Annotated in this window: 31 protein-coding genes (1 of these 31 only partly in view); 6 read left to right on the top strand and 25 right to left on the bottom strand. The window is 48.1% G+C overall.

Going from position 1 to position 43,745, the window contains the following annotated elements; genetic code table 11:
- Nucleotides 1-180: 180 nt before the first annotated feature.
- On the bottom strand, nt 181-1,770 hold the full coding sequence (gene guaA / locus RWJ96_RS03910; RefSeq protein WP_314019060.1) for a glutamine-hydrolyzing GMP synthase: 1,590 nt from the start codon (nt 1,768-1,770) through the stop codon (nt 181-183).
- A gap of 378 nt (nt 1,771-2,148) precedes the next feature.
- Here guaA and RWJ96_RS03905 point away from each other — a divergent pair, with 378 nt between their 5' ends.
- The 3 genes from RWJ96_RS03905 (at nt 2,149) to RWJ96_RS03895 (ending at nt 8,037) form a co-directional block, all read left to right on the top strand.
- On the top strand, nt 2,149-3,852 hold the full coding sequence (locus RWJ96_RS03905) for a Cna B-type domain-containing protein (protein WP_314019059.1): 1,704 nt from the start codon (nt 2,149-2,151) through the stop codon (nt 3,850-3,852).
- Nucleotides 3,853-4,314: 462 nt separating this feature from the next.
- Nucleotides 4,315-6,129, top strand: coding sequence for an Ig-like domain-containing protein (locus RWJ96_RS03900; RefSeq protein WP_314019058.1), 1,815 nt, complete (start codon nt 4,315-4,317; stop codon nt 6,127-6,129).
- A 219-nt stretch (nt 6,130-6,348) separates the two neighbouring features.
- Nucleotides 6,349-8,037 (top strand): LCP family protein, encoded by a 1,689-nt coding sequence (locus tag RWJ96_RS03895; RefSeq protein WP_314019057.1) that lies wholly within the window; start codon nt 6,349-6,351, stop codon nt 8,035-8,037.
- Between the two features lie 177 nt (nt 8,038-8,214).
- On the opposite strand, the gene ychF is transcribed toward RWJ96_RS03895, so the two are convergent.
- The 6 genes from ychF to tsaD form a co-directional block, all read right to left on the bottom strand.
- Nucleotides 8,215-9,279 carry a redox-regulated ATPase YchF gene (gene ychF, locus RWJ96_RS03890; protein ID WP_313996151.1) on the bottom strand — a complete coding sequence of 355 codons (1,065 nt, stop codon included), beginning with the start codon at nt 9,277-9,279 and terminating at the stop codon, nt 8,215-8,217.
- Nucleotides 9,280-9,371: 92 nt separating this feature from the next.
- The gene (locus tag RWJ96_RS03885) at nt 9,372-10,709 is read right to left on the bottom strand and encodes a 4Fe-4S dicluster domain-containing protein (protein ID WP_314019056.1); all 1,338 of its coding nucleotides are present in this window, start codon (nt 10,707-10,709) and stop codon (nt 9,372-9,374) included.
- A 392-nt stretch (nt 10,710-11,101) separates the two neighbouring features.
- Nucleotides 11,102-12,739, bottom strand: coding sequence for a chaperonin GroEL (gene groL, locus RWJ96_RS03880; protein WP_314019055.1), 1,638 nt, complete (start codon nt 12,737-12,739; stop codon nt 11,102-11,104).
- A 150-nt stretch (nt 12,740-12,889) separates the two neighbouring features.
- Nucleotides 12,890-13,180 carry a co-chaperone GroES gene (gene groES / locus RWJ96_RS03875; RefSeq protein ID WP_035428429.1) on the bottom strand — a complete coding sequence of 97 codons (291 nt, stop codon included), beginning with the start codon at nt 13,178-13,180 and terminating at the stop codon, nt 12,890-12,892.
- A 726-nt stretch (nt 13,181-13,906) separates the two neighbouring features.
- Nucleotides 13,907-15,898 carry an NAD(+) synthase gene (locus RWJ96_RS03870; protein ID WP_314019053.1) on the bottom strand — a complete coding sequence of 664 codons (1,992 nt, stop codon included), beginning with the start codon at nt 15,896-15,898 and terminating at the stop codon, nt 13,907-13,909.
- A 10-nt stretch (nt 15,899-15,908) separates the two neighbouring features.
- Nucleotides 15,909-18,422 (bottom strand): tRNA (adenosine(37)-N6)-threonylcarbamoyltransferase complex transferase subunit TsaD, encoded by a 2,514-nt coding sequence (gene tsaD / locus RWJ96_RS03865; RefSeq protein WP_314019051.1) that lies wholly within the window; start codon nt 18,420-18,422, stop codon nt 15,909-15,911.
- 377 nt (nt 18,423-18,799) lie between these two features.
- Between tsaD and RWJ96_RS03860 the strand changes: the two genes are divergently transcribed.
- Nucleotides 18,800-19,531: an Abi family protein gene (locus RWJ96_RS03860; RefSeq protein WP_314019049.1), complete on the top strand. Its 732-nt coding sequence runs from the start codon at nt 18,800-18,802 to the stop codon at nt 19,529-19,531.
- 201 nt (nt 19,532-19,732) lie between these two features.
- Here RWJ96_RS03860 and mcrC read toward each other — a convergent pair whose 3' ends face one another.
- The 13 genes from mcrC to RWJ96_RS03795 form a co-directional block, all read right to left on the bottom strand.
- Nucleotides 19,733-20,839, bottom strand: coding sequence for a 5-methylcytosine-specific restriction endonuclease system specificity protein McrC (mcrC, locus tag RWJ96_RS03855; protein ID WP_314019047.1), 1,107 nt, complete (start codon nt 20,837-20,839; stop codon nt 19,733-19,735).
- Entirely contained in the window at nt 20,836-22,407 is a 1,572-nt protein-coding gene (locus RWJ96_RS03850; protein ID WP_314019045.1) for an AAA family ATPase, read from the bottom strand. The genes mcrC and RWJ96_RS03850 overlap by 4 nt, the downstream gene beginning before the upstream one ends.
- Nucleotides 22,408-22,634: 227 nt before the next feature.
- Nucleotides 22,635-23,960, bottom strand: coding sequence for a PTS transporter subunit EIIC (locus RWJ96_RS03845; RefSeq protein WP_314019043.1), 1,326 nt, complete (start codon nt 23,958-23,960; stop codon nt 22,635-22,637).
- Nucleotides 23,961-24,188: 228 nt separating this feature from the next.
- The gene (locus RWJ96_RS03840) at nt 24,189-25,280 is read right to left on the bottom strand and encodes a MupG family TIM beta-alpha barrel fold protein (protein ID WP_314019042.1); all 1,092 of its coding nucleotides are present in this window, start codon (nt 25,278-25,280) and stop codon (nt 24,189-24,191) included.
- 81 nt (nt 25,281-25,361) lie between these two features.
- Nucleotides 25,362-26,735, bottom strand: coding sequence for a PTS transporter subunit EIIC (locus RWJ96_RS03835; protein ID WP_314019041.1), 1,374 nt, complete (start codon nt 26,733-26,735; stop codon nt 25,362-25,364).
- Nucleotides 26,736-26,802: 67 nt separating this feature from the next.
- A complete protein-coding gene (locus RWJ96_RS03830) occupies nt 26,803-27,126 on the bottom strand; it encodes a PTS sugar transporter subunit IIB (protein WP_314019039.1) in 324 nt (107 codons plus the stop codon).
- Between the two features lie 12 nt (nt 27,127-27,138).
- Entirely contained in the window at nt 27,139-27,471 is a 333-nt protein-coding gene (locus RWJ96_RS03825) for a PTS lactose/cellobiose transporter subunit IIA (protein WP_314019037.1), read from the bottom strand.
- Nucleotides 27,472-27,473: 2 nt separating this feature from the next.
- Nucleotides 27,474-29,399 carry a PRD domain-containing protein gene (locus RWJ96_RS03820; protein WP_314019036.1) on the bottom strand — a complete coding sequence of 642 codons (1,926 nt, stop codon included), beginning with the start codon at nt 29,397-29,399 and terminating at the stop codon, nt 27,474-27,476.
- 185 nt (nt 29,400-29,584) lie between these two features.
- Nucleotides 29,585-30,769 (bottom strand): tyrosine-protein phosphatase, encoded by a 1,185-nt coding sequence (locus RWJ96_RS03815; RefSeq protein ID WP_314019034.1) that lies wholly within the window; start codon nt 30,767-30,769, stop codon nt 29,585-29,587.
- Nucleotides 30,770-30,989: 220 nt separating this feature from the next.
- Nucleotides 30,990-31,307: a hypothetical protein gene (locus RWJ96_RS03810; RefSeq protein ID WP_314019033.1), complete on the bottom strand. Its 318-nt coding sequence runs from the start codon at nt 31,305-31,307 to the stop codon at nt 30,990-30,992.
- A complete protein-coding gene (locus RWJ96_RS03805) occupies nt 31,300-33,873 on the bottom strand; it encodes a hypothetical protein (RefSeq protein WP_314019032.1) in 2,574 nt (857 codons plus the stop codon). The genes RWJ96_RS03810 and RWJ96_RS03805 overlap by 8 nt, the downstream gene beginning before the upstream one ends.
- Before the next feature lie 72 nt (nt 33,874-33,945).
- The gene (locus tag RWJ96_RS03800; protein ID WP_314019030.1) at nt 33,946-35,649 is read right to left on the bottom strand and encodes a DNA/RNA helicase domain-containing protein; all 1,704 of its coding nucleotides are present in this window, start codon (nt 35,647-35,649) and stop codon (nt 33,946-33,948) included.
- A gap of 63 nt (nt 35,650-35,712) precedes the next feature.
- Complete coding sequence (locus RWJ96_RS03795; protein ID WP_035435560.1) at nt 35,713-36,009, bottom strand: hypothetical protein; 297 nt, start codon at nt 36,007-36,009, stop codon at nt 35,713-35,715.
- 269 nt (nt 36,010-36,278) lie between these two features.
- Between RWJ96_RS03795 and RWJ96_RS03790 the strand changes: the two genes are divergently transcribed.
- Nucleotides 36,279-37,226, top strand: a complete 948-nt coding sequence (locus RWJ96_RS03790; RefSeq protein WP_314019029.1) for a 3-hydroxyacyl-CoA dehydrogenase — start codon at nt 36,279-36,281, stop codon at nt 37,224-37,226.
- 369 nt (nt 37,227-37,595) lie between these two features.
- A complete protein-coding gene (locus RWJ96_RS03785; protein ID WP_314019028.1) occupies nt 37,596-38,408 on the top strand; it encodes a hypothetical protein in 813 nt (270 codons plus the stop codon).
- 260 nt (nt 38,409-38,668) lie between these two features.
- Here RWJ96_RS03785 and RWJ96_RS03780 read toward each other — a convergent pair whose 3' ends face one another.
- The 5 genes from RWJ96_RS03780 to RWJ96_RS03760 all read right to left on the bottom strand — a co-directional run.
- Nucleotides 38,669-41,056 (bottom strand): hypothetical protein, encoded by a 2,388-nt coding sequence (locus RWJ96_RS03780; RefSeq protein ID WP_314019027.1) that lies wholly within the window; start codon nt 41,054-41,056, stop codon nt 38,669-38,671.
- A gap of 278 nt (nt 41,057-41,334) precedes the next feature.
- Nucleotides 41,335-42,276, bottom strand: coding sequence for a transketolase family protein (locus RWJ96_RS03775; protein WP_314019026.1), 942 nt, complete (start codon nt 42,274-42,276; stop codon nt 41,335-41,337).
- 1 nt (nt 42,277) lies between these two features.
- On the bottom strand, nt 42,278-43,099 hold the full coding sequence (locus tag RWJ96_RS03770) for a transketolase (protein WP_314019024.1): 822 nt from the start codon (nt 43,097-43,099) through the stop codon (nt 42,278-42,280).
- An 82-nt stretch (nt 43,100-43,181) separates the two neighbouring features.
- Complete coding sequence (locus tag RWJ96_RS03765) at nt 43,182-43,466, bottom strand: PTS sugar transporter subunit IIB (RefSeq protein ID WP_314019023.1); 285 nt, start codon at nt 43,464-43,466, stop codon at nt 43,182-43,184.
- Between the two features lie 154 nt (nt 43,467-43,620).
- On the bottom strand, nt 43,621-43,745 hold the end of the coding sequence (locus RWJ96_RS03760) for a PTS ascorbate transporter subunit IIC (protein ID WP_314019021.1). Its footprint extends 1,345 nt past the window's final position; only the last 125 of its 1,470 coding nucleotides appear in the window; the start codon falls outside the window, past its right edge — the gene reads right to left on this strand; it ends in the stop codon at nt 43,621-43,623.

Below are 43,745 nucleotides of genomic sequence, written 5' to 3'. Positions count from 1 at the left end.
CATACGCATAAAAAGCCTCCTATTTCTTATGTCCAAGAAATGGGAGGCAGTTCAGGAACGGAGGCTCTTTAATCGCTTTTACTCATCTCCGTCGCTGGTGGCTTTGTCATGACTCTCGTACGAAACGAAACTCAGCGGCACAGTGCGGCACTCAAAATCGCAGGTCAGAACCCTATCGGCCTACTCCCACTCAATGGTCGCAGGTGGCTTTGGGGTAATGTCATACGCGACGCGGTTAACACCAACAACCTCGCTGACAATACGGGAAGAAATGCGAGTCAGCAGCTCATAAGGAAGCTTTGCCCAGTCAGCGGTCATGGCGTCACTAGACTCAACGGCGCGCAGGATAACCGGACGAGCATACGTACGCTCATCGCCCATTACACCAACGGACTTAATGTCGGGTAGCACGGCAAAGTACTGCCAGACGCTATGCTCGGAGTTACGATCGCCTGTCTCGTCAAAGAGCTGAGCATTATAGGCGTCAATCTCTTCGCGGATAATAGCGTCTGCATTGCGGAGAATCTCCAGTTTTTCTGGGGTAACGTCGCCAATGATGCGGATAGCAAGGCCAGGACCTGGGAAAGGCTGTCTGTAGACAAGGTTTTCTGGCAGACCAAGAGAAACGCCCAGCGCACGGACCTCATCCTTGAAGAAGTGATCCAGAGGCTCAATCAAGTCAAAGTGAACGCCCTCTGGGAATGGAATCAGGTTGTGGTGACTCTTGATGGTCGCAGCCTTGCCGCCCGTCTTGCGAGCGCCAGACTCAATAATGTCAGGGTAAATGGTGCCCTGTGCCAGGAACTGAACGCCGTCCAGCTTCTGGGCCTCGTCAAAGAAGACCTTCCAGAACTCGGTACCAATCAGGCGACGCTTCATCTCTGGCTCAGTAACACCTGCCAGAAGCTTAGCGTAGCGCTCCTCTGCATGAACGTGAATCAATGGCACGTTAAACTGCTTGCGGAAGACCTGCTCAACCATCTCTGGCTCGCCCTTACGGAGCATGCCGTGGTTAACAAACACGCAGGTCAGCTGATCGCCGATAGCACGGTGAACAAGAGCTGCGACAACAGAAGAGTCAACGCCGCCGGAAAGCGCCAAAATAACGCGACCATCGCCAACCTTCTGGCGAATCTCCTCCACCTTCTGCTCAATGATGTTATCCATGGTCCACGTCTTCTCAAAACCACAGATATTGAACAGGAAGTTTGAAAGCATCTGGGAACCGCACTCGGTGTGGTTGACCTCTGGGTGGAACTGAGTGGAATACAGGTTCTTAGCAGCGTTTTCCATAGCTGCAATAGGGCAAACATCGGTAGAAGCGGTAACGGTAAAGCCCTCTGGGACCTCAGAGACAGCATCGCGGTGGCTCATCCAAACGGTCTGCTGCTCAGCGGTGCCGTCAAAAATGCGGCTCTCCCCCACGCGAGTCAGATGAGCTGGGCCATACTCGCCCTTCTCGGTATGTCCAACGGTGCCGCCCAAAGTAACCGCCATAATCTGCTGTCCATAGCAGAAACCAAAGACAGGAAGGCCAAGCTCCAGAATCTCTGGGTCAATCTTTGGCGCGTCCTCCGCGTAAACGGAAGCAGGGCCGCCGGACAAAATAAGCGCAGATGGATTGAGCTCACGAAGCTCATCTGCAGAAATATCACAAGGAACAATCTCGGAGTAGACGTTAAGATCACGCACGCGACGTGCAATTAACTGGCCGTACTGGGCACCAAAGTCTAGAACTGCAACAAACTGCTTGGGCCTGGACTCGCTCATGCATGACTCCGCTTCTCCGGTTTCCCGGTCACTCTGGATTCTGCGCCAACGCAATGCCGCACGTATGGACACATATCTCTACCACGAATTTATTGCTATTAATAATACCTTCAACCAGCCGATAACACCACGAGAGATTGCGCGCGCCAAAAAGTCTTCTTATTCTGCGCAAACAAAAGACGTCAAAGTTTTATAATCTGACGAGAAATGCTACTAAGTTCTAACAATTATAAAACACAAAATATGACGAGAAGAGCAGGTCAAAGATACTATAATTTGAAATGTAATTGTTTTGTGACGACCAAAACTGGTAACATTTTTTAAGTACCTATCTGCAATAATTTTCTCACGCTCGCAAGACGAATTGGAGTTTGGTTTATGAAAAAAGTACTGTTCAGACTAGGTGCATTTCTTGTTCCTTTTATGATTGTTGTTACTTTTGTGGCAACATTCGCTTCGGCTGCAACTGTTTCACCGGTCCAAATTACCAGCATGTCTGTGGCTGATGATACCTATACACCAGTCAATGAGATTACCACTGATAATCTGTACCATATTACAATCAACTGGGAATCTACCGCTTCTACCGTGGCAGAAGGTGACTATTTTGATATTACCTTGCCCGATAAAGTCCAGTTCACAGCCACACAAAACACAACTCCAATTGAAGTTAAAGATCCTAACGGCGCAACCGTAGCTTGGGCTTACCCAACTCCAGCAGCTGGCAGCATTTTTGGCGGCACCCTGCATGTTGTTTATACAGACTATGCAAACACCCACACTCAGATTAGGGGTACTTTCTCTCTGTCCGCTCTCTACGATCGCGACGCCATCAACGCAGGCGATAACACCCACATTGACTTTGGCGTTAACGGCACCGCTGTTCCTCTCAACATGATTGTTCGTCCAAAGAACACCATTGGCGAAGAGTGGCTCAACAAGTGGGGCGGACCTGTTACCGGTACTGAGTCCGAGGTACTTTGGTATGTTCGTCTTAACTACTCCGCTTCTAACATGACTGGCGTTGAGTTCTCTGACTCCCTCTCTGATAGAAACGGTGGCGACCTGCCAACATCGGTAACCTACATTGCCAACTCTTTCCACCTGTATCGTGCAGACTTTGATGCAACGGGAAACTACAGCAACCTCCAGGAGGTCACTATTCCTAATGGTGCACTTTCTATTGCAGCCGATGGTCACTCCTACCACCTCAACCTGAGCGGCGTTGACTTCTCCCAGGGTCAGCGTTACCTCCTGCAGTATCGCACCACCTTTATCCCAGGTATGGCTCTGCATAACTATGGCGTGCTTACCAACGCTGGCGGTGCTCCAAGAAGCGAGATTGGCTTTACTTACTACTCACCAAACAACTCCGGCGGCGCAATCGGCAATCTTGTCGGCCGCATCCGCATTATCAAGGTTGATGCTGACAACGCAACTACCCAGCTTCCAGGCGCAACTTTTAAGGTAACAAGCGTTGCTAATCCAGCTGATTCTTGGACTCTTACTACAAGCGCCGACGGAACTGCAACCTCCGAAAGGCTCACTACCGGCTCCTACACCATCGAAGAGCTCACTGCTCCAGATGGTTACGTGCGCGACACCACCGTTTACACCGTAAACGTTGACAATCAGTCCGGCACTATCAAGATTATTGAGAACAAGAAGAACGCTCACGCAGACATCCCTGTACAGAAAGTCTGGAATGGTGCAGAGGGCGGAGCAGTAACCGTTCACCTGCTTGCAAACGGCGTTGACACCGGCAAGACCCTTACCTTGAGCTCTGACAACAACTGGCAGGATTCCTTCACAGGCCTCGAGGCTTATGCAGCTGATGGCTCTGAGATTACCTACACCATCTCTGAGGACGAGGTAGCTGGCTACACTAGCCAGATCACCGGCGACGCAACTCAGGGATTTGTAGTCACCAACACCCAGGTTCCTCCAACTCCAGAGAAGCCTGCTAAGACTCGCAAGAAGTCCAACCTCCCCCACACCGGAGATGCATCTTCTGTTGCAAGCGTCCTCTTTGGATCTTTGGCAGCACTGAGTAGCGCAGTTGCACTTAAGCGCCGCAAGTAAGTCTGGCGCGAAGTCGTAACAGCGCGGGCGCGCAGCTCCACGCAACTTCACAAGAACGTCTTGTCCTCGTGGCAAGGCGTTCTTTTTTGGCGAGAAAACCGTCTCTTTTGCATGGCTCCACAGAACTTCTCGCCTCCTTAATTGCATACAGAAAAATGACCTATTCGGAATCACGTATAAAAAGTGACTAATGTCCAGCATTTAGATTTATTAGGAGTAATATTTATCCATTTTTATTACGTTAAGCTGCACATAGTGTGGAATGTTCGTTGTGAACAATTGTGAAGAACCTGTGAATTTAGCTGTAATTTATTTAAAAGGTATCAGAAAAAGAACCGATAAATTCCTTGTACCTGCATAAATATTTGAACTTTAAAAAATCTATATAAATATATACAGAATCTCAAATAAATTCTCTTTGTAATAGGTGAAAATAGACGCATCTATTGCAAAGGAGTCCTGATGAACAAACGCCTGTTTAAGCTGTTAAGTTTTGTCTTCATGCTAGTCCTGGCGCTTCCGCTTGCTGCAAAATCAGCTTTTGCTGAGACTGCAAGCACTGAAGCTGCTACAGGCACCCCTAAAGCGGTTGTCGCAACCATTACAGACTTTAGAGTTGAAGATCGTTTTGGTAATCCAACTACCGTTGTTAACAAGGCAAATGTGTATGCCATTGCTATGACGTGGGACGCCTCTGCAAACGCTAACGTAGAACCGGGCGATTACTTTGACGTCACCCTCCCTAACGAGATGAGGTTTACCGCAGCTCATCCTGCGTCTACCTTTAACATCACCGATGCCGCAACCGGCGAGGTCATGGCAGTAGCTCACGTCACCCCTGGTACCGATGGTTTTGGTGGAAACATGCGTGTTGTCTTTACCAACTACGTTAACAACCACACTGACCTGCGCGGTACCGCTCGACTTGGCTTTACCATTGATTCACATCGTGTTCAGACAGGTACCGGTAAATCTTTTATCTTTACTGTCTCTGGCAGCCCTGTTCCTGTAACGTTTGACGTCACCGCTCCTGGTACCATTGGTACTGAGTACCTCTCCAAGTGGGGCAAGATTATTGAGGGCAACGCAAACGAGATTCAGTGGACCGGCCGCATCAACTACTCTGGTGGTAACTTCCACAACGTCCGTCTACACGACCAGCTATCCGACCAGGGCGGCGGCGACCTTCCTTCCGAGATTACCTATGTTCCAGGAACTTTTGAGCTTTGGAGCGCTCGCTTTGATGAGTACGGCTCAACCATTCCAGGAACTGCAACTCGCATTCCTATTACCCCAGGTATGCTCAACATTTCTCCTGATGGACAGTCGTTTGATCTTGACCTTTCTGGCATAGACCTCAGCAACGGTCAGAGCTTTAAGTTCACGTATCGCACCACGTACGTTCCAGGTGTTGCTCTGCGTAACCTCATCAAGATGTACTCCGATAACCCTGAGTACAGCTCCGATTGGGTATATCGCAACGCAACTTCCGGCGGAGAAGGTACTTCTACCCTCATCGCTCGTATCCGCATCGTCAAGGTGGATAAGAACGACCACAACACCAAGCTTGCGGGTGCAGTCTTTAAGGTGACCAGCACCACTGATCCATCCAAGACCTGGACTATTACCACTGGTGAAGATGGTACTGCTACCACCGAGAAGCTCCCTGCTGGCACCTACAATGTTCAGGAGATTACCGCTCCTGCTGGCTACCAGCTCAATACCGATACGTATAACCTCACCGTTTCTGCAACCACCGGCGTTATTAAGACCGTTGAGGACGAGAAGACCCCAACAGTTGACGTACAAGTTAACAAGACATGGGTGGGAACTGTAGGCGGTCCTGTTACCGTCAGGCTCTACAAAGACGGCGTTGCTAGCACCGAGACAGTCACTCTTGACCAGACCAATAACTGGGCTGCAACATTTAGCGGTCTTCTCCGCAACGATGCAACAGACGGTCACGTTATTGCTTACACCGTAGTAGAAGAGAACGTTCCTGCTGGATATACCAGCGCAGTCTCGGGCAACCAGACTGATGGCTTCACGGTTACCAACACCGAGATTCCACCAAACACTCCTCCTACCACGCCTCCAAATACGCCACCAAACACCCCACCAGCAACTCCTCCATCAGAGACTCCAAAGAAGCCAAAGAAGAAGCAGCCTAAGCTTCCTGAGACTGGCGACTTCTCCGAGATTGCTCTTGTTGCAGTAGCTACCGTGGGCAGCGTTATTACAACGCTTGGCTATGCTCTGAAGGATCGTCGTAAGTAAGGCAGCGTTGCGCAGCAAGTAACGCTATGAGCAAAAGTTGCTCGTACTTCTCGCGCCAAGCTCCACGAACTTCTCGCACACATCCCCGCTTCACACGTTGAAGCGGGGATTTTTTGTGGCAGGTTTGTTTCCATGCAGCACAAAGACGCAAAATTGCGTATAGTAGATGTTTGACAAAACGCATTGGGCAAAACGCAGATTAAACACAAAGGAGCCCCAATGGCCAGAAGGTCACATTCATCTCAGAATCACGATCACAACAGCCGTGATAGGTACGAAGATGCCCCTGAGTACGATACAGAGGACTTCGCACAGGACGATTATGACGCTTATAATCAGGGCGCATATCAGCCTCGCACGCTGGGCAGCGTTCGAAGCGCAGGTGCAAGTTCTGCACGCAACAATCACGAATCCCACGGCTCCAGATTTACGCGCGAGCCTTTGATTGGCCAGACCAACGTCGGCGACGAGTGGCCTGAAGAAGCCCCAGCTCAGCAGCAAAAACACACGCACTTTGCTGCACACCGAGCAGGTGCGGTAAGTCACGCTCCTTCTCGCGCAGAAGGCGTTGGAGCATACTCCAAGAAGCGCCAAGGGTCTTCTCGCGGTCGTGGTCTTAAGATTTTTGCGGGTATCCTGGGAACGTTGCTGCTGGTAGCAGGCGTAGCGTTTGCTTGGTGGATGCTGGACACTAACTCAAAACTCCGTCAGGGCTTGGACGCAAACCTACAGGCAACGCTGGTTCAGGTTGCTCCATCCGACCCGTTCTACATGCTGCTTCTTGGTGTCGATAAGGACGAGGGGCGCGCGGAGAACTGGGGTGATTCCGACGCAAACTTCCGCGCTGACACTATTATTCTGGCTCGCGTGGACCCTAAGAACAAGAAGATTACCCTGATTTCCATCCCCCGAGACACTATGGTTGACCTGGGAGAACATGGAAAGCAGAAGATCAACTCCGCGTACAGCTATGGCGGTGCGTCCGGGATGGTTGAGGCCGTTTCCAAGCTGGCAAACGTCAACATCTCGCACTATGCCGAGGTAGACTTTGAGTCGTTCACCAAGATTGTGGACTCCATCGGCGGCATTACGGTCAACCTGCCCGTTGCCGTTTCTGACATGCAATACTCGGGCATCGACCTTCCTGCCGGCGAGCAGCAGCTCAACGGCCAGCAAGCGCTCGGCCTTTCTCGTAGTCGTCATGCATACGACAACTACGGAGCCGGCGACTTCTACCGCGCGGCTAACCAGCGCATGATTTTGACAGCTATTGCCAAGAAAGTCCTGCAGCTGGACCCCGTTTCTATGTCCGGTGCCGTTTCAACCATGGCCGAGAGCGTGACTACTGACTTCAACGTTACCGATATTGTGGGACTGGCCATGTCATTCAGGGGCATGGACACCTCCAAGGATATGTATTCCGCTCGTACGCCGACGACGTCCGAGCTCATTGATGACGTGTGGTATGAGATTGTCGATAAGAGCGCGTGGAAGACTATGATGGACCGCGTAAACCAGGCGCTGCCTCCTCTGGAGGATGCAAGTACCGACGAAACCACAGGCGTTGTGGGTACCGTCGGAGGAGACCCTTCAGCTATCGACAGCATCAAGCCTGACTACACCGGTGAAGTTGCCGTGCTCAATGGCACTGACGTTCAAGGGCTTGCAGCTCAGAAGGCTGGTATCCTGAAGACTAAGGGCTACACCGCTTACGCCGACAGCTCTCTGGAGCATCCAACCGACTCGATTATCATCTACGACGGCACGCGTACGGGCCTGGCAAAGGCCGTTGGCGTTGCAAAAGCGCTGGACATCCCTACCGCCAACATCAAGGCAAACGACGGTTCCTACCCCACCGACGTGGACATCACCGTGGTTCTGGGCACCGATCAGGCCCCAAAGCGATAGCGGTCCGCGCGCCGACACGCGTGACTTAACGACACGCGGCGGCTCGCAACGCGCGACGCACAGCGTGTGACCCGCAACGGCGTGCGCCACACAGCGCACTACCCCACCCCACACAAAAACGGGCGAGAAGACCGATCTTCTCGCCCGTTTTACGTTTACAGTAAGCGGTTTTGTGGCTTAGACGTTAAAGCGGAAGTGCATGACGTCGCCGTCCTCGACCACGTACTCCTTGCCCTCGATGCGCAGCTTGCCTGCGGTCTTGCAGCCAGCCTCGCCGCCCAGCTCCACGTAATCGTTGTAGCTGGCAACCTCAGCCTTGATGAAGCCGCGCTCAAAGTCGGAGTGGATGACGCCGGCGGCCTCGGGGGCCTTAGCGCCAATGCGGACGGTCCAAGCTCTGACCTCCATAGGACCAGCGGTGAAGTAGCTCTGAAGGCCAAGCAGCTTGTATGCTGCCTGAGCGAGCGTCTCCAGGCCGGAGTGCTCAAGTCCCAGGGACTCCAGGTACTCTGCAGCCTCCTCTGGATCAAGGTCAGCAAGCTCGGCCTCAACACCTGCGCAGACAGGGATGGACTGGACGCCGTTAATGACAGGGGCGGGCTCGGTGAGCATGTCCTCGTCGACGTTTGCGACGTACAAGATTGGCTTCATGGTAAGCAGGAAGAGGTCGCGAGCAGCCAGGCGCTCCTCGTCGGTCATCTCCATGTCAGCGGCGCGATTGCCCTCGTTCAGCCACTCCTGAAGGCGCTTTGCCACGTTGAGCTTGGGCTGGAGGTCCTTATCGCGCTTGGCCTCTTTCTCCAGCTTAGGCAGAGCGCGCTCAATGGTGCCCAAGTCAGCCAGGATAAGCTCTGTTTGGATGATGTCCACGTCCTCGTCAGGGTTGACGCGGCCCTCAACGTGAATGACGTCGGGGTCCTTGAAGTAGCGAACAACCTCGCAGATAGCGTCGGTGTTACGGATGTTTGCCAGGAACTGGTTGCCCAGACCCTCGCCCTCGTTTGCGCCCTTGACCAGGCCAGCGATGTCCACAAACTCAACGGTTGCAGGCATGATGCGACCAGGATTGACAATCTCGGCCAGCTTCTGGAGCCTTGCGTCGGGTACGTCAACGATGCCCACATTAGGGTCGATGGTAGCAAACGGATAGTTTGCGGCCAGACCACCCTTGCGAGTCAGCGCGGTGAACAGCGTGGATTTACCAACGTTTGGCAGGCCAACGATACCAATTGAAAGCGACATGTGAGTCCTCTTGTTTTCGGTGGACGGTTACTTGTGTTTCTCGCGAGAAGAACGAGCAGCTAGAAGCGTTGTGCTATGTACGCAGCTACTTGCTACTCCCCATTATCCTCTTTTGGAGGTTGTTGTGCGGCGGCTTCCTCATCCGAGTCCTCGGTGATCGAATCCGCCAGGTGTTTGAGCTGCTCCTTGCCGGTGTCAAAAATGAAGCGAGCCTTGCGACGAGCCAAAGCCTCAAGACGCTCGGTCTCCTCGGCCTTGCGATCACGAACAACCAGCTCAGAAGTGTTCATCGGCACCATCGTAAGCGCGCCTGGTTCTGGGCAGACAATTTCGCAGGCACCGCAATTGACGCAGAACGGCATCTTGATGGTCAGCTTGCCACGCTCATCGATGTCGATTGCATGTGTTGTGCAGGTATTTTTGCAGTCTCCGCAAACCGTACACTTACTGGAATCCCAGATAGGAGCCTCGAGCTTCACGTAAGGAGCAAGCTCTGGGTCGTGCTGGAGGGCGCCCATGACCAGACGGCGATCCTGCGTCAGCATGGACTGCCTCATATCAGTGGTGCGCAGACCCATCACGTCATCAAGCTGCGTCTGAAGCTTATCCAGAGAGCGAGCGTGCGAGTTGATGCGGTCAGCGATTGCTTTGGCGCCCGCAAGAACAGGCGTCGACGCAGATACCAGGCGTTCTGCACCGTTCATCGCGTTGGAGATGAACTGAGAACGGATGTAAGCACGCGTGAAGTTGTGGTTGAGGTTGTTGCCATCAACCTCGAGGCCAACCGTGGCACCCGTCCACTCCTCAGCGGTAGCGATGGCCTGGGTATATGCCTCCTCGCCGGTGGTGGTACGACAACGGTCGCAAACGCCCAACGGCAGGTAAACACTTACGTTGTCAAAGTCCGTAAGGATCGAGAACCAAATGTCGGCTGAGAGCATACCCACGCAAGGCAGGCAGATCTCGTTGCCCTCAGGTTTTCTCGCCAGAGCACGCGTACAGGTAATGTAGCACTGTTCGTACGCGGAGGCCGCGCGAGCTACCTGGTCATACAGCATGCGGGACGTGTGGCGGCGCGTGTTGAACGTCTCGGTTGGGCACGCGGCAACACAGAGGCCGCACTGCAGGCACGCCTCATCGTCGATGCGTACGGACTGGTTGTGGATATCAATGCAATTAACTGGGCAAACGTCAAGACAGCGAGAGCATGCCTCGGCTTTTCCGGAGGCGCACCTCAGACAGCGATTAGCGTTTGACCAGGGGATTTCCTTGTAGTCCATTGGCTCGAACGGCTTGTCCGAATTTGGGTCAATAGACAGGCTTCCCATCAGCGCGTCGAGCGGGTTAGAGAGCACCTGCAGGGAGTCCTGGATATCAATGAGGTCGTCGAGAAAATCTCGCTCCTCGTTACGATTCTGGTTCTGAGCCATGGTGCCTCCTCTCCTTTGGCGCGTGGCAGATTAACGGTGCGGTCGCAGCGGCGTGCTGGCCGCAGGTGCAGTTGCGGCGTAGTCACAGTCGCAGCGACGGTATGGCCGTGGTCGCAGTCACAGTCGCAACAGCAGTGTGGCCGCGGTCGCAAATAAACATTTTAACCTGTAGCGACCAATAATTCCGCTCAAATGACGTCACATTCATACGATTTCGATTAATGGACGCTGAGCGGGAAAACGTTGCAGTCGTGACAAGACGGGTTTCTCGCCTGCGACAAGACGGGTTTCTCGCCTGCGACTAGACGGTCTTCTCGTCAAGTGGTCGCAGCGGCAAAAAAATCGGGCCCAGCGAGAGGCTGGACCCGATTGAAGTTCCTTGGAAGTGCGGATTAGTACATGCCGCCCTGGCCGCCCTGAGCAGCTGCGCGAGAAATGGACTCCTCGATGGTGGTGTCCTTTGGCATCTCGGAAACAGTTGCCTCGGTGATGAGGATGAGGGATGCAACGGAAGCTGCATTCTGGAGTGTGGTACGGGTGACCTTAACTGGGTCAAGAACGCCCATCTCAATCATGTCACCGTACTGGCCGGAAGCGGAGTCAAGACCCTGGCCGGTTGGGAGTGCCTTGATCTTCTCGACAACTACGCTGCCCTCGAAGCCAGCGTTGTTAGCGATCGTGCGAACTGGAGCCTCAAGTGCCTTGCGGATGATCTCAACGCCGATCTTCTCGTCTGCGTCAGAGGTCTGAACGCTGTCAAGGACGGAGGAAGCAGCCAGGAAGGAGACGCCGCCACCTGCGACGATGCCCTCCTCGACAGCTGCGCGAGTTGCCTGAAGTGCGTCCTCGATGCGGTGCTTGATCTCCTTGAGCTCAACCTCGGTAGCTGCGCCAACCTTGATGACTGCAACGCCGCCGGCGAGCTTAGCAAGACGCTCCTGGAGCTTCTCGATGTCGAAGTCAGAAGTGGTGTTCTCAATCTCAGCCCTAATCTGGGTGATGCGGTCGTCGATTGCCTCCTTGGAGCCAGCGCCACCAACGATGGTAGTGGTCTCCTTGGTGACCTTGACGGACTTAGCGCGACCGAGCATCTCTGCGCTGATCTCGTTGAGGTTAACGCCAAGCTCCTTGATGACTGCCTGGCCGCCGGTGAGAACAGCGATGTCCTCGAGCATGCGCTTACGACGGTCGCCGTATGCAGGAGCCTTGATTGCGCAGACGTTCAGAACGCCGCGGAGCTTGTTGAGAATGAGGGTGGTCAGAGCCTCGCCGTCGACGTCCTCGGCCATGATGAGCAGAGGTGCTCCCTGCTTCTGGACTGCCTCAAGGATAGGCAGGATGTCCTGGATGGAGGAAATCTTGTTGTCGGTCATGAGGATGTAAGGATTGTCCAGCTCAGCGGTGAGAGTCTCGTTGTTGGTTGCGAAGTAAGGGGAAACGTAACCCTTATCAAACTGCATGCCCTCAACGGTGTCGATGTCGATGCCGAAAGTCTGGGACTCCTCAACGGTGATGACGCCGTCCTTGCCGACAACGTCCATAGCGTCGGAAATCTTACCACCGATGACTGGGTCACCTGCGGAAATGGTACCAACGGAAGCAATCTGCTGCTTAGTTGAGACCTCCTTGGCGATGCCCCTCATCTGAGCGACGACAGCCTCAACGGCCTTGTCGATACCGCGGCGAATTGCGATTGGGTTTGCACCAGCTGCAACGTTGCGGAGGCCCTCGTTAACGATGACCTGTGCAAGCAGGGTTGCGGTGGTGGTACCGTCGCCGACGGTGTCGTTAGTCTTAGTTGCTACCTCTTTGACCAGCTGAGCGCCCATGTTCTCTACTGGGTCCTTGAGCTCAATCTCGCGAGCAACGGAGACGCCGTCGTTGGTGATGGTTGGCGCGCCGTAAGAACGCTGCAATGCGACGTAGCGACCCTTAGGTCCAAGGGTGGTGGTTACGGCATCTGCCAGGGTGTTTACGCCCTTAGCAAGCTTGGCACGAGCGTCGGTGCCAAAATCGATATCTTTAGCCATGGTATTCCTCCAAAATAGCTGAACTTACAAGTAAAAAGCGGACGAACAAGCTGCGAGCGACCAAGCTGCAAGCGGACGAGCTGCAAGCGACCAAGCTGCAAGCGGACGAGCTGCGAGCAAACGAGCGGCGAGCAAACGAGCGGCGAGCGACTAGTCCTCGAGAACTGCAAGGATATCGTCAGCACGAAGAAGCAGGAGCTCCTCGCCGTCTACCTTGACCTCGGTGCCACCGAACTTTCCATAAAATACCTGATCGCCGACTTTGACATCAAGAGCAATACGATTGCCATTCTGATCAAGCTTGCCAGTTCCAACTGCAAGAACCTCACCACGCTGTGGAAGCTCCTGTGCTGCGGATGCAATGTAGAGACCAGAGGATGTCTTCTCCTCTTTTGGAGCAGGCTTTACCAGAACACGATCTCCAAGTGGCTTCAAATTCATAATGAAAACCTCCCTTTCGGGCCAAGCCCGATATTGGCGCCAAGCGCCCTTTTCCAACGCTATTAGTTATTCCACACGGGAAAACAATTTATACGAAATATTGTGAAAATCTTACAAAACCGACTTAGATTTTCTGTAGGCGTGCAGTATAAGCCGTCAACGGTTATACGGAACAGGTGGGCGCTCGTGACACGCGTGTGCTACGGGCGGATGACATGCGACTAACCGCAGCTAACGCAAGCTCCAAGCTGTGTCCACCTGCGATTTCTTACCATTATCATAATTTTTGGTGCAAATATTCGTTGCGTGCATATTCTGCTAGTGATATTCGTGATTTTGCATAGGAAAAATGAACATCTCTTTGGGAGGGTCCAATTTGGGTAAAAAACGCGTTTAGTTGGGGATGAAATGAAGTATTCAGAAAAATTGCATCTACATTTTACCAGGTGGCAAATTCTATCCAGATTTTTGATTTTTTATCCAGAACAAAACACCAGGTAGATTTGATGCATAGAATCACACAATTTTTGTAAACCCCAACTAAACGCATTTTTTACCACTTGAGGGCTATTTTTGGGGCAAAATCACCTCTTCCCTACTCGTAGCAAAAATCAACCTGCATAAAAGTATCCGGCTATTCATTTTCATGAATAGCCGGATACTGAACGTCTAAGAAATACGTCCTACCACGCTACGATCTGCCGCGCTACGCTCAACCACGCGCGCTTACGCCTCCAAGCTCTCCAGTTCAGAGAGCCAGAGCGAGCTAGAAGCGTCGGATGGCATGCGCAGATCGCCGCGCGGAGACAACGAAACCGAACCAACCTTTGGTCCGTCAGGCATCGCCGAGCGCTTAAACTGCTGCGAGAAGAACCTGCGGTAGAACACCTTTAGCCAACGCACGATAGTCTCGTGGTCGTAAATCTCCTGGTCAGTGCCTGTGCCAAACGCACACTCGGCAAGACGTAGAACCTTGAGTGGACCACTTCCGTGACGAAGCACGTGGAATAAGAAGAAATCGTGCAACTCGTATGGGCCAACCAGGTCCTCCGTCTTCTGCTCAATGGAGCCGTCTGCCGCGGATGGCAGCAGCTCAGGAGAAACCGGTGTGTCCAGAACGTCGCGCAAAACGTGAGCAATTTCGTCCTCGCCCTGCTCCTCATAAGCGTCGGCGCAGTAATCGACAAGGTACCTGACCAGCGTCTTTGGCACCGATGCATTTACGCCATACATGGACATCTGGTCACCGTTATACGTTGCCCAACCAAGCGCCAGCTCGGAAAGGTCGCCCGTGCCAATGACCATGCCGCTCACCTGATTGGCAACGTCCATCAGAATCTGCGTGCGCTCGCGAGCCTGGGCGTTTTCGTACACAACGTCGTGAACATCCTGGTCGTGGCCGATATCGGCGAAGTGCTGCAGCACAGAATCCACAATGGAAATCTCGCGCAGGTCGGCGCCAAGCGACTGCACCAGCTCAATAGCGTTGGTGTACGTTCGATCCGTAGTGCCAAATCCCGGCATCGTCACAGCTACAATGCCTGAACGGTCGTATCCCAGCTGGTCAAACGCTCGCACCGTGACGAGAAGGGCCAGCGTGGAGTCAAGTCCTCCCGAAATGCCAATAACCGCGTGGTCAGAGCCGGTGTGTGCCAGTCTTGAAGCCAAACCGTGAGCCTGAATCGACAGAATCTCCTCGCAGCGTGTTGCGCGCGCGTCATCCATCGCGGGCACAAACGGATGCGGATCAACGTACCTGGTCAGCGGCGTGCGGATAGCAATCTCGTCGTCACCCTCACCCTCACCATCAAACTCCAGCGAGAAATACGTGGTCAGATGCTTGTAATCCTCCGGCGTCGGAGCAACCTCAAACGTCGACATGCGCCTGCGGTCGGCCGCCAGCGACAGCACGTCAATCTCGGACACGGCGATACCCTCACCAAACACGCCAGAGTCGGCGAGCACACGGCCATTCTCGACAACAAGATCATGGCCCGAGAAAACCAAATCAGTCGTAGACTCGCCCTCACCTGCACTCGCGTAAACGTAGCCGCAGATCAGACGCGCGCTCTGTTGCGCAACCAGCTGACGACGGTACGCAGACTTGCCAGCCAGCGCAGGCGACGCGGACAAGTTGCAGATCAGCGTGGCGCCGGCGACGGCGTGCGCATTTGACGGCGGCATGGGCACCCAGAGGTCCTCGCAGATCTCCACGCCCACAACCAGCTCAGGGATGGTGTCACACGCAAACAGCTGGTTGGTACCAAACGGCACCTCGCCCAGCAGGCCAAAATCCACGCTGGTGACCGTCTTGGGGCCAGAAACAAAGTGTCGGCCCTCGTAAAACTCGTTGTACATGGGCACGTAGCGCTTGGGCACCAGGCCTAAAAGCTCTCCCCTAAAGAGAACGGCGGCGCAGTTGTAGAGCTTGCCGGCCACGCGAACAGGCAGGCCTAGCAGCAGCAACGCGTCGACGTCGGCCGTGCGTGCGGCAATAGAAACCAAGCCGCGCTCGGCTGCGTCCAGGAGGGCATCCTGCCAGAACAGGTCCTCGCAGGTGTAGCCCGTGATGCAGAGCTCGGGCAGTACGACCACCTTGGCACCGCAATTACCTGCGGCTTCTTCGATGGCCGCCAGGCAGCTCTCCACGTTAAATGCCACGTCGGCCACGCGGACGCGCGGCGTGATACTTGCAACTTTGATAAATCCGTCTTGCACAATAGCCTCCTTACATGCCGCTTGGGACAACGGGTGCCGCATCCGACGACCACAATCCCAGTTGCGCATTGGGGTTTGCGTCCAAGGTCAATGGCGAGAAACCCTGTGTACGGTAGCTACGAAGTGCGCCAACGGCAATCATTGCGGCGTTGTCGCCGCAAACTGACATCGGAGGCACCGTTACTCGAACGCCCATACGACCAAAGGTTTCCTTATATGCAGCTCTAAGTGCGGGGTTTGCAGCAACGCCGCCTCCCACGCAGAAATCGGAGACGCCCGTCTCCTCAACAGCAGTTTTAGCCTTTGCAACCTGCACGTCAATAACTGCTTGCTCAAACGAAGCGGCCAAGTCTGGCAGATTGATTGCTCTACCTGCGCGGTTCTCGCCCTCAATGTAGGTGATAACGGCGGTCTTTAGGCCGGAGAGACTAAAGGAATAGTCGCCGCTGTGCATCATTGCGCGCGGGAAGTGGATGGCCTTAGGATTGCCCTGAGCTGCAAGTTTGCTGATCACAGGGCCACCTGGATAGCCCAGGCCCAGCGCCTTAGCAACCTTGTCAAAGGCCTCGCCCACGGCGTCGTCAATGGTGGAGCCCAGGACCACGTAATCTCCCCAGGCACGCACATGTACCAGCATGGTATTGCCGCCCGAGACCAAACTTGCCACAAATGGCGGCTCCAGGTCAGGCGTTTCAAACAGGTTAGCCAGCAGGTGGCCTTCCAGGTGATGAACGGGAATAAGCGGCAGGTCAGTGGCCACGCAGAAGCCCTTGGCAAACGCCACACCTACAACAAGTGCACCGACAAGGCCAGGACCTGCGGTAACACCAACGGCGGCCAGGTCAGACGGCACTAGTGTGTCGCATCCAAAGTGCGCACCCGCGCGGGCCATGGTCTCCTCAAAGAGACCCACAATAGCCTCGGTATGCTTGCGAGAAGCAATCTCGGGCACGACGCCGCCAAAGCGAGCGTGGAAGTCAATTTGCGTTGCGACAACATTTGCGCAGACCACGCCATGAGAATCCATAATGCACATGGCCGTCTCGTCGCAGGACGACTCCAAGCTGAGGATCAAATCCCCCGCCTCGCGGAGCGCCGTAAGCGTCTCTTCAGAGCGCTCACCTGCAACAATAGGCCACGGACGAACCGATGCGTGAGGCTCAGGGTTCCTGGCCTCAAAGCCAGCGCCAACCGCCAAGGGCAGCTGTGCCGTCATCAAAACCGCCGCGCAATCGGGACCGTAATATCCCGGGCGACGGCCAACCTCAGCAAATCCCAGCTTGCTATAGGTACCCTGAGCTGGAGCGTTGTCCTCCTCAACCTCAAGGGTAATCGCGGATGCGCCCAACATCTGGGCGTCGTACGCCACACGTTCTACCAGCTTAGATGCAATTCCCTGGCGGCGACGCTCGGGCGCAACCACCACTTCTTCCACCTCAAACTCGGCTCCTGCCAGGCGACCGCCCGCAAAGCCAATAACCGTTCCACGGTCGTGAGCCAGCCACCAGCTGCGCCCAACGCCCGAAAGCTCATCATAGAACGTCTGCTTTGACCAGGCCGAATGCACAGCGTCGGCATACGTTGCCGCCTCAAGCTCCACCACTTGATCCAGATCGTTCACCGTCATCGGACGAAGCTGCAGGTGAATATCGGCCAGCGCATCATCCACGCCGGTCAGAGCCACCGTTGCTGGCTCCTTCAGCCCCAAACGCTTGCGCTCCGACTCCTCCGCGTCCGAAAGTCGCGTATAAATGGGCAGCACCAGCGCTGGATCGCCCGCGCCCGCCTGCTGATACTCAGGCATGCACACCGCGCGTACCAGGCCTTCTCCTGTTGGGAACCACGTTGCTTCATCCGTGTATGTCGAGAAACCCGCGCGCTCAAAACGCTCGCGGTACTTCACTAAGCCATTGCCTGTAAGCGTGAGCTGGTCCTTATCAGTCCTGCTCGACCACTCCTCCACACAGGCGTCTGCCTTGAGGACGGTCTCTACCGGGAACGTTCTATGTGCTCCGGCGTCATCCAGCAGGTAGATGCCCGGATAGACCTCGCCGCGCATGGCGTCTGCAACAACACCAACGGTGCCGCGCACGCCCGCTTTCCACGCGCTAAACGCCATGGCGTCAAGAGCGCTTGCGCCATAAAGTGGCAGGCCAGAGCCGCAGGCAATGCCCTTTGCGGTGGCTACGCCAATGCGAACGCCCGTGAACGAACCAGGTCCTCTACCTGCGATAACAGCGTCAACGTCGGCCATTGTCAAGCCAGCAGCTTTGAGCGCTTCCTGAACTGAGCCCACAAGCTCCACGTTTGCCTGACGACGGCAAAGGTGATCCGTTGACGCCAGCACCTCGACGTCAAACCCACCGTCCGCCACACCCGCCGCACTCGCATCGCCGGCGTCCTCCGCGACCGCATCCGCAGCCCCAGCATCACGCCTGGTCAGACGCGCGACCGTACACGCCAGCATGTCCGTTGACGTATCAACCGCAAGCACTACGTTTGTTTCATTTTTTATAGCAAGCATAAACACTCTTCTCGGCAAAAACGCCTTGTATCACGCCAATATTTCTTCTTGTAACTCTATAACTATACGCCAAGCCACGCCCGCAAACAGCGCGAGTCCCAACCCCGCAAAACTTTTACGCAACGGCTATTTTACCGGCGCGTATATACATCGCAGTTTAATCAAATCTTGGCTAGCGAGAAAGGCTCTGATGCCCACACCATATACATAAACCTGCATAAATAACTTGAAGAGATTGCTGTAGAGAATTTACAGTTTCCGCCCTATTACTCTAGACAATCTTGCTATTTGGTTTATAGTTAATCCATCAGCGCCCACCCAAGGCTACGCAATGCGTCCTGAAATGCGGTGGGCCTTTTCATAGCATTGGGATTCACATGGAAAATAAACCTTTTAAAAGCATCGATGAGATGTGTTGTTTATTAATTCAAGACCGTGGACTTATCTGCCCAGATGATAATGAACTGAGGAAATTTTTAAGTAGGACAAATTACTATCGTTTCTCTGGATATGCTCGTGATTTTCAAGAAGATCCGGAGAAAGGCAAGAACTCGTTTGTCGGCAATACTTCTTTTCAAGATATTAATAAGCTTATTAACCTTGATGCTAAATTACGAATTCTGCTGACAGAGCAATTAAGTGTTATCGAAATCGCAATTAGAGCAAAGCTTGCCCATGAATTTGGTAATGAGTATGGTTCAAATGCTTACTATCTTGATTGCAATACTTATGCTAAGCGTAATTTTGCAAAAAACTTTATAATTCCGGGAATTCTTTCAGATCTTGATCATGACAAAAGCCGAATCATTCAGCATTATTCAAAAAAGAACTCCAACACACCTTATGAAAAATATCATGATGTACCAATCTGGGTTGCTGTAGAGGTCCTATCCTTTGGAAGAATTTCTAATATGATTAGCTATTCAAAAAATGTTGAGGTAACCAAAAGAGTAGCTAAATCTCTCGGCGTCCAATGGAAACCTTTTTCAAGTGTCGTTCATTCTTTACATGTACTAAGAAATTTATGTGCACATCATCGTCAACTGTGGAATAGACCCATGCGCATCCAATGTCCAGTTCAGAAAAAAACTTCGCCCAAAAGACATTAGCTTTGACCCCAAGAGCGTTTACGCACACATACTAATGGCTAACTACTACAGAAAAGCCATCGATGGGAATACTTCGGTTGCCAGAAGAATACAAGAACTTCTCGATAAGAACGTTGTTTTTGCAGAAGGTATTTATTTACCTCATCCAAAATAGCCACATCTAAAAAAGCCTGTATACTTACATCAACATGACCGGTTCCGCTAGAGCTTTTTGCCTAGTCCAGGGCCGGTCCTACTTTTTTCTATCCCAAACTGGTCTTTCACAATCCGGTCAAGCTGCGTAGAAATGCATGAGAACTCCTTGTTCAAATCGAGCGTCTGCACGGAAATCTTGTTGCCGCTTATGTGATACACGTCGTCAGGAGCCAGCAGCTCATTTGTTCGCGCATACAAAAGCATGCCTGAGACCTTTCGGTCTGCACCTTTTACCTGGGCTTCTTTGTTCTTCACGTACGTATACATCTGATACAAATTACCCGAATGCACCTTATGTGCACCAAAATTTTCCTGAAGCGAATGCTGATAATACTTCGCATCAATAATCAAAATCTGATCACTATACGAGAGTGTAATATCCGTCTGCATGTCCGGCAAAAGACCAACGTAGCCGTCGTCCAAATCCCAAGGAATTTGCGATGCTCTGGCAGAAAAACCCTTCACATGCTGGGCAAACTCCTGTGCGTAATACTCAAGAATGAACTTCTCGTACAACCTATGCATTTTCTGCTCGTCAATAAAACTTGCCAGGTGATACTCGCCATCTTCAGTGGTCATGAGCATGCCTTCAACAATCAACTGGCAAATTGAGAGCAGAAGCTGATACGTGCGGTTATTGCGCTGAAAACGAATATCCGCCCAGCGAACCTGTTTTAAATCAACCTCATCAATGTCCGCAAAGAAAAGCATTTCTCGCTTAAGCGCAACCTTATGCTGCGGCGATACATCCTTCTGTTTGAGCAGCAGTAGGACCACCGACTTTAAAATCTGATTGAATAGATTGTTTTGCGAAAGCTCATCAAAATCGCAGGTAACTTGCGCGCGGTGAGCAAGACGGTTCCTCATAGTCCCCGCCATTTCAATCTTGCCTCGAACAACCGCCAGATCCTCCACACAATTTATGTACTCGCGATACAAGCCCTGCTTGAGCTGCAGGCTAATTCCCTTAGACAAGATGGCCGCAAACAAGTTGTAAATCGAGTCAAACGACTCCTTCTGCACGTCCTCATACACAGATTCCCGCAACGTAGAGAAGGCGTACGACAGCATGTAGTAAATATTTTTTATTAAGATATGCTTATCTTCGGTCATTGAAACACTCCGTGAAGGATGTTCTCCCAGCGCAGGTATTTCTCCTGGTCGTCAAACCAATACTCGCCCAGCATTGGCAAGATGTCGTAATCCACAACCTCCTGCATCCATTCATCGCTGCAGGTCAGCTCATTGCGCCCGCAGAAATAGCTGTGGCCAATACAAAATCCCCTGCCCAGCGATCTATCCGAAGCGATTTCCAAGTTCAACTCAATCACCTTAGCGAGAAGATCATTGAAGGTTTCATTTTTAAGTGAGTGCTGGTACTGGATAAAGCCTTCAGTCTCAAAGCCAGGTTCCAACTCAAAGAAGCTAAAGCGACGACGCAAGGCGTAGTCAATCATTGCCAGGCTTCTGTCTGCCGTGTTCATCATTCCAATAATGTAAAGGTTCTCTGGAACCGAAAACTTCTTGTCATTGTACGCAAGTGTAGCCGGTGTACCTCGATAATCGTTTTCAATCAGCATCAAAAGTTCACCAAAAATCTTGCTCAGATTGCCACGGTTAATCTCGTCGATAATAAAGAAGTACTTTGCGTCAGAATCCGCCTCTGCCTTCTTGCAGAAACGGTAAAACACGCCTTCCTTGAGCTTAAAGCTTGAACCACTAGGCTTGTAACCCATCATGAAGTCTTCATACGAATAATTCTGGTGGAATTGTACAAACTCGATAGCGTCCTCGTTAACGGCACCTATCAGAGAATATGCAAGTCTTTTTGCCGAGAAGGTCTTTCCAACTCCTGGTGCTCCCTGCAAAATGATGTTCTTTTTATTCAAAAAAACAGCTGCAATCTTGTCGTACTTCTCCTCCGGCATAAATACTTCCTCCAAAAATTTTCCCTTGTTATATGGAGGAATACAAAACAACTTATCACCAGGTTGAGTTGGAGGAATCTCTTTATAATCCTTTGAGAAATACGCAATATCAGCCGTTAGAGTCACAAAATAAGGATCTGGATAGCAATCTTCTGTTAAAGCAGAGGTAAACATCTTAATGAGTTCGGAATCTTCAGAAATTACATCTCTAACTTCATTATAAAATTTCGTATACGTCCTTATATTAGTTGTAGATGCCCCCTGCTTAAACTCGTAATTGCTCTCTAACCTATCCGATAAAGCTTTTACTTGTCTAAACTTATATATGTAATATATGTCTGGATATCTAAGCCAAAGATAAGTTGTGATGGTTCCCTCTTTTTGATAATGCTGCTTTCCTTCAGGACCATATACATCCAGTAACTTATCCGACTTTGCCATAAATCCGTTAATACGCTCAACTATATCGATGTTCTCGTCATAAAGTTGCATAAACATACTACGAACTTCTTCTGCATCCTGTTCAGCATAAAACTCAATCATCTTACGAGAAAAATCATAAGAAGTAGTTAAAAGATTATCTGTCTTTGACAGCGACTTTCTCAGCATCGCAGGAAAATCCTGGGCGTTTATATCCCAATTATCCTGGAAGCACTTAATTGCTTTCCACTTATATTTTTCTTCCTCCCAGTGAGAAGGAAAATTCTCTTTGTACTGAGTGAGGACCTCATCAAGAGATTGTCTATCTATCATTGCTGCTCCCTTTAGGCAAAAGCCAGTAAATTTTTCTGGTTACTCGCATACATTGCCAGACCACAACCTGTGTCATCGCCTATCATGTACTACCAGCTAAATTGCGCTTTATACTGATAGTATCCTCCTAATTGGAGCTTGCACTTTTAACTTCTTGTACATTTCGGCGAACAGAAAAGGCAGCTCACCCAGAGCTGCCTTCAACGCACTCTATGTCTCCGCAGCACCTAGACTGCATGCTCTGTCTCAGCTCCCTTTTCCTCCTTGAGAAACTGCATATCCAGAGCCTTAATAAACGGCAGGTAGATTGCCATATCAATCAAAATCAATACGAGCTGAAGTAAAGCACCCTGCCATCCGCACAGAAGAAATCCCGAGATCAAAGGAGGGGTACTTCCAGGCAGCATAATGCCGTTACACAGTGGCACCAAGCCGGCGCTCATTGCGGACCACGCAATTAAAACGTTAACAACCGGCGTAAAAATCAGAGGAATTGCCATGATGGGATTCAAAACTATCGGCAGTCCGTACATGACGGGCTCGTTGATACCAAAAATACCAGGCACAATGGAGATTTTTGCAATGTCTTTTGCACGACGAGAATTGCAGAACAAAAATATCACAATCAACAGCGAGAGCGTTGATCCACCGCCGCCAAACAGCGCAAAGAACGCGTCGAACTCTCGGTTGATAATGTTAGGAAGCGCAGTGCCAGCAGCAAAAGCAGCCTGATTTTCCAGCGTAAGCGCGGTCAGAATCGGCGTAAAAATAGGGCTGGTAATGTTTGAACCGTTGATCCCAAAGAACCAGAAAATGCCCTGGATGACGTAAGCAATCGCCAGAGCCCAAACGGTTCCACCAAGCATGGTCAGCGGAGTCTGCAACATCGAATAAATGCAGGTAAACGCATCTTTCCAAGGGGTAAGCGCAAACAAAACGCCAACCGCCCATACCGCAAGAAACGTAAGCGACATTGGAATCAGCGCACTAAACGCAAGAAAAACCGACGTAGGAACGCCTTCTGGCATCCTGATGACCCAGTTCTTCTTAATAACAAAGCCAAAAATATGCACCGACAAAAAGCCCACGATAATCGCTACAAACACACCCTTTGCACCAGTCCACGCAAGAGGAATGCTCTCCACCAAAAACGGCTGAGTAGCTCCCTGAGGCAAAAACTCGGTTACCTGAGGCATCAAAATAAACCAGCTGATGAGCGAGACCATTCCGGCAGAAACTTGGTCCTTCAGGCCAAGCTGGTCGGCAAAGTTGTAGCCAATTTCAAACGACAAAAATATTGCCATGAGAGAAACAGTGCAGGCAGATGGAATGGCCAACAGCGAGAAAAGCGACTTACCCTGAATCGTAGTGGCCTTCAAGAAATCAACCCACGCAGGAATTGGCAGATTACCTACCAACGTAAACATTGATCCGATGATAAGGATTGGCATGAGCATAGCAAACGAATCGCGCATAGTAAGAAGATATTTATTCTTACTCACCGACTCTGCCATGGGCATAAGCTTCTTCTCAAGGCCTTCCGCTACATTCATACAGTCCCCAAAACAGCACGTAATCCCTAAAAATACAGAAGTGAGAATGTTATAACAAATGCAACGATAGCCGTCTATCGCAAAGTCATTCACATAAAATTCACCTGCGGACAACGCAATCCCCTACTTCAAATAACTCACTCAAAAAACCTGGCGAGAAGATCGCTCTTCTCGCCAGGCGACTAACCTGTCATTCATTTGCACAACAACAACCAAATAGCTCCCCCGTTATTCCTGAACAAATCCAAACGGGAATTCAGGTTTCACATAATCCAACAAGAAAAGCTCGCCTTCTGGAATACGTCCTACAACATTACGAGTTCCATCGTCCTCAAAATCTCTTAGAGCAACTTCAACTTCTCCCAGGTAATGAGACAGATTGTCATTCACCACTAATACATCTCCGCGCTTAATATGACGATTTGCGCACTCGCGAGCAGGAATCGAAGTGGAGTACTCAAACATCCTGGGCACAGAAGAACGCAGATAATACTCAGACGCGTCACCACGCGTTACGTGGTTGAACTGATACAAAACGTTCTTCTCGACCTCAGTTGCACCAGAATCAAATTCAACCTTAAACGTCACCTTAGTGGTATCGACAGCGGCTAGTGCGGCAAGTTCCTCTTCAGAAGCAAAGCAATTGCCAATCATAATGTCATCAATCATGCCACACGCAATCAGATGACGGACCTGTAGATCAATGGGTCTAGTACGATCATCTTCGCAGGTAGGAAGACCATCGTAGACTGGCCATGGACCAAACGTTTTATCCTGCTGACTTGTCACAAATGCCGCCTGAGTTAAACCCATACCAAAATAATGCTCAGAGAATTCAATAAAGCGCTTCTCGCTCAAGCCAGAAAACCTTTGTGGATAAAAATTATGGCAAACACACATATTGCGACGATATGCGTCACGTTCAATAAGCAGATCAAGCGACAGCATCTGGCTGGCATTAAACTCAACCGCAATACCATAAGGATTTCTTGTCAGAGCAATGTCCTGGCGATCTCCCAGATGCCCATCAAGGCGAATAATATCTACGCCCATCTTGGCAAAAACAGAAATATCAGTTGCCGTTGCCCCTAAGTGCTGGAATACGCGCGGGTTGGTATCCACTGCAACCGTAAACCCATACCCATGAGCGCGGTCCATAAACTGTGAAAACTCAGCTACTGTCTCTTCTGGTGACTTATCCACAGAAAGTAAGCACGTAAAAATGCGCGAGAAACCATAGCTACTTGCTAATGCCATGTAGGCATCATCGGCTTCAGGTGTTGAGTGCTCTGGATAAAGAGAAATTCCAAGCCTATGCATCACTTCCTCCAATCAAGCGCACAGGCTAATACCTGGTACAACATCTCAGCGTTGTACCAGGTACAGCTCAATACAAAAGTTTTACAGCACGACAGAATCAAGGTCGATAGAGTCAAAGTCTTCCAGCTCAGTAGAAGATTCCTCGGAAGCTGCGGCTTCTTCCTTCAGATATTCCTTATCCAACGTCTTGATGAAAGGCAGATAAATAAAGATGCCCAGAATAATCAAGAAGAGCTGCAGGACAGCACCTTGCCAACCACTCAGCAGGAATCCAGAAACCAGAGGAGGAGTAGTCCAAGGAAGCATAACACCGTTGCACAGAGGTACTAAACCAAGATCCATGATGAAGTACGCAATGATGATGTTGACCACTGGAGTAAGGATAAAAGGAATCAACATAACTGGGTTAAGAACAATAGGAAGACCAAAGATAATAGGCTCGTTGATACCAAAGATACCAGGAGCAACAGAAATCTTTGCCAGATCCTTAATACGCTTGGAATTGCAGAACAGAAGCATTGCAATCAGCAGAGAGAGCGTAGAGCCGCCGCCGCCAAAGGTTGCAAAGAAGGTCTCAAACTCGCGGTTAACAATGTTAGGAAGTGCTGCGCCAGCAGCAAATGCAGCCTGATTTTCCAGCGAAAGTGCCGTAAGAATTGGTGTGTAAATTGAACCAGTAACGCTGGAGCCGTGGATACCAATAAACCAGAATCCACTTGCCAAGACATAACTAAATGCCAGAGCCCAAACAGTTCCACCAAGTGAAGTCAGAGGAGCCTGAAGAATTGCATAAATGAAGTTAAAAGCGTTGCCCCATGGGGAAATGATAAAGACAATTCCAACCAGCCATACAGCGGTAAACGCAACGGTCATAGGAATAAGAGCGCTAAATGCACGGGCAACAGTAGGAGGAACGCCCTCTGGCATCTTAATGGTCCAGTCTTTTTTGATGACGTAACCAAATACACCTACTGCAAAGAAGCCTACGATCATGGCGATAAAGACACCTTTTGCGCCCGTCCATGCAAGAGGAATACTGTCTACCAGGAATGGCTCCACGCCCTCTTCAGGTGAAAACTCAGTCACCTGAGGCATAAGAATGAACCAACTTACCAAAGATACAATACCCGCTGACGCACGGTCTTTAATACCAATGTGCTCGGCAAAGTTGTAGCCAATGTTAAAGGCAAGGAAGATTGCCATGAGCGAGACAGTACATGCAGAAGGAATAGCCAACAAAGCAAATAGCGATTTATCTGGCTGAACCATCGTAGTCTTTAAAAAATCAATCCACGCAGGAATTGGGAAGTTGCGAAGCAAAGTAAACATAGAGCCAATAATCAGAATTGGCATGACCATTGCAAACGAATCTCGCATGGTCAAAAGGTATTTATTTTTACCAATCATTTCTGCCAGCGGCATAAGTCGCTTTTCAAATACATCCATCGTTTTCATAGAACCCTCCAAACTAACAACTCTCTATTTTTTATAAAATCACAGGTAAAACGTATAGCGAGAAACCCTATGCAGTAGCACCACGCTTAATCAAAGAAATGGCCATCTTAAGCACGCGCTCGCCGTTCAAGTTGCCGTAATCCGCTGACTCAATAACGCCAACAGGAATTTTTGCTCCGTATTTTGCGTTTACATCATCAAAGCTAAAACGAACCTGAGGTCCCAATAAAATGCAGTCAGGAGTGTCGTGCTCTACCTGGAAGTCAATTGCGGTAGAAGAAAATGCTTCAACCTTTACTTGAATGCCATGTGCATCAGCAACCTCTTGCATCTTGTTTGCAAGCATACTTGTGGACATACCTGCACTACAAAACAAATCAATCTTTTTCATACCTACTTCCTTTCACTCACTACTGCTCGTAGTTACTTGCTTACAAAGCTCAACAATTTGCACTGCCAAATCGTGTGTTGTAAGTGCACACATCAAGTGATCTTGTCCGTGGACCATCAGCAAAGATAGTGGTTTGTTATCCTGTCCAATAATTTCCTGCTGAATCCGTTCCATCTGAAACTCATGCGCTCGATTTAACGATTCTGAACTTTGTTTCAACAGCTCATCTGCCTGGTTAAACTTTCCTAAACGAGCGCACTTGATTGCTTGTATTGCATAGCTTTTTGCATCCCCACCATGCACAACCAAGTTGGTGACAATAGCCTCTACCTCTCTTTCATCCATTCCTATCCCCTCTTTCTTAAACCATCACCTGACGATGTAATCTGACCAACAAAAGTTGAAAAACTTTGATGCTTTACCAGTGAACAAATTGCCTCTTTATCCATAAGAAGGGACGCCATGTTCTTGTTAAATAGACGGGTCTTCTCGTCTTCTGAACAAGAAACTGAAATCAAAAACACAGCAGCTACGTCATGACCGTCCCAGTCAATTGGGTTGTCTAATAAACCAACTGCTACACAAGTACGTTCAGATACCGGGCGCGAAGGATGCGGAAGTGCAACTAAGTTTCCAAAGGCAGTCATTGCTAAAGTTTCGCGGTCAAAAACCAGAGCTCTGAACTCATCTTCAGAAACAGAGATGTTTGATTTCTCAATGTTGCATAATTGACTGACCAAAAAGTTAAGTACTTCTTCCTTACTTCTGTACGCAAGATGTGAGAAGAAAAGATGCTCGCTAAAGTGTTTAGCAAACTCCTCTTGTTCATCTCGACGAAGCAAGTCTTTAACTAACAAGTCTTTATTAATGTCATCGAGCAAGAACCCCGAATAACACACAGGAACTGGCAAAGGAGATTCAATCTCAACGGTAGAGAACACGTAATCAATATGTGAAAAATCAATCTGAGAAATCTGACTCAAATTACACGTAGTAATTGACCCGATATAAGGTCCAAACTCCTCTTTGATACGAATTCCCAAAATCTTTGAAGTACCTAGACCTGTTGCGCATACACAAAGTACATTCTTTTTTGGCAGTTCAGTGCGCTTACGCTCCAAAGCCAATGCAAATGCCAGGGCCAGATAAGCTACTTCATGCTCACTGAGAGTTGCTTCGTACTCTTTGGCCAAGATTGTTGACGACTCCATGGCCATCAAGTATGCCAAAGGCATTCGATACTGGATGTCAGTAAGCAGTGGATTCTCTATCTGCAGGTTATAGTGCAATCGGACGGAAAGTGGCACAATGTGTCTAGCTAAACTCATATGTAGTTCAAGATCATTCCTAAAATCAAATCTGAAGCTACTCCACACTAAATCAATCATCTGACGCGTAACTGCAAATACGTCATCGGTAATTACTAGATTTGGAGACTCAGAGATATCTTTAAACATCTTCTTAGATGCCAAATGAATTGCAATATAGGCAACTTCTGTCTGAGGAAACTCAACATCAAACTCAGACGACAGGCAATTTACCAGCTTTTGTGCCACGCTATATTCATACGAGCACTGAATTCTCTTAAGCGAGTCTTCCTGTCCTGCAATATAGCGCTGCTGCTTAATACGATTAATTGCAACCACAACATGAATGACAAGATTTCTAATTGCAAAATCATTCAAGCTGACATCATGATGTTCAACACACTCAACTACCAGCTTTGTTACATCAGCAATAAGTTCATTATTTTCCACCGTGGCGTGACAACTGCCCGAATATTCTTCGCTTGTTACCAGACTTGCCAGGCAGAGTCGCTTATTAAATTCAGTGCCTCCAATCTGAATTCCATAATGCGATTTACGCATGATGCGCAGGTCAAATCTGGCGAGAAACTCTTCAGCTTGTTTTAGATCAATCGAAATAGTCTTGCGAGAGACATAAAGAATCTCTGATAACTCGTCTACCGTAACCCAATCACTTCGATTAAGCAGATCGTCCAATATATATGCCACGCGTTCATTAGAAGTCTGAGGTAGCTGATCTTCTTTATTAAGCCAACAATCCAAGAGCTCAGGATTAAGAACTTCAAGATGATAGCCGTGACCTTTTATCGTTGTAATTTCAGCAATACCTTCTAGTAATTCTTTTGCTCGCTTAATATATGCGCGCACGGTGCGCTCAGAGACGCATAAGGACTCAGACAGCGTTGATGTAGAAACATCTTCCTGTTTTGCCAAGCACGTTATGAGACGAACAAGTTTGTCATCCATGACGCACCCTCCTTATAGAAAATTATAAAAAGGGGCCCTGACGTTTCCATTTCCAATTCCGCCAACGGTAAAAGGAAATCAACTTCACATAACATTATTTAAATTTGTTATTAAAAACCTGGCGAGAAGATCGCTCCTCTCGCCAGGCGACTAACCTGTCAGTTTTTTGCCACAGCCCGAACGTACTACTTGCTCGTCACCCGTTCGACGAGCTTGTTGATCTCCCACTCGGTCATGCCTGCGTCGGTCAAATACTTGCGAGCTCCAGCTGCGTAATCTGCGCCGTCGAGCGAACCGTACGTAGGCACCCCAGCAATGCAGCGAGCAATGTCATCGAACTTCACGTCAACAACGGCGTCGTAACGAGCCTTGTCGTCCTTCTCGTTAATGCCGTAATAGTTGTAGTAGGTAATCATGTAGTCGTCGCGCATCTCGTCGTAGGATGCACCGCAAAGTGCCTCGAGAAGAGCGCAGACAAAGCCCGTGCGATCCTTACCCTCGGTGCAGTGAATAAGGTAGGGACCCTTATGCAGAATGATCTCGCGCAGGCCCGCTGCCAAGCGATGGGCATATTGACCGCCACGGTAATTGGCATTGAGGTTAAGGGCCGCAACATTTCCTGCGTCGTACAAGCTCTGGTGCCACGTAATGTCGTAGTCTGCATTCTGGTAATAGCCCTGAATCTCTTCATTGGTGTCCGCGAGGTCCAAGATAAACTGCACGCCACACTTCTGAGCAAGATCCGCTGCGTAGGGCGCACGATTGTTCTGGTTATCAATAGGCGACGCCGAGCGATACATCACGCCCTCGGCAAGATTTCCACCCTTCATGGGACGGAAGTTGGCAAAGACCTCGTCACTTGCGTAGTCGGAGCGATTATTGGTGTACGTTGCATCCAGGGCCTTCTGAACCGTTGCGTACTTTTGCTTCTCGTGAAGCGTCACCGTAGCCGTATCTCCATGCTTAAGACCAGCGATTTCCCACAGAGGCTCGCCATTATTTACGCACACATAGACGTAAGGGTAGCCCGGATATGCAACAACCAGAGGCTCGTTGATTTTGGTGTAATAGCCGTTGTAGTACGGAATATCGGAGAGCTTGTATCCGTTACTAAACGTAACATCCACGCTGTCGCCGTACTCAAAGCCCAGGTTATTGAACTCGTCGATGGTGATGTCCAGGTAGCTGCCGCCAAACTTGGGCTCGTAAATTGCCTCGATTTCCCCCGTTGTGATTGACGACTGCGTTGCCTGCTGGGTAGGGTTGTTCTGCAGAAATGGGAATACGTTGCACCCAACCAGCGCAAACGAAAGCACTAACGTCAAAAACACACCCAAGGCCTTCGCAAAGCGCTTCTGTAACTTTTGCATTTCTCGCCCCGATTCTGCCGATTCTGCACGTCACATGATGCTGCGGTCAAAGGTCCCTGCGCGTCCAATGGCTCCGCACGTCCAATGGCGCTGCGTGTCCAAATAACACCACTTTGACTATACGACTGACGAGAAACCCCACCTGTCCAAACAGATGGGGTTCACATGAACGGTGTCGTTTTATCGGTGGGTGGAAAAGTCATAAAATTTTTTTGTGTATTTATTTTTCCAAATTTTCGATAAACTTGTTTACGTTATTTTTTCTTTCTTCCCACGTTAAAACCTTGTCTAATTCTTCTAGTTTCATCTTTCTTTTTTCACAGTAATCGACTAAAAATTGAGAGTATCTTTCAGCTTTTTCTTTTAAATCATCTTGTATGCTATCGTCGACTTGAAAGCTGTCTTTATCAATAAAAATATCTGACTCCGGTGATGTAATATAAAGCAGGAAATCAGAGTACTGATTATCTTGTGACAAATCATAAGATTTATCACTCATTTCAACAATAATCTGAGATTGACTACCAATTTTAATCATTTTTATCTCCTATCTGAAAGTTATATTTATTTAGTCGCATCTTTAAATATCTTTCGCCACCATCGAGAACATCTACAATAGATTGTTTAATGTCATTATCATTAAGTGCACCCGATTTATAACTTATCTCATCATCCGTATTTTCGCACACAACCACACTTCTAGCATCGCCATTGACAATAATTGGAGCAGAATGACTTACAGCAAAAATCTGCACATTCAATTTTAGTTTCTTTATTCTATCTATTAAAAAGTCTTTAATTGTCGCAACATCAAGATTATCTTCTGGCTGATCAAGAACTACATACACCCATTGTCCAGAACTAATCTTATCATTCAAGAACAATTTGAGAAGTGTTTCTGCTTTTGTTCCAGGGGACATGTCATCAATTTTTTTCTTATTTACTTTTATACAAGTTTTTAATTCTCCTACGTCCTCAAATTCTTTACTGAGTAAACTAAAATATTTCTCATAATATTGATTCAAATTATTTTTTTGACAATTTTTAAATCGTAGACCGTTAAATACAGCGTGCATACTACTATCATTTTTATGAGCAAAAGCTACTACAAGAGGTTGCAGTTCATCTTTATATTTTCCACTAAATAAAGTTTCTTTTATTTTAGAAAACGTAGTTTCATTTTCAGGAATTAAGCTTACCTCGATTATATCTTCATTATTATTAGCAGTATATGGATTGGTAGGTTCGAGAAGTTTTTTGAATTGATTGTCTGCCTCAGCATCAAGACGAGAAAGCAATATCCTCAACTCCAGTAGTTCATCGAAAAATACCTTTAATTCTTCGGATTTTTGAATATAGCTACTATGCATTGATGAGCCGTTTGATTTGTTGTAATCCTCTAATAAACTGAAATAGAGATTTACTAATTGATTTCTTCTTTCAAACCACAAACAATCAACAGAATATAATTCTGATAGCAGTCTTTTAACTTTTTCTGATAGTTCTAAAATTGAAATATCAATTTCCTGAATCTCATTATTAATATTTCTAACTAATTCTTCATCTTCAGGAAAGGCACTACTCAAGCTTTCCATTTTTCCTTTTGTGCTGAGTTCACAAATTGAGCTTGAAATTTCTTCAATTTTATCTCTTGTTTTATTGATTCCATCTTTTAATCTAGCTGGATTTACTGGCTTATCTAAAGAAACTCCAGACGGAATTCCAGTATCAAAGTGATCCATATGTTTTAATCCAGATTCATATTTTTTTGAAAATGCTTTCAACATTCTATTTTCCAGATTAAGAACTTCTTTTAATTTCTTTATTACTTCATTAGAAGTCTTTTTCTTCTCCCTTATTAAAGGTTTAATCAATTCATCCAAAAAAGTTATTTTTTCATAGTAATTCCCATCTGTATAAATACCCTCTAATTCTCCCTGCCCAAGATAAAGACAAGGTGGATTATCCGTAGTTGGAACACCGTCGTGAGTTCGAAACATTACAGAATTTTTATCAACATACTCTGAATACTGGTCTAAATCTTTTTTTGCCAATAGGCGCGCTAAGAGAGTTTTACCACTTCCTCTAGATCCAACAATACCATTAAATCCTGGAGAAAATAACAGTTTATTTTTATGTTCATTATCATCTTTTGAATAGGATGAAAAGGTAACTTCTTCTAGAAAATTTAAAGTATTTGTTTGTGGTAGATTAGGAGAGATATCTGATGTCTTTATTCGGCTTTCTGGATCGCTAATCGCTAGTAAAAGAGAGTCTAAATCACCATCAAAATCAATCCAAGTATATTTTTTTCCAATTTGGTCTAACTCTTTTGCATCACTAAACAATAAGGATGTAATTGTAGTATTTAATTCTGTAGCTAATCCATCTGAAATCGTTTTTCTACTCTTTTCACCTCCTTCTACTGCCATTGCATGACTATAGTAAAAGAGCTTATCTTTATAATCTTCGTTATTCTTTAATTTCTTTCCATTCTTTTCATTGGGAAGATATTGCGATAAATTTCTGCTGCCTTTATTTTCATGTGGAATAAATAAATATGGAATGGCGGAGATTCTTTCTTGAAAATCTTCTAAATAAATCGCTCTACCCTTCGTAAGTTTAGAAAATGATTTTTTATTTTCTTTTTTTAGATTCTCCTCAGATAGATTGCTATCATTTTCTTTTTTTAGATTCTCCTCAGATAGATTGCTATCATTTCCTTCTTGTATTTTACTAATAAACAAATCTGTCAAAATATTTGAAACATTATCTGCATATTCTAAACCAAACAGTACAATAGCATGAAAGTACGAACAGTCGCTATTAACTGTTAAATTATAGGCAGCAATAGTCTCTTCTTTAAGCTGAAAATTTATCTCAGCTCCTCCAAAAATAATCTTCCCATTAACTTCATTCTTGAGGCTACTAATTAACTTTGTATCGACGATATTATGGTCTGTAACTGCAAAAACATCCAAGTCGCTTTTAGACATCTTGTCAATAAATTTTTTTTCACTATATGATCTACTATAGCAAGAACTTGAATGAATGTGCATATCACATTTTTTAAATGTGCCGTTACTTAGCCTTGAGTCTTCCACTTTTTCCCCAATCTAATATGTAATAAAAACACATCCTTATTATATAGAGATTAGTATAAATTAATAACTTTCCTATTTTAGATACAATGTTAAATATTCCCTCAATGCATCATCCACTACATAGACATGTGTTCCATAGATGCCTCGAGTAAGAAGAACGTAGTAAATGTTTTTGATGTATTGGGTTAGCTGCTCAGCAGTTGCTCCGCCCTTGCCCTTTTTATCAAAGTAGTGGTCTTTATCGCCAACAAGCTTTCCAGTCAGTGGATCAAGCTTCAAATCTGGACCAATTATTACGTATGAGTAGCTTAAATCGTATCCCTGAGCAGTATGTACACATCCAACTTCCTGAGCATATATTGGGTTGGCTACACCATTGCCAACCCAGTTAGCAAGCATGGAATTCCATCTGAAAGACTTGTCTCCTATAACAATATCTTTAAGAGGAGAATCGACTGGTTTGCCTTTTGTTTTCCAATCCCATGCGTATCCAGCAAGCATTCTTGTCAGGTTATGCTCTGATAATTTCTTTTCAAAACTATCTGTGAAGTCATCTATTGAGTCATGCAGGACAAACTCATAGTTATCAAATGTTCTTCTCGCGGGGCGTTGATCATTCAGAATATCTGAGATGTAATTTAGATATTCCGCTCCACCTTGAACTCTCATCTGATTTTCTAGCCTAATAGGATGCCTAAGGGCATCTCCAAGTTTTTCTTCAAACGAGTTAGGATCGATATCCGCAGGCTTAATTGACTGTGATGCATCGTAAAAGAAGATTGGAAGTTTAGTGAGCTTTAATGCCCAGTCCAACTGTGTAGATTCTTTTGGCAAACCAAGCTTTTTATTTACTTCATCATAGCTGCCAAAAGCAGTAATGCCTCGGCGCGCCGTTAAACGATGCGACTCGTCAATAAGCAGAATATCAAATGGCTTCTCTTCTTCAGCGTTATAGCCAAATTTGGGATTTGCCAAATCATTAGGACCAATGACATCTCTTCCGTTAAGTCCACCAACACCCTTTAATGACTTCTTTAAAGTTACCCTTAAAGAGGTCATAGGCTCAACAATTTTGATATTCAAATCTTTGAACTTCTCGTCATCACGAAGAGCCTTTAAAAGATAGATGGCAAGAATCGTCTTTCCTGTACCAGGCATTCCTTGGACAACGATTGGTTTAGCTTTTGACAGATCAGACTCAATTGCAGAATAAATCTTATTAAGAGCAACTCTCTGATCAACAGACAAACTCTTATAAGGAGAGTATTTAAATACTTCCGATTCTTCAATTTCGCTGATGGTCTTATCTGCAAGCTCCATCCTACGGAGCTCTTCCCAAAGGTCATCAAACATTGATTCATACTTTTCTTTAGAAAAGTAATTCAAATTACTGTGACCTTCGTTTTTATTAGTGAGCTTGTAGACTCCATCAGCAGCCATAAGACCAATTAGACGGTTTTCGTAATCCTTAATAACTGACTGGTTAAACTCCTGATTAAAGATGATATTTACGCTGGTAAACAAATCTTTTTCAGAGTTTTTACTGTGTTGAGACATACGCTCACTAACACTTGTGGTCTCGCCCACATAAGCACTTCTTTGACGAGGATTATCGTTAGCCAAAATATAAACCATTGGCCAGTTTTGAACTTTATCATCATCCAATTGAAGAGAAGAGATTTCAATTCCTTGAGTCGGAGTAAATCGACACTGGTCAACAAAAAATGGAGCTCCTTGAGGAGACTCTGCATCTGACTTTGTATCGATTACTTTCATACTCCATCCCCACCTAGAAGTTAATAAATTGATTGTACTGCTAACAGGGACGATGTAGCTGCCTTAACTCTCTCTTGTACCTGTAAACACAAAGTCGCGGTTAGCAATGTGGGCGATGCCTTGAATGGTGTCGCCCTCAACGGAGCCGCCGACAGCAAAGATAACGGGACCCACAAAAGACTCAAGCTTGCCACCAAAGGTAAACGAGTTATCGGTAACCTTGCCGTTTTCAATGTCAATCTGGACACCCATGGCAGTCAGAGAGCCAGTGAGTTTCTCGCCAGATGTGATGAGGACAGCGGTACCCTCTTTGGCTCCAACGGGAGAATCCATTTGAATCTTGTATGTTCCGTCAATCATGATGCCTCTATTCTAACCAGGAGTTGTACCTGGTGTTTTGTTGGGTTGTAGCCAATGGACTGCGCTAAAACCAACTGCTGGTGGTACGCCTCTATTCTACCCAAGAAGTGTGACGGATAGATGTGGTTTCTCGCCAAGGGGTGATTTGTAGGATTTAAATAAAAGTCGGAAATTTTGCGAACGAATGTTTGACGGAGAGTTTCTGGGGTATAGGGACGATAGATAGTTCGCGCGGCACTTCTCGCCACGCTTGTAGAAAGGAACGTCCTATGGACATTTCGCAAGTTAAGAAAGTTGTAGTTGCTGGCGGCGGCGTTTTGGGCAGCCAGATTGCATTCCAGACCGCTTATCGCGGCTACGAGACCACCATTTGGCTTAGGTCCGAGGCTTCAATTGAGCGCGCTCGTCCAAAGATTGAGCACCTCAGAGAGGTGTATCTGAACACCCTCGAGGCTATGAAGAGCGATCCTAAGGCGTACGCATACGGTCTCATTGCTCAGGACGAGATTACTCCAGAGAAGCTCGACCAACTTAAAGAGCAGGTAGAGCGCGCATACAGCAACCTCAAGCTCACTTCCGATTGGGACGAGGCTTTTGGTGACGCTGACTTTGTTATCGAGTCCGTCGCTGAGAATCCAGAGCAGAAGATTGAGTTCTACACAGAGCTGGCCAAGCACCTACCCGAGAAGACTATTGTTGCAACTAACAGCTCAACCATGATTCCAAGCATGTTTGCTGCAGCTACTGGTCGTCCCGAGAAGTATCTGGCTCTTCACTTTGCTAACGAGATTTGGCGCAACCCAATCGGCGAGGTCATGGGTCACGCAGGTACCGCTCAGGAGAACTTTGACATGGTCGTCGCTTTTGCGGCAAGCATTCGTATGATTCCGGTCAAGGTTCTGAAGGAGCAGCCTGGCTACCTGCTGAACTCTATGCTGGTACCTCTTCTGGTCTCTGCTGAGCAGCTCTGGGCTAACGGCGTCGGCGACGTCGAGGACATCGACAGGGCTTGGCGTATTGGCACCGGCTCGCCAAAGGGTCCGTTCCAGATCTTGGACATCATTGGCCTGGTCACCGCATACAACGTTGCTCTGATGAGCCCTGCAGCTAAGGATCCAGAGTCCGTACAGGGTCGCATTGTCGCCCTCCTCAAGGAGAAGATTGACAAGGGCGAGACTGGCGTTGCCGCTGGTAAGGGCTTCTACGAGTACAAGTAAGGCGCGTACAGGTTACGAGCGATTTCAACCCGACATCCATTTCGTGTGGATGTCGGGTTTCTTGTGCGAAAACGCTGCTAGTGGACGGGGTTTCTCGCCAGGCTGCGGGAGGGCGGCGCGGGCACGGCGTGCATCTGGCGGACACCTAGCAGGGCGCCTTGAGGGCGCCTGATTTCTGCAAAGAATCTGTAAGTTTTGCCTAAAAGCATCAAAGAAACTGTGGATTTGCCTGATTTTGTAAAAGAATCGGTGGCTCAAATACAGATTCTTTGCACATTTCAGGCGGGTTTTGAAGTGTATCTGGTCATGAGTCGCCTCCCCGCCGTAGAATTGTTATAGTTTCGGTGCTGAAGTCCATGGGAGGCGTGAGTGGTTGAGTCTTTCAAACTATTCGTTCGGACCTACACGTATTGGGTAGGGCTCATCCTCGGCTTTGCGATAGTGCCCGGTTCCCTGCTCTTCATCGGTGGAGTCGCCCCGGTGAGCACCCCATTGTGGCTTGCCCCTCTAGCAGGACTGCTATTTTTTATCATTGATAGGCCATCAACATGGGAGACGCCGCTCTGTCGAGCATTACTGATCCGCGTATTGGGTACAGGGGTTGCGGCCATCGCGTTAGTCGCTTTTGATGCAGTTGCTTCCACCCAGTATGGATCTCAACATTGGAGTGAGACGCTCCTATCTCTCGGTCTCGGCTGGATTGCCTTCACGGTCATGGCAGGACGGATGCTCATGAGGAGCTCAGCCCGATTTGCCACGCCTACTTTCACGAACAGGGATGCGATCCGTACGTACACGACATGGATTGGAATCTTCTTCGGGATTTTCTATATCCCCGCCACGGGGCTCGCCGCAGCTGGCACTCTTTTGATGGTATTTCCACTTTATGGAGCGTTTCTCACCGGCCTGGTTCTTTTGATTGTTGACCCGCCACAACGATGGCCACAACGGAGAGTGAGAGCACTGTGGACACGACTCTTGTCAAGCGGGGCAGCAGCATTACTACTTGCTGTCACGAACTCGTTCTATCGCAGTACTGACACACACGAGATTTTCGTTGGGGACTGGCTGGGAAACCTGCTCTTCTGCGTAGGCGCTTGGGCACTTTATGCCGCAGTGGCTGGGGCCGCGTATCTTATGCGTGGCCCCAGCCACGAAGCAGATGACAACCTCAGTAAATGAATTCAGCTAGAGCTTGTCATGCTGTCCTCTTGGTTTTTTCTCTAGGCTCAACGCCCAAATAGCCGTATGCCCCATTGGAACCGTCTGTGAGAAGGCCAACGTATCTGTCATCTAATGGGTCATCAATTTGCAGTTGTTCGGCAGATCATTGGGGATGGTCAAACCTTGAAGTCCGCTGTGATTCTAAAGCCCTTCTCGCCAGATGACGAGAAGGGCTTTGTCTTTATTTACTGATAATTTTTATAAACAAGATCTATCACTTATTGATTGTCTTTAGATTTCTTGTTCTGTTCGTTCTGTATTTTCTCAAGAGCTTTTAAAAGTTCGTCTCGAGTTCTTACTAAATATTTATGGCATTTCTTTTGTATTTTTAACATCTGACGAGGACTAATCTCATCTTTTTTAGTTTCTGAATCTTTTTTCTTTTCATCAGCCGACTCATTGCCCAAAGATTCTATATCTGATTCTAGACGTACAATCTGATAATTAAGCGAATCAATGATGTCACTTACTGCAGAAGTGTCGTTATATCTTTTAAGAAGCACTTCTTCGCTAAAAGCGATTAATTTTGTGCATTCATTTAGAACGTACCCACCGTTCGTTGCAAAAGCCATTGTTACAGCTGTTGCCGCTCCGACACTTCCAACAGCTCCAAGTAAAACTCCGCCGCCAGCAATGACCATAGCCCCACCGGCCATACCAGCACCACCAACAGCAAGTGCGCCACCTCCTAGGAAAGCCAAACTAGCGCTTGTAAGCGCAGCTCCCGACAACGCGGCAATTTCTGCACCTAATACGCCAGCAATTATTGGTGCGATGGCTGGAGCTGCATAAAATGCTATACCGCCACTTAAGACTACAATCGCTAGAGTGCCAGCCGCAATAGCCATATGTTTACCGAAAGTTTTATCTAATACTTTCTGTGCGTGATCTATATAGGTCCTTAGCTGTTCTAAATCATCACTGGTAACAACATTCTGTCTTTTGCAAAACACTTCTGTTAGATAATCAGACTGGATAGTTAAGCCCTTATAATCCTTGTCATTTTTATCATGCAAAGCAAAATATGGCTTAAACATCATTGCTTCCAAAGCTATTAAGAAAACCCAAGATGAGTCATTAGAATCGTCGATCGAACTCTTAAGAGAATCATAAAGAGTTGCTTCGTCCATTAAATAATCTGTATCAACTTGATAGGAAAATTGCATCATCTCTGTGAACTTATTGGTCCACTCATTCAACCATTCAAGTTTTTTAGCAGCCCTTTTATCATGCTTTTCTTTTTCAATATCATAGAGAACAATTTGTCTGATAAGCGAATAAAGAATTTGAGCTTTCGCATCATCTAATTTTAAACAACTCAATTTTGAGACATCGAGTTCATACCTATCTTCAGCGGATTCTCCTCGCTCTAATTTCCTAGTATTTTGTATAGCTATAAAATCATTTCTGCATGCTATTACAAAAACCGCTATACCCACGTAATTTATACGCAAAAAGAACTCTTCTGCGGTTTTCTCCCTGGGAGCAGCCATTACTCCAGCGGCTACTATATCGATTCCTGTAAATACTGCGCTCGATACAGTAATCATGCGTAAAACTGCAGGTGTATTCCATGGAAGAATATCTTCTGGAGCTATTCGACTCAAATCGCGGATACTTTGGATATTAAGATCTTTGATTTCCATTGTCAGTCTTCGACAAAAATAAAATCCTCTTACGACACATTGATTAATAATCACTGGAATTGCTTGCCTTGCAATTTCCCCAAGGATACCAATCTCCATTCTTAAATCAAATGGAGTTTCTGTACCCTTAATAATTTTGCCAAGTGCGTCTCTCTTAGCCAAATATGTTCCATTAAACAACTTGGATAAAAATTGTCTAAAATTACCCTCATCATTTGCTGAATCTTTGAAAAATGGTAGTGCTGATAGCTCTTTTATTAGAGAAACTATAGGACCAGGGATTCCCGTTCCTTTACCAAATGTTCCACTAGAACCAGCCATGTCACTAACCATATGGAAAAACCATTCAATAACACCAAATACAATTTTCTCCTGAATGTTTTTTCCAATATATTTCTTATGGGATTCTGGAATGGGGACAACTAATAAGTTTCCTTTAGTGTCAGTTCCAATTGATAACTCAGTAAATTGAGTAAAAATAGAAGCAGCACATCCACCGACGCTAAAGTGGTGAGAAAAATCACGAAAATGATGTTGGCGTCCGCCTCCAAAATCATTTATATTTCCATCGGCAGCCAGAGGATGATTATTTTCTAAATAAGCTATTGCTTCTTTTAAGTTATCTCCTTTATAGCCGTCGGCTTGAGCAATCTTCAGTACAAAATTGTTAACTTGCTTTGTTCCCCATTCCCTTGCACGTTCAAGAGAAAACTTGCCTGTAAATACAACGTCAATTACTCCAGCAATTACTCCACTTGAAACAGCAACTATATAGTCAAGTTTATCTGCCTCATTTACATGTGACTCCCATTCAATTTGTTCACAAAGTCGTTCTGGAACAGTAGGTGTATCTTCCTTAGAAAATAAATTTGTTCTTAAGCTTGATGGAGCAGGCAATAATCGCTGATTTGGAGTTACGATATTATAAAGAACAATTGGATTATCAATATTAGCGTCCATTAGTACCATCCTTAATTGATAAAGAATTAAACCAAATCAACACTGCAAAGCAAAATAAACTAAATCGATTTCCTTTAATAGTAATACTCAGGAATACTAATCTACAGCTGATTTACTAACAGATTAATAAACCTGCATGTAAAAAGCCCTTCTCGCCAGGTGACGAGAAGGGCTTTGTTTGTGCGAGTTTGACGTGCGGTGATGCGCGGTTTGCGCACGGACACGCGTCAGAGGTCGTCGGAGCTCGGAACGCAATAGGCTGCCGGAGTTCGAAGCACTTACTTCAAAAACTCCTTGACGGATGCAAGGACGCTTGGAGTATCCAGACCGTACTTAGCAAGAACCTGAAGTGCTGGTCCGGACTCGCCATAGGTGTCCTGAACGCCAATGACCTTGACAGGAACAGGAGTGTTCTCGGAAAGTGCCTGGCAAACCGCACTGCCCAGACCGCCGATAACGGAGTGCTCCTCAATAGTCACAACCTTGCCGGTCTTTGCTGCAGAAGCGGTAATCAGCTCAGTATCCAGAGGCTTAATAGTGTGAATGTTGATAACCTCGGCGTTGACACCCTCTGCTGCTAGCTGCTCGGCAACCTCAAGAGCCACAGGAACCATAAGTCCGCAGGCCACCAGCGTAACGTCAGCACCCTCCTTAAGGACAATGCCCTTGCCAAGTTCGAAGTGGTAGTCAGGGTTGGCGTTGAAAACAGGAACAGGGAGGCGGCCAAAGCGCATGTAAACAGGGCCATCATGGTCGTAAGCGGCCTTGACGGCGGCCTCGGCCTCAACAGCGTCGGATGGAATAATGACCGTCATGCCAGGAATGGTACGCATAACAGCAATATCCTCATTGCACTGGTGAGTAGCGCCGTCCTCTCCTACCGAGAGGCCTCCGTGGGTAGCGCCAATCTTGACGTTGAGGTGCGGGTAACCCACTGAGTTTCTAATCTGTTCAAACGCACGACCAGACGTGAACATTGCAAACGAAGTCGCAAAGACCTTGTGGCCCGTAGCCGCAACGCCTGCTGCCATGCCAATCATATTGGCCTCAGCGATGCCGCAGTCCACAAAGCGATCAGGATACTCCTCGCCGTACTTGCCGGAACGAGTTGCCTCTGCCAAGTCAGCATCAAAGACGAGAAGATCGTCGTGCTCTTTACCAAGCTCTACCAGGGCTTTTCCGTAAGCCTCTCTGGTGGCAATTTTCTGTACGTCTGCCATGTTATGCCACCTCTCCCTCAAGCTCTTTCATGGCCTGCTCGTATTGCTCCTGGTTAGGAGCCTTGCCGTGCCAGCCTACCTGGTTCTCCATGAAGGAGACTCCCTTGCCCTTTACGGTGTGGGCAATAATGACGGTTGGCTGACCCTTGACGGTACGAGCCTCAGCAAATGCAGCAGCAAGCTGTTCAAAGTCGTGTCCATCAGATACATCGATGACGTGGAATTTGAACGCCTTGAACTTCTCGCCAATTGGCTGCGGAGTGTTGATCTGATCAAGCGAGCCGTCAAGCTGCAGGTTATTGTTATCAACAATAAGCGTGAGGTTATCAAGCTGGTGGTTGCCAGCAAACATGGCAGCCTCCCAGACCTGGCCCTCTTCAATCTCGCCGTCGCCCAGAAGTGCGTAGACGCGGTAGTCCTTGTTGAACTTCTTACCAGCAAGCGCCATACCAACAGCGGTAGAAACGCCCTGGCCCAGGGAGCCGGTGCTCATATCAACGCCAGGAGTATCGTTCATGTTTGGGTGACCCTGAAGGCGCGAGTTGAGCGCGCGGAAAGTCTTGAGCTCCTCCTTGGGGAAGAAACCGCGCTCAGCCAAAACGCCGTAAAGTGCAGGAGTAACGTGACCCTTTGAGAGCACAAAGCGATCCCTGCAGGGGCAGTTTGGCTTGGTGGGGTCTACGTGCATCTCCTTGAAGTAGAGATAGGTCAGAATTTCTGTTGCAGAAAGCGAGCCACCGGGATGGCCGGATTTGGCCGTAAAGACCTGCGTGAGGATGCTTTTGCGCACCTCACGAGCAACCTGTTTAAGGTCGACGTCCATGTAATTTCCTTTCACGTATTGCGTGCGAGAAACGCAGCAGGTCGGCGCCACGCGCAAGCCGGAGCTGCGTGCGAGTCAGCGCTTACAGACCGAACTTCTCGGTAAGCTTTTCCTTCATTTCATCCTTATCAAGGATGTTGGAGAGAACGATCTTCTCGTCTTCTGGAATGCTGGCGATAAAATCCTCAAGGTCGCGAGCAACAATAAAGAGGTCAGCTGCGCCAGGAGTAACGTCGGAAACGGTTGAGTGCTCAACCTCAACGCCGCTCACGCCCAGCTCATTCAGGACGTCCTGGATCTGCATCTCAACCATAAGGCTGGAGCCAAGTCCACTTCCGCAACAGCAAAGGATCTTCTGGATAGCCATAAAAGCCCCTTTCAATTCACCACGTGTGATATGTGGGTTACGTGGGTTAAAAAGTCGGGCCCCATCCAAGGACGAAGCCCGACCTAGATACTTAGATTCTACTCGCATTTTCTGCAGCAACTGCGATGTTTATCTGCAATTCTGTGAGCGGATGCTACTCGGCCTTCTTCTCTTCTGCCTTCTTAGGAGCAACAAGATTGAAGAGAATTGGGAGGCAGAAGCAGACAACGCAGATGCCCGTGAGAACTGCACCCTGGACGTTCAGAGCAACGTTACCAA

Origin of the sequence: Lancefieldella parvula (assembly GCF_963547875.1) — a bacterium.
Classification (GTDB): Bacteria; Actinomycetota; Coriobacteriia; order Coriobacteriales; family Atopobiaceae; genus Lancefieldella; species Lancefieldella parvula_D.
This window is presented reverse-complemented; position numbering and strand designations above follow the sequence as displayed.

What these genes read in the sequence shown, in the direction of transcription:
- RWJ96_RS03840 (WP_314019042.1), bottom strand. Translation starts at nt 25,280, where the DNA reads ATGCATAGGCTTGGAATTTCTCTTTATCCAGAGCACTCAACACCTGAA.
- tsaD (WP_314019051.1), bottom strand. Translation starts at nt 18,422, where the DNA reads ATGCTTGCTATAAAAAATGAAACAAACGTAGTGCTTGCGGTTGATACG.
- RWJ96_RS03900 (WP_314019058.1), top strand. Translation starts at nt 4,315, where the DNA reads ATGAACAAACGCCTGTTTAAGCTGTTAAGTTTTGTCTTCATGCTAGTC.
- RWJ96_RS03795 (WP_035435560.1), bottom strand. Translation starts at nt 36,009, where the DNA reads ATGATTGACGGAACATACAAGATTCAAATGGATTCTCCCGTTGGAGCC.
- RWJ96_RS03815 (WP_314019034.1), bottom strand. Translation starts at nt 30,769, where the DNA reads ATGCAAAAGTTACAGAAGCGCTTTGCGAAGGCCTTGGGTGTGTTTTTG.
- RWJ96_RS03770 (WP_314019024.1), bottom strand. Translation starts at nt 43,099, where the DNA reads ATGGACGTCGACCTTAAACAGGTTGCTCGTGAGGTGCGCAAAAGCATC.
- RWJ96_RS03810 (WP_314019033.1), bottom strand. Translation starts at nt 31,307, where the DNA reads ATGATTAAAATTGGTAGTCAATCTCAGATTATTGTTGAAATGAGTGAT.
- mcrC (WP_314019047.1), bottom strand. Translation starts at nt 20,839, where the DNA reads ATGACCGAAGATAAGCATATCTTAATAAAAAATATTTACTACATGCTG.
- RWJ96_RS03820 (WP_314019036.1), bottom strand. Translation starts at nt 29,399, where the DNA reads ATGGATGACAAACTTGTTCGTCTCATAACGTGCTTGGCAAAACAGGAA.
- RWJ96_RS03860 (WP_314019049.1), top strand. Translation starts at nt 18,800, where the DNA reads ATGGAAAATAAACCTTTTAAAAGCATCGATGAGATGTGTTGTTTATTA.
- RWJ96_RS03790 (WP_314019029.1), top strand. Translation starts at nt 36,279, where the DNA reads ATGGACATTTCGCAAGTTAAGAAAGTTGTAGTTGCTGGCGGCGGCGTT.
- RWJ96_RS03775 (WP_314019026.1), bottom strand. Translation starts at nt 42,276, where the DNA reads ATGGCAGACGTACAGAAAATTGCCACCAGAGAGGCTTACGGAAAAGCC.
- RWJ96_RS03835 (WP_314019041.1), bottom strand. Translation starts at nt 26,735, where the DNA reads ATGAAAACGATGGATGTATTTGAAAAGCGACTTATGCCGCTGGCAGAA.
- groES (WP_035428429.1), bottom strand. Translation starts at nt 13,180, where the DNA reads ATGAATTTGAAGCCACTTGGAGATCGTGTTCTGGTAAAGCCTGCTCCA.
- RWJ96_RS03845 (WP_314019043.1), bottom strand. Translation starts at nt 23,960, where the DNA reads ATGAATGTAGCGGAAGGCCTTGAGAAGAAGCTTATGCCCATGGCAGAG.
- RWJ96_RS03780 (WP_314019027.1), bottom strand. Translation starts at nt 41,056, where the DNA reads ATGGACGCTAATATTGATAATCCAATTGTTCTTTATAATATCGTAACT.
- RWJ96_RS03765 (WP_314019023.1), bottom strand. Translation starts at nt 43,466, where the DNA reads ATGGCTATCCAGAAGATCCTTTGCTGTTGCGGAAGTGGACTTGGCTCC.
- guaA (WP_314019060.1), bottom strand. Translation starts at nt 1,770, where the DNA reads ATGAGCGAGTCCAGGCCCAAGCAGTTTGTTGCAGTTCTAGACTTTGGT.
- RWJ96_RS03895 (WP_314019057.1), top strand. Translation starts at nt 6,349, where the DNA reads ATGGCCAGAAGGTCACATTCATCTCAGAATCACGATCACAACAGCCGT.
- RWJ96_RS03800 (WP_314019030.1), bottom strand. Translation starts at nt 35,649, where the DNA reads ATGAAAGTAATCGATACAAAGTCAGATGCAGAGTCTCCTCAAGGAGCT.
- ychF (WP_313996151.1), bottom strand. Translation starts at nt 9,279, where the DNA reads ATGTCGCTTTCAATTGGTATCGTTGGCCTGCCAAACGTTGGTAAATCC.
- RWJ96_RS03850 (WP_314019045.1), bottom strand. Translation starts at nt 22,407, where the DNA reads ATGATAGATAGACAATCTCTTGATGAGGTCCTCACTCAGTACAAAGAG.
- RWJ96_RS03825 (WP_314019037.1), bottom strand. Translation starts at nt 27,471, where the DNA reads ATGGATGAAAGAGAGGTAGAGGCTATTGTCACCAACTTGGTTGTGCAT.
- groL (WP_314019055.1), bottom strand. Translation starts at nt 12,739, where the DNA reads ATGGCTAAAGATATCGATTTTGGCACCGACGCTCGTGCCAAGCTTGCT.
- RWJ96_RS03885 (WP_314019056.1), bottom strand. Translation starts at nt 10,709, where the DNA reads ATGGCTCAGAACCAGAATCGTAACGAGGAGCGAGATTTTCTCGACGAC.
- RWJ96_RS03905 (WP_314019059.1), top strand. Translation starts at nt 2,149, where the DNA reads ATGAAAAAAGTACTGTTCAGACTAGGTGCATTTCTTGTTCCTTTTATG.
- RWJ96_RS03830 (WP_314019039.1), bottom strand. Translation starts at nt 27,126, where the DNA reads ATGAAAAAGATTGATTTGTTTTGTAGTGCAGGTATGTCCACAAGTATG.